A 57,671-nucleotide genomic window follows, 5' to 3' on the forward strand; every position below is an offset into this window, starting at 1 on the left:
ACTTTTTGTCGGAGGTCATCGCTGTAGGGGGCTGGCATCGCTCATTTGAGGGTCTCAACTTCTATAGTATGTCCTAACCTAACTGGCAACGGCTATACTTAATTTGACAGACAGGCAATTTACAAAAAAATCCCCCACCATCAAGGCAGGGGATTTTTGTTAGATATCTATAGCGTCAGTTCAGACTTAGCCGAACTTACCCGCTGTAGACGCAATCAGGAAAGCTGCGTATGTGAGGATATAGCCAACTGTAAAGTGAACCAGACCTACCAAGCGACCTTGCACGATCGACATAGCAACGGGCTTGTCCTTCCAGCGAATCAGGTTCGCAAGAGGAGTGCGCTCGTGCGCCCAAACCAGGGTCTCGATCAATTCTTGCCAGTAGCCTCTCCAGGAGATCAAGAACATGAACCCCGTTGCCCAGACCAAGTGACCGAAAAGGAACATCCATGACCAGACAGCTAAGTTATTCATCCCATAAGGGTTGTAGCCATTGATCAACGGAGCCGAATACTGCCACAGATAGTCACGCAGCCAACCCATTAGATAGGTTGAGCTTTCGTTAAACTGAGCCACGTTTCCTGACCAAATTGCCAGATGCTTCCAGTGCCAGTAGAAGGTCACCCAACCAATGGTGTTCAGCATCCAGAACATTGCCAGATAGAAGGCATCCCATGCTGAGATATCGCATGTGCCGCCACGACCCGGACCATCGCAAGGAAAGCTATAGCCAAAGTCTTTTTTGTCGGGCATCAACTTGGAGCCGCGCGCATCCAACGCACCCTTGACCAAAACCAAGGTGGTGGTATGCAACCCTAGCGCGATCGCGTGGTGAACCAAGAAATCGCCAGGTCCGATGGTGAGGAACAGGGAGTTTGTGCCACTGTTAATCGCTTCGAGCCAGCCAGGAAGCCAGACGTTCCCGAAGGTGGGCCAAGCGGTCGAGGCAATGCTGGTAGGGTCTGAGAGCAGAGTGCTCATTCCATACAGCGCCTTACCCGAAGCAGCTTGAACGAACTGTGCAAACACAGGCTCAATCAGAATCTGCTTTTCAGGCGTTCCAAACGCGACCACTACGTCGTTGTGAACGTATAAACCGAGGGTATGGAAGCCCAAGAACAGAGACACCCAGCTTAAGTGCGAAATGATCGCTTCTTTGTGCTGGAGAACCCGATCGAGCACGTTGCCCTTGTTGGCATCCGGATCGTAATCCCGAATCCAGAAGATCGCTGCGTGAGCGAATGCGCCCACCATCAAGAATCCAGCGATGTACTGGTGATGGGTATACAGCGCAGCTTGAGTCGTGAAATCCTTCGCCATGAAAGCGTAAGGAGGCAAGGCGTACATGTGCTGTGCCACCAAAGAGGTGATCACACCCAACGCAGCCAGCGCCAGAGAAAGCTGGAAGTGCAGGGAGTTGTTGATGGTGTCATACAACCCTTGGTGAGGCAGATTAAACTGACCCTCTGACCTGCCGCCCACCAGACCCTTCTTGCTGTCCAGCATGTCTTTGATGCTGTGACCAATGCCGAAGTTGGTGCGGTACATGTGTCCCGCGATGATGAACAGAACCGCGATCGCCAGATGGTGATGCGCCATGTCCGTCAACCAGAGAGACTCGGTTTGCGGATGGAAACCACCTAAGAAGGTGAGGATTGCGGTTCCTGAACCTTGAGCCGTTCCAAAGATGTGGCTCGCAGTGTCAGGATTATCCGCATAAGCACCCCAGTTTCCGGTGAAAAAGGGAGCCAGCCCAGCAGGGTGAGGCAGCGTGGTTAGGAAGTTGTCCCAGCCGACGTGCTGACCGCGCGATTCAGGAATGGCAACGTGAACTAAGTGACCCGTCCACGCCAGTGAGCTAACGCCAAACAAACCCGCTAAGTGGTGGTTTAGACGCGACTCAGCATTCTTAAACCAAGCCAAGCTCGGACGAAACTTGGGCTGAAGGTGTAGCCAACCTGCAAACAGCATGACAGCGGCTAGAGCGAGCAAGCCGATGGCACCTGCATAAAGGTCGCCGTTGGTTCGCATTCCGATCGTGTACCACCAGTGATACAGACCTGAATAAGAGATGTCTACCGGATAGTTTGCGCCACCTTGAGTAAACGCCTCTACCGCAGGCTTACCGAACTGAGGGTCCCAAATCGCGTGAGCAATGGGACGGACGTTCAGCGGATCTTTGATCCACTGAGGAAAGTTGCCTTGCCAAGCCACATGAAACTGGCTGCCCGATGCCCACAAGAAGATGATTGCCAAGTGACCGAAGTGAGTCGCGAAAAGCTTTTGGTAAAGCTTCTCTTCCGTCATTCCGTCATGACTTTCAAAGTCGTGAGCTGTAGCGATTCCATACCAAATCCGACGAGTTGTGGGATCTTGGGCAAGGTCTTGGCTAAATTTTGGGAATTTAGTTGCCATAAGTCTTTATGATTCCTCCTGGCTCAATCTAACGACAATGCACGAGCTAGGAAGAATGCCCAGGTTGTGACAATTCCTCCCAGGAGGTAGTGAGCAACGCCCACAGCCCGACCTTGAATGATGCTTAAAGCACGAGGCTGAATGGCAGGTGCAACTTTCAGCTTGTTGTGTGCCCAGACGATCGATTCGATTAATTCTTGCCAGTAGCCGCGACCACTAAACAGGAACATCAAGCTAAACGCCCAGACGAAGTGGGCACCCAGGAACAGCAAGCCATAGGCTGACAGCGCCGAACCGTAGGACGTGATCACCTGGGAAGATTGTGCCCACAAGAAGTCACGTAGCCAGCCATTAATCGTGATGGCGCTTTGCGCGAAGTTGCCGCCTGTGATGTGATCGACACTGCCATCAGCATTGACCGTTCCCCACACATCTGACTGCATTTTCCAACTGAAGTGGAAGATGGCGATCGACAGGGAGTTGTACATCCAGAACAGACCGAGGAAGACGTGATCCCAACCAGAAACCTGGCAGGTGCCGCCCCGACCCGGACCGTCGCAAGGGAAGCGGAATCCCAAGTTTGCTTTGTCTGGAATCAGACGTGAGCTACGAGCATACAGCACACCCTTCAGCAGGATGAGAACCGTAACGTGGATGGTGAACGCGTGGATGTGGTGAACCATGAAGTCCGCCGTCCCCAGCGCGATCGGCATCATCGCAACCTTGCCGCCGACTGCGATCGTGCCGCCACCAAACGCATAGCTAGCCGGAGCCAGCGCGTTAGGAGCTGTGGAACCCGGAGCCAGCGTGTGCAGGTTCTGAATCCACTGAGCGAAGACAGGCTGAAGTTGAATTGCCGTGTCAGAGAACATATCTTGAGGGCGACCCAACGCACGCATGGTGTCGTTATGGACGTATAGACCAAAGCTGTGGAAGCCCAAGAAGATACAAACCCAGTTGAGGTGAGAGATGATCGCATCGCGGTGACGAATCACCCGATCGAGCAGGTTGTTCTGGTTTACGACAGGATCGTAGTCTCGCACCATGAAGATGGCTGCGTGAGCGGCTCCACCGACGATGAAGAAACCACCCAACCACATGTGGTGAGTAAACAGAGACAACTGCGTAGCGTAGTCAGTTGCCAAGTAGGGATAAGGAGGCATCGCATACATGTGCTGAGCCACGATGATGCTCACGGAGCCAACCATTGCTAGGTTGATCGCCAGTTGAGCGTGCCAAGAAGTGGTCAGAACTTCGTACAAGCCTTTGTGACCTTCCCCGGTGAAGGGACCTTTGTGCGCTTCAAGGATTTCCTTGATGCTGTGACCAATGCCCCAGTTGGTGCGGTACATGTGACCCGCGATGATAAACAGAACCGCGATCGCCAAGTGATGGTGCGCTGTATCTGTCAACCATAAACCGCCTGTGACTGGGTTTAGACCGCCCTTAAAGGTGAGGAAGTCTGCATATTCACCCCAGTTGAGGGTGAAGAAAGGGGCCAGCCCTTTGGCAAAACTGGGATAGATGTCTGCCATCAACTGCGAGTTTAAGATGAACTCGTGGGGCAGAGGAATCTTATCTGCCGGAACGCCGCGATCGAGTAGCTCATTGATGGGTAGAGCAATGTGGATCTGGTGTCCAGCCCAGCCCAAGGAGCCAAGTCCAAACAGCCCTGAGAGGTGGTGGTTCAGCATCGACTCCACGTTCTGGAACCATTCCAGTTTAGGAGCGCGCTTGTGATAGTGGAACCAGCCAGCAAAGAGCATTAAGCCAGCCATCACCAAACCGCCGATCGCGGTGCAGTAAAGCTGAAACTCGTTTGTGATGCCGGACGCGCGCCACAGTTGAAAGAACCCAGAGGTGATCTGAATTCCGTGGAAGCCGCCGCCGACATCAGCGTTGAGAATCTCTTGACCGAAGATCGGCCACACCACTTGAGCACTAGGCTTGATGTGGAGCGGATCAGCGAGCCAAGATGAATAGTTTGAAAAGCGAGCGCCATGAAAATACATGCCACTCAGCCAGATGAACACCACTGCCAAATGACCGAAGTGAGCACTAAAGATTTTCCGAGATACGTCTTCTAAATCGCTGGTGTGGCTATCGAAATCGTGAGCGTTGGCGTGCAGGTTCCAAATCCAGGTGGTGGTTTTTGGACCTTTAGACAGCGTGCGATCGAAGTGACCTGGCTGTGCCCACTTCTCAAAAGAAGTAGGAACCGGATCTTTATCGACGATCACCCGTACCTTTGCCTCGCGCTCCGGTGGACTAATTGTCATCGAGACTCTCCTCTCTTTAGACAAGGAACGAGGAATCCCCCAAATTAGGCTCCCTTCTGCCTTCAAACCGTTTGCGACCTAAGCCGCACGTTGACCTACACTCGATAACTAGGTTCATGAGTCCAAAAGCCGAAGCTTTGTAACTGTGAGTGCAGTGTGAGCGATCGATTTGAGAGCGTGGGGTTTGTTCACAACTGGGGCAGATATCTGCAATCGCTGTGAACACAGCCTTTGTGGGTTCTCACTAGGTCATTATAAGTCTTAGATGAAAGCGTTTTTGACAGGAGTTTACAATAATTCAAATTCGGTCAATGGTTGACGATGACTGGATTCTGACTTTTGACAACGCTTAAAAAGTCAAGCATCTGTTGATTAAATTTACATCCCTAAACAATTGGAAGAAAACCTCAAATCTATAGAAGAAGATCGATACTTTATGTAACTCACTGTTAATATGCCTTCGCAAACCTGATGAGGGTTCGGCGCTCTGGGCATTTGTATCTAGAATTTAGCAGAGAGGATTCGATGTTTTCCGCTATAGTTCCGTATGGATGGCTCAGTTAGATGTGATTAGGAGTGTTGCCTGGTGTTTGGGATCAATCGCTGGCGTAGTGTTGCAAGAACGTTGTTCATCTCTGGACTGCTGGTTTGCGTTCTAAATTTGTGGGGGTGTGGCGGCAATTCGCGCAGTGAGGCTCCTAAGACTCGCGCAGTCACGGCTCGGTCTGCCCCAAAAGCGGCTCCGGTCAAGCTAGCGGGCAAGATTTCCGAGGTTTCCCCGCCAGAAGTGATTCAAGAACTTCGCGCAGTGCTGGAACAATATGAGCCGCAAGTGACGATCGTGTCTCCTCGCCCCAGTGAGGTCTTGCAAGATGACACGATATCGGTTCGCCTGCAAGTCAAAGATTTGCCTCTATTTAAGGATGAGAAACTGGGGCTAGGAACTCACCTTCACCTTTTCTTAGATAGCCAGCCTTATCAAGCGGTCTATGACGTGAGCCAGCCGATCGTCCTTAAAGACCTATCACCCGGAACCCATACCATCCGCGCCTTTGCAAGTCGCCCGTGGCATGAAAGCTTTAAGAATGAAGGGTCGTATGCTCAAGCGACGTTTCATGTGTTCACCAAAACCCCTGACAACAACCCCAGTTTAGAACTACCGCTACTCACCTACAGCCGCCCGCAGGGTGTTTATGGCGCAGAGCCGATTATGCTGGATTTCTTCTTGACCAATGCGCCGCTGCATATCGTGGCTCAAGAAGACGAGAAAGACGATGTGGCAGATTGGCGGATTAAAGTGACGGTGAACGGCTCAGAGTTTGTGCTCGATCGCTGGCAGCCACTCTATCTCAAAGGCTTCACCCCTGGCAAAAACTGGGTTCAGTTGGAATATATTGATGAGAAGGGCAATCCGATTCAAAATGTCTATAACAACCTGGCTCGAAGCGTTACCTACACGCCTAATGGCAACGACACGCTTTCTAAGCTAGTCCGCGATGAGCTTTCGTTTGCTCAAGCTCGCAGCATTGTTGATCCCAACTATAACGCTGAGATACCCGAACCGAGTCCTGAGTCGTCTCCGATGCCGACTGTGGCTCCAGTGCTGCCGCCTCCAGAGGTAAAAGAACCCGCGACCGTGCCATCTCCTAAAATTGAGCCGTCAGAACCTCCCAAATCTGAGGAGCCGCAGCCTCTCAAGGAACCTGTTACGGAACCTAAAGGTGGGTTCTTCAATCGGTTCCGTCGCTCTACTGAACCTGCAACATCTCCTAGCTCCACTCCTGAAGCGATTCCGAGTATCTTACCCGACTCGATTCCGAGTATGTCACCCGCTCCAGTAGAGCCGATCGAAGAGCCTGCCCCTAAGTTAGAGGAAGAAAAACCTTCTGAAATCAAGGAGGCTCCGAAAGAAGGATTCTTTAACCGTTTCCGTCGTCCTGAAAGCCCAAAACCGTCTTCTGTGGTCACTCCTGAGCCAACGTTGAGTGTGCCATCTGAGCTTGTGGAGCCGATCGAAGAACCTGCACCCGAAATTCCAGAAACAACGGTTCCTGAAGTCACCGCTCCTAAAACGGAATCGAAGCCTAACTTTTACGATCGCTTCCGTCGCCCTGCTGAAACACCAAAGCCTTTACCAAAGGAGGCTCCGGCACCTTTAGAGAAAATTGAGGAACCCACACCTGAGCCAGCAGAAACGAAACCAACCGAATCTCCTAACCCTTTGCTTAAGACAGAATTGGAGCGTCGGTTGGGCATCCCGCTGACTTCACCAAAGCCAACCCCGATCGAGCCTAGCCCCCAAGCAGTCGAAGTCAAACCCGCCGAAGTAAAACAGCCTGAGATTAAACCCGTTGAACCTCAACAGCCTCGATCGTTTCAGCCGAGAAAACCTCCGAATCAGTTTCGTCGTCCTTCTGGTTCGATCAAGTCTCCTGAAGTTCCCATTAAATTACCCGAAACCTTAGAGGCACCTTCTAAAGAATCCACTCCTATCAAGGCAGTTCAACCCGACTAACTTCGGGTTTAATATCAACGATAAACGGATGGTCTATGTTCAGGCTATCCGTAAACGTTCAACATCCTTAATTGGCGGCGCACCAAACATTCAAGAATATTCGCGGCTGAACTTTGAAGGGCTTTCATAAAAGATAGATTTGAGATGAGCGCGATCGTCAAGGTGAAGTCTCGCGAACGTTGGGGTTTAGAAACCTAGCGTCTACTAGCTGTTTTTGAATCGCGAGAACGGCGGCTTGAGTGCGATCGCGCACGTCTAACTTGTGCAGAATTGCATGGACGTGGACGCGTACGGTTCCGGCTGAAATATAGAGAATATCCGCAATTTCTTGATTTGATTTGCCCGTCGCCACGAGCGCAAGAATCTCTTGCTCTCGCTTGGTGAGCGGATTATCAGATGGATGAATTAGAGATGGCTCGTTTTGAAAAGCAGCTTGAATTTCGGTCGTTGCCGTTTGATCCCACCACGATGCCCCAGCCGAGACCGATCGAACTGCCAGCATTAACTTCTCAGCCGGAATTCCTTTAAGACAATAGCCCTGTGCTCCTGCCGTGATCAGACGTGCGATGAGATTTTTTTCCGATCGCGAGGTCAGCACTAAAATCGGCAACTGAGGCTGCTGCTGTTTGATTTGTCGGCAGGCTTCAATGCCACCGATTCCAGGCAAGCCGATGTCTAACAGCACTAGGTCGATCGCGTGAGTTTTGGTCAACCCTACGGCGGTTTCCCCGTCTTCTGCTTCTGCGATAATCTCTAGATCGGCTTCCTGTTGCAGCCGCATTCGCAGACCTAGCCGGAACAATTCATCGTCTTCAGCTAATAAAATTCGCAAAATATCAGACTTCATGGTCCTACCGATGCGGGCAATCGAAACCCAAAAATTGCCCCGTGAGGCAGTCGGTTCTCTGCCCAAATCGTACCACTGTGCGCCTCGATAATTTGTCGCGTTAGATATAAGCCCAACCCAGAGCCTTTGGCTTGTCGATCGCCGTCTCCTTGATAAAAGCGCTCAAACAAATAAGGCAGTTCTTCAGGCGTGATGCCCGATCCCGTATCGGTGACCTTCACAATTTGGTGCGAGACGTGAGACTCTAAAATAATCTCAACTTTGCTGCCTCTCGGAGCGTGATTAATGCCATTGGTGAGCAAGTTGGCAAACACTCGTTGAAGTTGAAGTCCGTCGCCAGTCACCCACAGCGATCGACGAAAGTCTGAGTCGCCATAGTTTAACGTCAGGTGAACTCGTCGCGTCGCCGCTAAGTTTTGCAGGGTAGTGATTGCGTCTTCGGCTAGGATCGCCAGATTAACGGGTTCGAGGTGTAGCTGCAATCCTTCTGCGTCGTTTCGATACACGTCTAGCATCATTTCGACCATTTGGAGCGTGGTTTGATGACTGCGCGTAATCATCTCCAAAATCGTTTGCTGAGTGGAGTTGACGACCCCAAATTCTGAGTGTTGAAAGGCTTTGAGAGTTTCGATCGCGCCTAAAAGAGGTGTTTTCAAGTCATGGGTCAGCGTCGAGACAAAATCTTCTCGCAGTCGAGCCAGTTGCTCTTGTGCCTGAAGGCGATTTTGCTGTTGAATGATCGCTTCTTGATAGTGACGATTGCGATCGCTCAAGATTGCGGTCACGATCAGCGCCAACACGGTGATAGCTCGATTTGCGATCGTCGCCATTGTGATACCATCCGTCGAAGGAAACCACAGATTAGATAACGTCAAAATCACAGCTACGATCGTCGTCTGCAAAATTTCTTTGCGGCTGAGATGAAACCCTGCCAGCACAATCAACCCAATGTAAAGGTAGCCAAATACATATTCAGCCGGAGTGACATATTCTAACAGCAGCACGATCGCAAACAGAATCGCAATCAACCAGCGAATCGGACGGCGATCGATCATAGCGCTGAGAGTCGATAGATTGCGTGACATGGCGGACAAGAAATAGCACGATCGCTAAGATTCAGCAGGCATGACAATTTTGATAGGCAACACAACCGTAAACGTCGATCCTACCCCAACTTTAGACGTGACTGAGATGGTGCCTTGCAATCGCTTCACCAGTCGATCGACGATCGCTAACCCCAACCCAGTGCTATCGATCGAAGGATTTGGGTCAGAAGGCTGCGCTCGAAAGAATGGCTCAAAGATTCGGGCTTGAACCTCTGGCGCAATGCCAATTCCAGTATCGGTAACGGTCACAACCCATTGGTCAGCATTAAGAGCACGACACGCCAACATCACACTGCCCGACTGAGTGTAGCGAATGGCATTGCTCATAAGATTAATTAAAACTTGCTGTAGACGAAACGAGTCTGTCAACACCTGAGGAAGCGTTGGGTCGCAGTCACATACGAGATCTAGTGTTCGCATTTCGGCTAACGGTTGCACCACTTCTAGAACCGATTCGATCATGGGTGGCACGTCCATCCACGCCAATTGCAGGTCGGTATTGCCCGTCTCGTGACAAGAAAGCTCTAAAGAACTGTTGATTAAGCGAAGCAATCGACGACCGTTTCGCACTACACGATCAATATGCTCCAAACTGGGAGCAGAGTCTCTCAACTCCGATCGTCGCTGTTGTTTCAAAAATAGCTCTGAATAGCCAATAATCGAACTCAGAGGCGTTTTTAGCTCATGTGCCAGGTGAGAAATGTTATCTTGACCCGCCCGAATCAATCGACTCAGTTCTTGATTGTTAAGCATCAATTGGCTTTGCAGGCTTTCGAGTTCTTGCAGTCGCTGTTTCATATAGCTCTTAAAACACTGCGCGATCGCTTCATCAATGACCTGATCAACCAGCGCGAGCACCCGAAATATTTCTTTTGGCGTGGTTTTGACTAAATCTGACTGAAGATTTTTAAAGACGGTGGCTCGCAGGAGATGATATTCTCGCGCAATCTCAGTCGCATCAAAGCCCTGTTCAGCTCTGAGAGACCCATGAACTAAGCTTGCACGAATCACGGTCTGAGTATCGCTAATTTCAGAGCGCGACAAGATCGTCACCAGTGCCTTAAGAACATTTGGAATATGATCTCTAATCGCAGAACGAGACAGCGAATCGGCGCTTTTAATCTGCCGATCGTTGGAGACGGCTTCTACCCATTGCTGAGTGATAATCTCGATTTTCTTGTTCAGCAGTTGACTTAAATCGAGCATGGGTAGGTAACCAAGAAATTGTCAAAAAAATGAGGAGCGATCATTAGTCTAAACAAACTAAAGATTACTTCGCACAAAAGATGGTCAATAGACCTCCTGCACGAATGCTTCGCCCTCACCCTAGCCCTCTCCCCAAGGAGAGGGGACAAGAGGTTTTAGCTTCCTTCGCCCTGGGGAGAAGGGTTGGCGAGGGCTTGCCCCACTTCGTGAAGAGGGCTGTCCAGATCGACGCGGGAGGTCTAACTTGTAATATTCAGAAACTTCTCAGCAACAGGAATAGGGCAAAGTCGTGATCCCTGTTGCTTGCCCTCTATCAGGCAGGAGTGGCTTGAGTGCGACGCTGAAGCAACTTTTGAATTGAGGCTTTTTCCAAGATTCCCACCAAGATTCCGTCATCACGCACGACTGTCAAAGTAGGAAGCTTCTTTTCCTCTAGCATTTTTGCCACTTCTAGCAGCGGTTGATAAGACTCGACGGTCAATGACGGCTCGATCGGCTTCATCAATGATTGAATCTGAAGATCAGCCCAACGCTCAACTGGGATAATTTGCAGGGAATCCACTGCCATCTCTCCAACCAGTTGCCCATCTGCATTCGTCACCAAAAACTTACGCCAGTTGTCGCGGCTGAGAATCTGCTGATCGGCGAACTCTCTGAGCGAAAGCTGCGCCGACACGATCGGACTATCGGGAGTGACTGCATCCGCTGCCGTCAGTCCTGTAAATTGCTCTTGAATGCGGGCAGATTGACCTGCTCGACTCGCATTTTGCAGCAAGAACACCCCAATCAACAGATTCCAAACGCTGCCAAAACTCCCAGAAAGCACGATCGGCAGCAGACCCGACGCGATCGCGATCCAGCCAAAAAGCTGCCCTACCCGACTGGCAAACACGACTCCTTTATAAGGATTGCCTGTCACCTTCCAGACCAGCGCTTTGAGAATGTTGCCCCCGTCTAGCGGCAGCCCAGGAATCAAATTGAAGAGGGCTAACGCTAAGTTAACCGAAGCCAACAGACTAAGAATCGCAGTCAAAGGCGTGGTGGCTCCAGTGCCCAAGGCAAGTATGCTCAACAGCCCGAAGAGTAAGAGACTGACGATCGGACCTGCGATCGCCACCCAAAATGCTTCACCCGGAGTCTTCGATTCATTCTCTAGGCTGGCAAGTCCGCCAAACAAAAATAGCGTAATCGACTGCACCCCAATGCCCTGACGCAAGGCAACAAAGCTGTGTCCTAATTCGTGTGCCAACACCGAGCCAAACAGCAGCAGAGCAGTCATCAAGCCCAACAGCAAAGGCACTCCGCCTGCTAGCGCTGGAAACTGCGCCGCGATGCCACTGCTATAACTCCAGGTAAACAGCCCCAGTACCAAAAACCAAGACGGGTTGACATAGAACGGAATGCCAAACAGTTGACCAATGCGAATATTGCCATTCATAAAGTGACCTCTAAGTCAGTGGAGTCTTTACTCCTGGTCTATTAGCTTTGAGTGTAACGAAGTGTGAATAAACTTCTCAGGTTTCTGACAGCGTGAAAGCCGCCTAATCTGCGTTCGGTTGGGTGAAAAATCAGATCAGTCCGTCACCAGGCAAGATATGATACCGAAGGAGTCAACAGAAGCGAACAATGGTAGAACGTCCCATCAAAAAATCTGAACGGCAGGCGGCACCCTCGTCTGAACCCTCTTCCCCAACGTCAGATTCAAAGCCTTCTGCTCCCCCAAAGCCTCAGCGCTCAGCAGGTCGCAGCGACGATCGTCCAGCAGGTCGCAGCGACGATCGCGCTTCAGGCAGAGGCAAGCGAGGCGCTCAAGACGACGAACCCAAGCAGATGACAAATCCTGCTTTGATGCGAGGTCCCAAACCTGTGAAGGCTCCGATCGCGCCTGAGCCACAGCCAGAGGCGATCGCTGACGAAACCTCAGAAGAAACCCCAGTAGAGACGACTGAAGAGTAATCACTTAGAGCGTCTCAAGCCCTCGACCTGTGGGCAGCAGCCCTTGCGAAATGTTCTTGAAGGGATGATCTTCTCGAAGCAGTTTCTCAACGTCAGCGCTGCCCATAGGTTTAGAAAATAGATAACCCTGAGCATACTCGCACTTCAAAGCTTTGAGTTGTGCCAGTTGCTTTACGGTTTCGACCCCTTCAGCGACGACATCCATCCCCAAGTTCCACGCTAGGGTGATGATGGTTCGCACTAGCTCTAGTTTCTCGCCATCGACATCGACTCGACTGATGAAGGAGCGATCGATCTTCAGCAAATCCATTGGGAACCGATAGAGATAGCTGAGCGACGAATAGCCCGTTCCAAAATCATCAACCGAGAGCTGAATGCCCATCGCCTTAAGCTGCAACAGCATATCCATCGCGCTCTCCGTGTTTTCCATGATGGCGCTTTCGGTGATTTCTAGCTTGAGATGACGCGCATCTAGCCCGGTGTCATCTAGAATTTGGCAGATCTGCCCGATCAGACTAGGCTGAGAAAACTGGCGACTCGATAAGTTGACACTAATGCTCAATGGCGACCGATCAGAAAAGAGGGTATGCCAAGCCTTCATTTGCCGACAGGCTTCTCGCAGCACCCACTGTCCGATCGGAATGATCAGCCCCGTCTCTTCTGCCATCGGCACAAATTCCGCAGGAGACACAATGCCCTGTTCGGAATGCTGCCAGCGCACTAATGCCTCAAAACCCATGATCTTCCCAGTTGCAAGCGCTACGATCGGCTGGTAGTAAAGTAGAAATTCTTGCCGATCGATCGCTCGCCGCAGATCATTTTCTAATTGCAGTAATTTAACGACTCGCGTGTGCATCTCGGTGTCAAACACTTCATGACAGGCTTTGCCTGAGGCTTTGGCACGATACATCGCAATGTCTGCCCCTCGCAGCAGATCTTCGGGCAACTCATAGTGAGTCGTGCTCAACGTGATGCCGATGCTAGCAGAGGTAAACACTTCATGTCCATTTAAGTTGAAGGGAGTCGATAAAGTACGATGCACCCGTTCTGCAATTTTCTTAGCATCCTCTAGGTTTTGAATGCGTTCTAGCAGAATAGTAAACTCGTCGCCGCCCAGTCGAGAAACAGTATCTTCGTGACTCACACAAGCTTCGAGCCGTCGGGCGATCGCAATTAAAAGCTGATCGCCCATCAAGTGCCCCAAACTATCGTTGATCACTTTGAAGCGATCGAGGTCTAAAAACAGCACTGCAAACTGATGATCGGCACTTTGTCGAGAGCGAGCCACGGTTTGCCCCAGCCGTTCCATAAACAGGAGGCGGTTGGGTAAGCCTGTCAGCGAGTCGTGAAAGGCGTTGCGGCGAAGTTGTTCTTCCGCTTGCTTGCGCTCGGTCACTTCGCGCATGACGGAGACAAAGTGCGTCACCTGCCCCTGCTCGTTGCGGATGGGCACGGTATTGAGGTCAACCCAAAATGGGGTTCCATCTTTGTGATAGAGAATCAGTTCGGCTTTGACGGCTTCAAAGTTGAGCAGGCTAGTGCGAATTCGATCGAGTTCACTGACAGAAGTGTGGGTGCCGAACAGCAGTTTGGCAGATTTGCCGATTACTTCAGCCGAGGTGTAGCCTGTACCTCGCAAAAAGGCATCGTTGATGTAGACGATTCGTAAAGTTAAAGGATCTTCTGTCGGCTCTGACTGGGAGATCATGACAATCTCATTAGCATTGACCACAACCGATTCTAGAAGTCGCAGATATTCTTCGAGCCACTTGCGTTCAGTGATGTCTTTGACCGTGATCAGAGTGCCCGTCGATTCTCCTATGTGGGTGCAGAGCAGCGTGGCGTTGACTTCTGCCCAAAATTTTCTGCCGTCTTTGCGCTTGAGTTGTCCTTCCTTCCAGCCATAGAAGTTTTGGCGGTCTTGCTCAGACTGCCCGGTTTGAAACTGAAGCCAGCCTTCGATCGCCGAGAAAAATTGATAGGCAGGCTTGCCCACCATTTCTGCCACCGAGCAGCCAACCAGCTTTGCCATGCGCGAGTTGACGTGCAAAACGCGATCTTCTAGGTCGGTGATCACAACGCCATCATTGAGATTTTCTATAACCGTGCGAAGCAGCCAATCAGACGGGAGCGGCGTTAGGTTTGCTGTCGCCGACTCAGTTATAGAGTGTTCATTCGCCATAGATCCCTCCTCGGTGTCCTCTGCTTCTAGACAATGAAGAGTTGGACTCATCGCTCAAACTCGTTGAGCACGATGGCAAGCTGAATTGCGTTCTAAAATCTGGTTTACTCAAGGCGTTTAAGAGGGTTGTCAATCAGGAAACAAACTATTGCGGTCATTCAGCCAGAGGTTGCATTTCGATCGAGAGTGCCAATCTCTGCATCTTTTCAAAGCTTTCGCTTATAGAACTTATTGTTTTAAGTTTGCCCAAAACTTTTGAGAAACTTGGGCGCAACGCGGAGAAGTTTTTCTGTTTGTAAAGTTTCTGTTAATCGAAGGGGTAGCCCCATGGCTACCAGTGGCTTTGAGTAACACGGGAGAGCTGGCTTCTACCGTCTACGTACCGTCAATGTACTAATCTGGAGATCACAAAATCCTTATTTGTTCTCCTCATGACTGTCTCGAACGCTGCTTCAAATCCCGTTGGTGAGATCTCACTGGTTGCGTTAGCCCAGAAAACACGCAATGCCGCCCGACAGTTGGGGACGCAGACTGCTGATGTGAAAAATCGGGCGATCGCCGCCATTGCTGAGGCGCTAGAAACTAATGCCACCGAGATTCTCGCCGCCAATGCCGCCGATTGTGCAGCCGCAAAAGCCGCAGAAATTTCCCCGGCTCTTTACGCACGATTAAAGCTGGATGAGGCGAAATTGAAAGCCGCGATCGCCGGAGTGCGCGATGTTGGTAGATTGACAGACCCGATCGGAGTTATCCAGATCAACCGCGAACTTGATGAAGGACTGATTCTTAAGCGTGTCACCTGTCCGTTAGGGGTGCTAGGCGTGATTTTTGAGGCGCGACCCGATGCCGTGATGCAAATTTCGAGTTTGGCGATTAAGTCAGGAAACGGCGTGATTCTTAAAGGTGGGAAAGAGGCGATTCGTTCTTGTGAAGCTTTAGTGAAAGCAATTCATCAAGGATTAGCGCAAACGGAAATTGATCCGTCGGTGGTGCAACTACTGACCACACGAGAAGAAACGCTAGAGTTATTAAAACTCGATCAGTTTGTGGATTTGATTATTCCTAGAGGGTCAAATTCATTTGTGCGATTTGTGCAAGACAATACGCGAATCCCAGTGTTAGGACACGCCGAAGGAATTTGTCATTTATATGTCGATCGCACTGCCAACATTCAGAAAGCAATCAAAATTGCAGTCGATTCTAAAACTCAATATCCGGCAGCTTGCAACGCGATCGAGACTTTACTCGTGCATCAGGCGATCGCGTCAGAATTTCTATTGGAAGCCGCGTCTGCACTACAAGCCAAAAATGTAGACCTACGAGGCGATGAACGGACTCGCGAAATTCTCAACATCACTGCCGCAACAGAAGCAGATTGGATCACTGAATATAGTGACTTAACGTTAGCGATTAGAGTTGTGGATTCGTTGGAAGCCGCGATCGAACACATCAATACTTATGGGTCGCGGCACACAGACGCGATCGTCACTGAAGACTTAACTTCGGCTCAAACCTTTCTGGCTCAAGTCGATGCGGCGGGCGTTTATCACAACTGCTCAACTCGATTTGCCGATGGGTTTCGCTATGGCTTTGGCGCAGAAGTCGGCATCAGCACCCAAAAAATGCCCCCTCGTGGACCAGTTGGCTTAGAAGGACTCGTCACCTACAAATATCAGTTAGTCGGCAATGGACACATCGCCGCCACCTATTCTGGAACAAATGCTAAACCCTTCACCCATCAGGATTTGTAGATCGCTCAATGTTTGACAACATCTGAAAATTCCTCGCCGAAACCTTCTCGGCTGACTTCGCTACCTGGCTGCTGGGCGAATCGATCGAGCTAACCCAACTCAGCCCGTCAGAACTCTCGCTCGAACCCATTCGCGCCGATGCTCCAATTTTGCTGCAATCTGACGAAGTAGTTTTGCACCTGGAGTTTCAGACACAACCCAAAGCCGATATCCCGTTTCGCATGATCGATTATCGGCTGAGAGTCCATCGTCGCTTTCCTCAAAAGCAGATGCGCCAAGCCGTGATTTATCTACAGTCCACTAAGTCTGATCTCGTGCAGCAAAGCGCGTTCACTTTAGAGAAAACTCGCCACGAGTTTGAAGTGATTCGGCTCTGGGAGCAGCCAGCGAGTGCTTTTCTACAATCCCCAGGACTGCTGCCGTTCGCGGTTTTAAGCCAGGTTAGCGATCGCGCTCAAACCCTCCGACAAGTTGCTCAACTCATCGATCAAATGCCCGACCCACGAGCACAAAGTAATGTCTTGGCATCGACCTTCGTTCTCGCTGGTTTAGTATTAGAGTCAGAGGTCATTCAGCAAGTGTTGCGGAGAGACATCATGCAAGAGTCTGTCACCTATCAACTAATTAAATCAGAAGGTCGGGAAGAAGGTCGGGAAGAAGGTCGAGAAGAAGGTCGGGAAGAGGCTTTGCGACAGATTGTTGCGAACCTGACGAGAGAAGGAATGTCTCCTGATGTCATTGCTCGAATTACTGGCTTGACGATCGAGCAAATTCAACAGGTTCAACCTGCGATCGACCAGCCGTGATGCTGTAGATTCAAAAATTCGTTGCCGATCGCTGACCAAACTCACCGATCTAACCCTCTTCCCAACGTAAGAATTTGTAATAAAAACGCTCATCAAATCAGATTAACGTAGCAAAAGATGCGGACTTTACCGATTTCGGATTTTGGATTCGAGAGTTTTGTGGCTTCTAAATCCAAAGTCCAAACTTCGATTGACCTTTGAGGCTTGACACGCCAGCAAACTACTTTAGTGTTGGGAAGTTTAGAATGAGCAGTAATTTAGCAACGAAACTCCGCGAGGGCACCAAGAAAGCGCACACGATGGCGGAGAACACAGGATTTATCTCCTGTTTTTTGAAGGGCACGGTCGAGAAGAATTCTTACCGCAAATTGGTGGCAAATCTCTATTTCGTCTATTCAGCGATGGAAGAAGAGATGCACAATCATCGTGGTCACGCTGTTCTGGGCAAACTCTACTTTCCAGAGCTAGAGCGCAAAGCCAGCCTAGAGCAAGACCTCGCCTATTATTTTGGCGCAAACTGGAAGGCAGACGTTGCCCCATCTGAAGCGACTAAATTCTACATTCAGCGCATTCATGACATTGCTCAGACTCAGCCAGAGTTGCTGATTGCTCACCTCTACACTCGCTACATGGGCGACCTGTCGGGCGGGCAAATTCTGAGGAAGATTGCTCAAAATGCCATGAACTTGTCCGACGAAGAGGGGTTGGCGTTCTACTCGTTTAAGCAGATTCCTGACGAAAAAGCATTCAAAACCATGTATCGTCAACGGCTGAATGAAGTCGCAGTCGATGACGCGATGGACGATCGCATCGTCAACGAAGCCAACGACGCATTTGGCTTAAACATGAAAATGTTCCAAGAGCTAGAAGGGAATTTGATCAAAGCGATCGGCGTGCAGCTATTTAGCTTGCTGACTCGTAAACGCAATCGTGGCACAACCGAGATGGCAACGGCTGAATAGCTCCCTGCCTACCATTTCTCAGCCACTCGCGTTATTTTGAATCCTGGCGGCTTGATGATTTTCTGATTGAGAACCACCAAGCCGCCAGGATTCTAGTTTGAAAGGAGACAAAATGGCTGCAAAAATTCCAGTCACGGTGATCACGGGCTTTCTAGGGAGCGGTAAAACGACTCTGATTCGTAACTTGCTGCAAAATAATCAGGGCAGACGCATCGCCGTTTTGGTCAACGAGTTTGGCGAACTAGGCATCGATGGCGACTTATTAAAGTCGTGCGAAGTCTGCCCAGAGGGTGAAGCAGAGCCGCAGTCCAACATTGTTGAACTGACCAATGGCTGTCTTTGCTGCACCGTTCAGGAAGAATTTTTGCCGACGATGCTAGAACTTCTCAAGCGTAGAGATAGCCTTGACTGCATCGTGATCGAGACTTCTGGGTTGGCGCTGCCTAAACCGTTGATTAAAGCGTTTCGTTGGCACGAGATTCGCAACGCGGCGACGGTGGACGGAGTAATCACGATCGTCGATTGTGAAGCGGTTTCGACGGGGACGTTGGCAAGCGATTTACAAGCGGTTGAAGCACAGAGGCAGGCTGACCCCAATCTCGATCACGAAACGCCGCTTCAAGAACTTTTTGAAGATCAACTAGCCTGCGCGGATCTCGTGATTCTCAACAAGACCGATTTGGTGGATGATGACGTTCACGCTCAAGTCAAAAATCTGGTGCAGCGCGAACTTTCCAGAGCCGTGAAAATCGTCTCAAATGGTCGAAGTCAAACGCTCGACTCGGATGTGTTGCTTGGCTTTAATGCTGCCGTTGAAGATGACTTAGAAGCCCGTCCTAGCCATCACGATTTTGAGGAAGACCACGACCATGATGATCAAATTGTCTCAACCCATGTGGTGTTGGATCGGGCATTTGACCCGTCGCAGTTAAAAGCACGGCTAGAAACGTTGGTGCAACAGCAAGAAATCTATCGCGTTAAGGGATTTGTTGCCGTCCCTAACAAGTCAATGCGACTGGTGATGCAGGGAGTAGGATCGCGATTTGAACAGTTTTACGATCGCCCCTGGCAGCCCGAAGAAGCGAGACAAACGCGCTTAGTTTTCATTGGTCGAGATCTGAGCCACGAGGCGATCGAGTCTCAATTAGTCGCGTTACCCGTCTAGAAGGTTTTGCCCTTGGTTGTGAAGTGGCTGAGGGCACTACTTCGGCATTAAATTCAAATCGTTAGAGCGTTTCACCACACTCATCCACAAGATAGCAAAGTGAGCGAAATCTCAGCCCAACCAACTGATCGTAGAGCGGATTGATCTTGCACATCGGCGGAATGTGTGCAACTTTGCGACCGAAAAGATTGATGTCGCGCTCAAACGGGCATTGAGCCGGAATCGCTTTGCAGATGAAATGAGCAAGCTTACGATCGTGAATTTCAACCCCATCTAACCACTGACGAATTGGGCTTAGTAAACCAAAACGCGGCGGGTTTAAATGATCAGAATGCAGCGATAAAAAAGTCAGTTCTGTATTAGACATAACGCTACCTTTGTGGTCTAGTTGAGTCAATCTTTTTGCGTTCACGTGTTGAGACCGTAGTTAATGATTGACTCGTGTCTCACTAACAAGATACATACAGGAAGGTGGGTTTCCGTAAAGATAGGAATAGAATTGCCGAGCCATTGATTAAAGTTCAGTAAATTATCTGAACTCAAGGCACCCAGGATGTCCTCCATGTAAGGGATGTGGTTTTTCTAAACTTTGATCCGATCGTGAATCAAAACTGTTTAATACCATCCTTATCTCTATTAATAAAAGCTCTTATCAAAACTTAACAGTACCCAAAAGGGTAGTTTTTTTGGGATCAGAAAAACATATCTCTTTCGACATTCATCTTTCGGCATAAACAAAAAACCTGCAAAATACAGGTTCAAGTTTGTAATTTTGACTACCGATATCATGTGTTTCTGATCACAAATCAAAGCCGTTTTATAAACCTAAATCAACCGCAACTCGATGGGCGCAAGCAAACCCAGAAAATGCCACCGCGTTTAAGCCCTGACCCGGAAACGTGCTGTCACCTACACAATAGAGATTCGCGATCGCGGTTCGATTAAAGGGCATTCCCAGTAGTCCGGGCAGCTTACGAGCGGGGATCGGACCATAGGTGCCGTTGTCTCTTCCTAAAAATCGACGATGCGTTCTAGGAGTGCCGACTTCTTGATAATCTAAATGCTGGCTCAGATTGGGGAAGATGGCTTCTAGGCGATCGATCACTCGCTCCGCCGCCGCCTCTTTTTTGGCTTCATACTCGCTAGGCGATAGATTTTGCCAGTTTTCCATCCAACTCGGTGTGAAGGTGTGTATGATCTGACATCCATCTGGCGCAAGACTCGGATCGAGCAACGTCGGAATCGAGACAAAAATCGTGCCTTGCTCGGCTTCCATCGCGTTCCAGTTTTCTAGCAAAATGTGATGGCATTCTGTTCCGATCGGAAGGGCTTCTGATTTGACTCCCAGATGCAAGCTGAGAAAACTCGAAGACTGCTGATAGCGCTGCTGCCACTTCTTTTCAGCGTTGGGCATCTCAGACGAGGGCACGAGTTTCTCAAAGGTATCCCAGCGAGTCGCGTTGGAAATAATTCGCTTTGCACGATACGTCTTGCCAGAGGCGAGGGTGACTCCCACAGCGCGCCCATTTTCTAGCAAAATCTCGGTGACTCTGGCTTTATATTCGATCCGGCTCCCCGCGTTTTCTAAGCCTTCGACCAGCTTTTGAGCGATTTGACCGACTCCACCCTTGGGATAATTGATGCCGCCATAGTGACGATCGCTGAACACCATTCCCGCATTGATCATCGGAGTCTTATTTGCCGGAACCACTGACCAGCAATAGCACTCCATATCAATAAACTTCAGCAGCGCGGGGTCTTTAATAAATCGACGCGCAATATCTCCGGCGTTTTGGGGCAAATATTTCACCAACCCCAAACAGGCGAGAGGATGCTGAAAAAACACCCGCGTCAAATAACCCAACTCTTCGAGCGACAGCAAATCCATCACGTTGAGGCAGTTAAACACCTTCCAACACTCGTCATAAAACTGTCGAATCCCCTTCTCTTCGTGAGGAAACTGCCCGATTAGTTCTTGTAAGAACTTTTCATAATCCTTGTGGACTTTTAGCTCTAATCCATCAGGCAAATGATAGTGAATCTGCACCGGATCGGGAATGGTTTCGATGCTCATGTTGACAGCATCTAGCGCACGAGTCAGCAAATTTGTCGTGCCCTGCTTGCCAAAGCCAAAAATCATTGATGCGCCGACATCAAAGCGATAGCCCGATTCACCATCTTGGGACGATCGCTCAAAATAACCCGCACTGCCTCCGGGGATTAAGTAGCGCTCTAGCACTAAAACGCTGGCTCCCTTTGCGGCAAGCTGAGTGGCGGTGACTAACCCACCAATGCCAGAACCGATGACGATCGCATCGTATTCTGCGGGATATTGAGAAGGAGTTGAGACGGAAACCATGAGAAATGATAATAGTGCCACTGCTCTTCAGTGTATCGGAATTGAGTATGCGGTAGGAGACGGGTGCTGTGAATCGTCTTCGCGATTAGCGCAGCGATCGGTGATGTCCTAGATTTCTCTTTTCTGAGTTGGTAGATAGCCTTCAATTAAATAGTCTGTGTCGATCGCGCTCCACTTAACTCGCTCTAACGTCAGTGCTTGCGTCATCTCCACCAGTCCCAAGTCTCCCACGGGTGAAGGGGCAGCGCTGCCGCCAATAATTTTAGGTGCGATAAATGCCAGAACTTTTTGCACACAGCCATCCGCGATCGCTTGAGCTGCCAGAGTGCCGCCACACTCCCACAGCACAGATGATAACCCTCGATTGTACAAATACGTCATTGCCTGAAATGGAGTCAGCGGATTTAACTCGACCACCTCAACTCCTTGCTCAATCAAGGTTTTCTGAACGTCTGGATTCGCTCCCAACTGGGTTAAAACGAGGGTCGGAGCCGTCTGCGTTTGCCAAAGATTCGCTGGCGTGGGCAGATTGAGCGATCGGCTCATCACCACTCGTAGAGGATTATGATCGGCTACTCCATGCGTCGTCAAAAGAGGATTGTCTTTACGAACCGTGTTGCCGCCGATAATGATGGCATCACACGTCGATCGCACTTGATGAACTCGCTGCCGAGAGGCGGCTCCTGTGACCCAACTGCTGTGTCCTGTGGTCGCGGCGATTTTGCCATCTAACGTCATGGCATACTTCAAAACGCCAAACGGACGGCGATGCAAAACGCAGTGGACAAATGCCTCGTTTAAGTCTTGACACGCTGCTGCTTCAACGCCGATCGTCACCTCGATTCCAGCTTCGCGAAGTCTAGAAATTCCTCCACCTGCCACTTTAGGGTTCGGATCGACCATGCCCACAACGACCCGCCGCAACCTTGCCGCCACGATCGCGTTAGAGCAGGGAGGCGTTCTCCCATAGTGATTACAGGGTTCTAAATTTACGAAGAGCGTGGCACCTTGAGCGCGATCACCCGCATCTCTCAAGGCAAAAATTTCGGCGTGAGGCTCTCCCGCTTTTGGATGAAACCCTTCGCCGACAATCTGCTGGTTTTGCACAATCACCGACCCGACTAAAGGATTGGGTGACGTGTGCCCTTGCGCTGTTTGAGCGAGTTCTAAACACCGTCTCATCATGACCTGATCGAACGCCGCTTGCTCGATCGGCGGGTCTGTGTTCAAGACGATCGTGACGTAGTGGAATATTGGCTCAGCACTTCTTGCCCCCAGCGCACCAGTTTTTCAGATCCTTCTATCATCAGCAAATAGTGTCCCCGGTTGAGGTGATGGCGATAAACGCTCACCGTGTTGCCCTCACCGAGCAAGCCAAGCAGCCCTCCCAAAAAGGCTCCACAAAACCCGCTCATCGTGCCCACCACCGGAATTAGCAATAGAGGCTGCAAGCTTCTGAGATCGCTATAGCCGCGACTTTGAATTAAAACCAGCACAAACGCAACCAGTGAGCCGATCGTTCCCGCCACGATCGACAAACTGCGCGCTCGACGCACGGCGATCTGCATTGGTTTAAGCAAGCCCACATGGTCAGGGTTGCTATAGCCTTTGCCGACGATCGCCAAATGTTCGGGAGAAATGCCGTAGTGGTGCAGCAAGCGATATGCCCGAAAAGCAGAGGCTTCATCAGGAAACATCGTGACTGCAAGATGAGTTTGTCGGCGCACCAAACCCGTTTTTCGCAAGAACCTGGTAACTGTCACAAAGCTAGTTAGGAGAAATGGCTGTTTCTGTCTGAATTCTAAACCTTTGCCATCGATTTGCTAACAGTCAAACAGGGTAATTTAATTATTTTTCACCCTTTATAACCTGCCCTTCTCTTTCCTCCTTTCCCGCTACCATTAGAAGTATCACAGTTTGATATTGATTAGGTTTAGTCTATGCCTCCTCGTTGGTCTCGTATTCCCGATCGTAAAGACTCTGACTATCGTCGCCTAGACGATCGCATGACTTTCGCAACCCACGTTCCGCTCTTTGCGGCGGTCAATTCTGGGATCTGGTTCTTTAAGATTTTGAATCAGACAGACTGGTCTTGGGCAGTGTGGGTAACTGGGGTCTGGGCAGCCATTCTGCTGGCTCATGGAATTTATGTGTTTGCGATCGCCGATTATTCTGACCCGGTTGTCGCGACTCCAGCCCCAGCAACAGGGTTTAAACCCAGAGAAAAATCTGCGAAATCCTCCAAAGGATAGGGGGTGTCTGGGAAGCGTTAAGTGCTAGTAATGAGTCATTCTATTGAAAACGGTTTGAATTTTGTTATGGCTGAATTAAGCACGTCTGAATCGATCGGGTCTTTGGCAGCCGACATTGGCAAAAACATCTATATTGATGTCGCAAAGTGGCACCTTTATCTGTCGGATGCCCATCTACATACCGTTCTGGCGGAAAAGCTATATCCTCTAGTCTCTGGAAAATCAGTTCAGGAAGACCAGGTGTTAGAAATCCTCCGCAACATTCCGGTTAAGTTGGGCGGCGGAAAGCGTGAGGTGCCCCTGATCGATTTGCTGCCGATGCAGTGTCAGGTCAATTTGATTGATCTCATAGAAGAGTTCCAGCGCAATCTTTAGAGGTTGGTTGGGAAGGTTTGTGGCGTTTCTGAATGCAGATATGAAATGCCCTCTTCCCCAACCCTTCTCCTAAAAGGAGAAGGGAGCCAGAACTCTTTTCCCCTCTCCTTTTGGGAGAGGGCTAGGGTGAGGGTAAAATCTGTGCTTCATCGATCGATTCAGCAACGCCCCTACTTATTGAGTCAGCGAGACGTTAACCGCCAGCTTTTGTCCTAATCGCAGCCATGGCTGTTGAGAATCTTCTCGTAACGTTGGTAGCCACTGTAAATAGAGTTCTTGAGCTTGAGCAAGGCTGAGACTGAGGTGAAGCTGTTGACCGAGATCGAGCAGCCGTTCTAAACGCTGAATTTCTCTCTCTGCCGTCTCAGAATTCACCTCCTGCAAAAGATGCCAGAGCGATCGGCGAATCAATCGTTCTAAAATCTGTTTCGCTTCGAGGGCGGTCAGATTGCAGTGTAGATGGTGGGCTTCGGTGGCGATCGCTTCTAATTCGAGCAGGTAGTTTAGACTTGCGTCGAGACGATCGCTAGCATCGCTGGTTTCTTGTTCGAGCGATCGCAGTGCCAATAACAACCGATGACTCAGGGCAATCTCCGCGGCAACCTGCAATTCTCGCGGCACGGGCAACTCATCGCGATGAAACGCCATCAGCACCCCATAATTATCTCGATAGACCTGCGTGTAAAGCTGGTCTAATCGAGTCAGAGTCTCTTGGGTTAATAGCTGCATAATCCGGTGCCGCTCTTCGGCAAACAGCGTCTGCAAATTGTAGGACTGATTGCCAAAAATCTGATTCATCACCAAGATGGTTTGCGCTGCGCTCCCTTGTTTGAGCGATCCCATCAGCGTTTCTTTAAGCGACGTATAGCCCCGTCGCCCTGCAAATGGCTGAATGCAGCAGTGAAAATCCCAACCGCCTAAGTGCAGCACGGCAAACGTGAGATGAGACGTTTCGCGAGTGATTTCTGACGTGAGTTGCAGTTGTCCGACGGCGAGAGTCAGCGATCCCATGCGCTGTAGCTGATAGTCGAGTTGATGCGCGTCATAGCAATAGATTCGCTCTTCTGGGGTGTAAGGGGTGAAGAGTGAGCTAATGGCGTAGTGAGATGCGACCTGCTCAAAGCTGATTTGGGCAGAAATTACCAGTTGACGATAAACTTCAGCCCCGTTCTTAAACGAGTCTACGTTGCTAGGTGCCAATGCCAGCCGCTTGACAAACCCCTTCTCAAGCTGCACCCCGGCGACATCTCCGGCGAGTTCTAGCGCTCTAGAGGCATAGCGAAGAATTTGCGTTCCTTCGGGGCGCGAGAGTTCTTCAAAAAACCAGCCGCAACTGGTATACATCAGCAGAGCGTGACGCTGCATTTCTAACAGTCGCAGTGCGTCGGTGCGATCGCCCAAGGTTAACTTGTGGGTTTGGTGCTGGGCTAAGAACCGATTCACGGTTGTAGAGCTACGATCGCGCATCACCTGAATGTATTCATCTCGCGCCAGCCAGGGATCGCGAAAAAATTTCTTCCCAGTGTCTTCGTAGACTTTAATTAACTGATCCCGTAGCCAGTCGAGAGCATCGCGCAACGGTCGCCGCCACTGCTGATTCCACGAGCCGCCGCCCCCGCAGCCACAGTCATCTTGCCAGCGATCGACTCCATGAGCACAACTCCAAGCGGTGACGGGCTTGAGTTCGACTTCCCAAGTGGGAGGGGTGAGGCTGAGATAGTGAGCGAAGTTTGTCACTGTCCAGCCGCGATGCGCAAACTCATCCTCGAAGGCATAGGCGAGACATTTCTCAGTCCCGGCTTTGTGATGTCCAAAAGTTTCGCCATCGGTCGCAACGGCAATTAGTTGAGCGGGACGGTGATCCCCACGCACAGCTTGACCCAATCGACTCGCCAGATTGTGAGAACTGCTGAGAGCACTGTCAAAACCCATGTCACGCGAGATCGGACCGTCGTAAAAGAAAATATCGAGATAGGGGGTCTCAGCTTCCAGGTTTTGAGAAGGCTGACTATTCTGATCTCGCTTCAGAAAGCATCGATAAGGACAGGTGGCATCGATTTGACTGCCGCCGACTTCGTTCCACTGCAGGTCAGATTCGTCGGAAGTGTCTAGAGGGCGGCAGCGCTGTGCCTGAGAGGGAGCCAGAATGATGAATCTGATGCCTTCGACGATCAGTGCTTCGACAGTTGCATAGTCAACAGCGGTTTCTGCCAGCCACATGCCTTCGGGATCGCGCCCAAAGTGCGATCGAAAGTCTTCTTTGCCCCACCGAATCTGAGTCCGCTTGTCGCGATCGTTTGCCAACGGCAGAATAATGTGATTGTAGACTTGCGCGATCGCGTTACCGTGCCCGTTGAGGCGTTCACAACTCTTGCGATCTGCCTCCAAGATGCGCTGATAGACTTCAACATCGTGTCGCTCGATCCAACTCATCAAAGTCGGACCGATATTGAAGCTCAAATATTCGTAGTTGTTGACGATTTTGACGATATCGCCCCGATCGTTGAGCACTCGTGCAAAGGCATTCGGGCGATAGCATTCGTGATGGATTCGCTCGTTCCAATTGTGAAAGGGAGCGGCGCTGGGCTGACGCTCGATCGCGTCCAAATAAGGATTCTCGCGGGGAGGCTGATAGAAGTGTCCGTGAACGGTGACGTAAACTCCGATCCCCGTCTTGAGAGAATTTTGCCTGTCGGGTAGCGCTAGCGGTTTATGGGCGGCGGTAAACTCATTCTCAGCGTTTTGGGGATCAGTGCCAACTTGACTGTATGGAGTAGCATCGAGCGTCATAAAAATACTCTCAAGATGAAGGGACATGACGCGATCAAACGTCTAGGCAACCCGTGATTCTATCGGGGTCGAAACGATCGAGTCATAGAAGTTTTCAAAGAATTTGTTGGCGATGCTGTCGAAAATTTGCCTCGCTGTGAGGCAGCGTTTGTATCGGATAAGTCTTTTTTGGGCAAGATTGCAAACATTCCAAACCGTTTAAGCAGGGTTCTAAAAGTGGGATATCTCACCCTGAGTAGGCAGATGAGATTAACTGTGGAAGAAGCATTTCGGCTCTGATCAACGCTCAAAGCCAGAACTCCTAGGAACGAGGATTTATTAACGTGGGATGCCCAGAGGTCGCCCCCCAACCCCCAATCTGGGGGAGCCAGAGTTCAAAGTCCCCCAGATTGGGGGATTTGGGGGTGACCTTTAGGCAAGCTATCATCATGCAAGGCTGTTCAGAATACAGGTTACTTAATCCACGATCCTTAGCAGGTTGAGCGGAGTCAAAACCCATGCACACAAGTTGACTCTAGTCGCATCGGTCTACTTATAGCGGAATTGAAAAGAGACCATAATCTGGCTGAAAGCTTAACGTTGCGGGGATCAGTTCATTCTGAGGGATAACACTGTTTTATCAATGGCTCAAAAACCAACGCGCTACTTTGGAATGAAAAACTAGAGACTTGCACAATAGCTGATTGAATCGCAAATCCTATCCTGATTAAAGATTAGTTTAAGGTTTCATCCACAGATTTTGAGAAGGGTTTACAGCGTGAAATAGACCAATGCGGAGGAGTCGCAACTTGCAAGTATCCTAGAGTCTGGTTATCGCCATTCACCTACCTGTAATCTGAATGTCCGTCAAAAATCTCGTTTTCATTGGGCTACTGTGCTTTGTTCCGGTCTCGATCGCTGCCCATTTCCTTCAGTGGGGATCGCTGATTGTCTTCATCACAGCAGGGCTTGCGATTCTTCCCCTCGCGGGTTGGATGGGCACCGCAACCGAAGAACTGGCAGTCGTAGTGGGTCCAACATTGGGAGGTTTGCTCAACGCAACGTTTGGCAACGCAACGGAGTTGATTATTGCTCTGGTTGCGCTCAACGCTGGGCTGATTGGTGTCGTCAAAGCCAGCATCACCGGCTCGATTATCGGTAATCTGCTGCTAGTCATGGGACTCTCGATGTTTTTGGGCGGCTTGCGCTATAAAGAGCAGGAATTTCAGCCGATCGTGGCACGGGTCAACGCGTCGTCGATGAATCTGGCGGTGATTGCGCTACTGTTGCCCACGGCGGTGAACTACACCTCATCGGGGATCACAGACACCACGATTCAGAAACTTTCGGTTGCGGTCTCGGTGGTGCTGATTGCTGTGTATGGCTTAACGCTGTTGTTCTCAATGAAAACTCACTCCTATCTTTATGATGTGGGGATCGCTGAACAGGAGGTCGAAGAAATCGCGTCTGCAAATCTGGCTGGAGACGTGAAGGAGCACCAGATTAACGTCTGGCTGTGGGTTGGAGTGCTGTTGGCGTGTACTCTAATGGTCGCGATCGAGTCCGAACTGCTGGTCGATACGCTCGAAGTTGCCACCGCTAAGTTGGGGTTGACTTCGCTGTTTACAGGGGTGATTTTGCTACCGATCGTGGGCAATGCTGCTGAACACGCAACGGCGGTGACGGTTGCCATGAAAGGCAAGATGGATCTGTCTGTCTCGGTGGCGGTAGGATCAAGTTTGCAGATTGCGTTATTTGTGGCTCCGGTGCTGGTGATTGCGGGATGGCTGCTGAACAAGCCGATGGATTTGAACTTCAATCCATTCGAGCTGGTGGCGGTTTCGGTAGCGGTGTTGATTACCAACTCGATTAGCTCAGATGGGCGATCGAACTGGCTCGAAGGAACGCTACTCCTTGCGGCTTACCTGCTGTTGGGGTTCGCGTTTTATTTCCATCCCGTCATCGATGGAATGGGTTAAGCCTCGATCGCGGCGGACATTTCTCGGTATCGGATCTGGGATTGATGGCTCCAAGTGGCAAGGTCAGCGAGAGCACGATCGCGATAGACCCCATACCGTTCTTGCTTGTTGCGAATTTTCTGCGGCAGGGCGGGCAAAATCCCAAAGTTGGGGGGCATCGGCTGAAAGTGCTTGGGCGACGCAGAACTGATGAAGTCAAACAGCGATCCCATCATAGTCGTGACGGGAAGTGAGACGGTAGGCAACCCCAAAGCAACACGAGCCGCATTCGTGCCTGCCAGCCAACCTCCAGCCGTCGCAGCCGTATAGCCCTCAGTGCCACAGAGTTGCCCGGCGGCGAGCAAGGTCGGACGTTGTTTGAATTGCAGAGTGGCGTGCAAAAGTTCGGGAGAGTTGATAAAGGTGTTGCGGTGCATTACGCCCATGCGGACAAATTCGGCATTCTCTAAACCGGAGATCAGTTTGAACACGCGCTTCTGTTCGCCCCACTTGAGATTGGTTTGAAAGCCGACCATATTCCAAAGCTGTCCGCCTTTGTCTTCTTGACGCAATTGCACGATCGCATGAGGTCGGTGAATCTGATTTTCGGGAGCGCGGAAGTCGCCGTTGCGCGCATCAAATAAGCCGACGGGCTTAAGCGGTCCATATCGCATCGTGTCTTCGCCGCGACGTGCCATTTCCTCGATCGGCAAACACGCCTCAAAAAACTTTGCGGTTTCTCGTTCAAAATCTTTGAGTTCTGCCTGTTCCGCCTGCCCCAGTTCTCGCCAAAAGTGCAAATATTGCTCTTTGTTCATTGGGCAGTTGAGATAGGCAGCTTCTCCTCGATCGTAGCGAGATGCCAGAAATGCTTGATCAAAGTCGATCGATTCGCCGACCACGATCGGACTTGCGGCATCAAAAAAACTCAGATACTCCATGCCTGTAAATCGATGCAGATCTTCCGTCAAAGCTGGACTGGTGAGCGGTCCCGTGGTGAGAACGACGATTCCATCTGGGGGAATGTCAGGAAGCTCGCCTCGACGCAACTCGATTAAGGGATGAGTGGCGAGGGTGTCGGTCAGGTCTTTGCTGAACTGGGCACGATCGACCGCCAATGCTCCACCAGCGGGAACTTGGTGTTCGTCGGCTTTGCCAATCACGATTGAGCCTAACCGCCGCAGTTCTTCATGCAGCAACCCAGAAGCGCGATCGGTGGCTTGCGCTCCAAACGAGTTGCTGCACACCAATTCGGCTAAATGCTCACTGTGGTGGGCTGGGCTGAGTCGCTGAGGGCGCATCTCGTGCAAAATCACAGGCACGCCTGCCTGAGCGATCTGCCAAGCAGCTTCGGTGCCTGCAATTCCTCCGCCAATCACCTGAATCGGTTGCAAATCTGTCATAGTTTCTGAGCGAAATCGTTTTCTACCCTTTCTAGGATACGAGAGAGGATGAAGGAGTAGATCGGATTTATCAAAAGCTGAGGGGCGATCGACGAACCAACTACAATTTTAAAATAGTCAGCGATCGAGGGTCAAAACAATGCCAGTCATTGCAGTAGTGGATTATGACATGGGAAACCTGCACTCGGCTTGCAAAGGGCTAGAGAATGCGGGAGCGACGACTAAAATTACGGATTCTCCACGAGAGATTGAGCAAGCAGACGCGATCGTGCTTCCGGGGGTGGGTGCTTTTGATCCGGCAGTGCAGCACTTACGATCGCGCCATTTAGAAGAACCGATTAAGCAGGCGATCGCGAGTGGAAAGCCTTTTCTGGGCATTTGTCTCGGCTTACAAATTTTGTTTGACGCGAGTGAAGAAGGCACCGAACCCGGACTAGGTATCATTCCCGGCAAGGTGAAGCGATTTCGTCACGAACCTGGAATCACGATTCCGCACATGGGATGGAATCAATTAGAGTTGAGGCAACCTGACTGTGCGCTTTGGCATCAGCTTCCTGCCGATCCCTGGATGTATTTTGTCCACTCTTACTATGTCGAGCCATCTGATCCGCAGATTCGAGCCGCGACGATCACACATGGAAGTCAAACCGTCACGGCGGCAGTTGCCCATAACAATTTGATGGCAGTCCAATTTCACCCCGAAAAATCTTCGACAGGTGGGCTAAAAATTCTGTCTAATTTTGTTCAATTAGTCCTTGATCGTCAGCTACTAACCGCAAAGTTATGAGTTTGCGAATTTATGGCAATCGACTGATCAAGACTCTTCCTGGACAAGACACTCGCCCGACCTCTTCGCGAGTGCGAGAAGCCTTGTTTAACATTTGGCAAGGCACGATCGCACACTGCCGATGGCTAGATCTATGTTCTGGAAGCGGCTCAATGGGCGCAGAAGCGTTGTGTCGAGGTGCCTCTGTCGTCGTGGGAATTGAGCGATCGAGCCGTGCTTGTGCAGTCATTCAGCAAAACTGGCAGCAGGTCGCAAAACCCGATCAGGTTTTTCAGATAATGCGAGGTGAAGTGATGCAACGGTTAGACAAACTATCTGGGCAGACGTTCGATCGCGTCTATTTCGATCCGCCTTATACGAGTGGGCTATATCAGCCTGTGTTAGAAGCGATCGTTCGTCATCAGCTATTAGCCCCCCAGGGAGAACTCGCTGCCGAACACAGTCCAGGAGATTTGAGTGACGAGATTCCCGGTTTAGAGATTTGTCGTCAAAAGAGTTATGGAAACACAGCCCTGACGTTTTATCGAGCGATCGAGACTTCACATTAATCTGTAGTTTTGCGCCTGCTAACTTGATAGTCGCCTGACTTGCCTCCCGTTTTGCTCACCAAATGAATTTGCTCAATCTGAATCGATTTTTCTAGCGCTTTTGCCATGTCGTAGAGCGTCAAGGCTGCGATAGAAACCGCCGTGAGTGCCTCCATTTCGACTCCGGTTTCTGCTTTGGTCTTGACCTCGGCTCGAATCTGATATCCCGGTAAATCTGGATCGGGGGTAATCACCACTTCGACTTTTTGCAGCATCAGAGGGTGACAGAGCGGAATCAGATTTGCGGTCTGCTTGGCTGCCATGATTCCCGCTAGTCTTGCAGTCCCCAACACATCGCCTTTAGGAGCGTTGCCTGTAGCGATCGTGCTCATCGTCTCTGGCAACATTCGCACCTGCCCCACTGCCACCGCCTGCCGAACCGTCACCGACTTAGTAGACACGTCCACCATTTGCGCCTGCCCGTCAGTGTCGAGATGACTCAGAGACGGTTCAGAAATCGAATTTTCAGAAGAAATCGAAGAATTCTTTGTCATCTGGTGCGTAGTAATAGTATGATGATCTTATCAACGCAAGGGCTTGTAGCTCAGTGGACTAGAGCACGTGGCTACGGACCACGGTGTCGGGGGTTCGAATCCCTCCTAGCCCGTCATAAAGAGGAGACGTTATTAGTGCGTCTCCTCTTTTTTTGCAGAAATCCAAAAAATCCCCTTGCTTTAGACATTGGAGCAAAGGGGAGAGGACGTTGAACGGTTTGGAGTCCGGTGTTTATCGAACGGTGGTTGGTTCAACATAGGTGGTGACATTCCGAGGGCTGCGAGCGCCAACAGCAGCACCAATCAATGATGCAACTAAGCCCAGCAGCGAACCTAAGACAAACGACCAGCCACCCTTGGCTACACCGCCTGCAATGTCGCGAGTGTTTTGAGCCGTGGGGCTAGGAATCGTGGTTGGATTGACGTTGGGAATGCCAGTCTGAGGTAGAGCGCCTCCTGCAATGTTAGAAGCCGACGACGCAGCTAAACCAAACGCTCCCGTTACGCCGCTTGTGAGTAGCCATGCGCTCAAAGCAATGGTAGTTGCCCATAAGATTGCTCCATTGAGTAGCGCCGTGTTGCGATTCATCGGACCGCAAGCCCGCGCCATTACCCAGCTACCAAGAAAAAGCGAAACCAACAAGCTTATAATCGCCCACCAGGTTGCAGCTTGACCGATATCTCCTAAGTCAGTTCTAGGAGCGCCAGAGTTGGCGATCGAAGTTGCACCAATGGCAGCACCCAACGCGCTTAAAATCAGTTGAGAAGCCAGCGCGACAAAAAGACCAGAGATGATCGGACCCCAACGGACGCGATCGTGATAGTCACCAACGGGTTGAACGATAGTCTGGTCAGCCACAGGTCTATTAGCATAAGCCATATTGATTAGCTCCTCAAGGCGATAGTTTTTTGCAAAGGAATTACATTTGAGAATCAATATAAACCCTGTTCAGTTTGGGTATCTCTACCAGTGGAGTGAGTGTCAGAGTCTATCGTTAGGGTGAATTGAGCGAGGGAAGCAGCATTTCTGAGATCGTGCAATTCCCTACTTTCCTTTAGTGCGCGAGGATAATAAGCTGATAGATTGTCTTGCTGCGTGAATTGACATTAAATTCATCTCTATATAATGCAAACTGCGATTCAATCCCTTCCTCACAACTCATGATCCACAGCGCTAAAAACTCAAAGGTCTGTTGGCGATCGACGTTCATTTGCTGTCTGATCGGAGCGACTTTTACGGTGTCACCTCAAGGAGTCTATGCTCAAGCAACCAACCTTCAGAGCGGTCAGACCAAGCAGGAGCTAGATAACCTGCTCAAAAAAGGGCGTGAGCTAGTGGATGCTAAAAACTGGGCAGGTGCGCTGCCGATGTTTCAAAGAGCCGCCGCGCTGGATGAGAAAAACCCTCGAATCTTCTCTGGAATTGGCTACATCCAAGCACAGGCGGGCAACTTTCAAGAAGCGATTAGTGCCTATCAGCAAGCGATCGTGCTTGATCCCAATAATTCTGATTTTGAGTATGCCCTGGGCTTTAGTTTAGCGAGTGCTGGAAATGACCAATCGGCAGTAACAGCCTATCGACGCGCCTCTGAACTAGATGGCAAAAACTTGAACGCTCATCTCGGTTTAGGGACGGTTTTATTTCGGCAAGGTCGCCTTGATCAAGCGCTAGCAGCTTATCGAAAAGTGATTGCGATCGCACCCAAAAATGCGGAGGCATACGAAATGATCGGCTTGATGCTGCTGCAAAAAGAGCAGTTTGACCAAGGGGTCAGCGCTCTCCAACGAGCCGCAGAATTGAACCCTCGCAGCAGCAGCATTCAAATCAATTTGGGGATTGGTTGGCTGAGTCAGGGCGATCGTCAAGCTGCATTAGCTGCCTTTACCCGTGCGGTCAAACTTGATCCCAGCAATGGCAAGCTGCATCTGCAAACAGGCAAAATTCTTCAAGAAGTTGGAGACACGACTGGAGCGTTGGCAGCGTACCAACGAGCCGTTAATGTCAATTCTCAATCGATCGAGGCTCAGTTAGCGCTGGCAGATCTGGCGATCGAGCAGCAAGAATTTATTCGAGCGATCGTGGCATATCGGGAGGCAGCTCGGCTTGATCCCCAAAATGCTCGCGCTTATTATCAGTTGGGGATCGCCCTCAAAGCTCGCGGTCGTCGAACAGAAGCGATCACAGCCCTCCAAGAAGCCCAGGCGTTATATCAGCAGCAAGGCAAACCAGACGAGGCTAAGAAGGCTGAGTCTGCGCTGAAGGATTTGAGGTGAGAGTCGATCGCTGTCTGAGAATAAACTCAGCGATCGCCAAGTCTACCGGAGTCGTCACTTTTAAATTCGTTTCTTCACCTTCGACGATCTGCACGGGGAGACTGCACCGCTCAAACAGGGCGGCATCGTCGGTGACTTCCCAGCCATTCTGTCGTCCTTCTTGATGACATTTTTTAAGCAGCGGCACTGAAAAACCTTGAGGCGTTTGTGCTGCCCAAAGCTGACTGCGATTGGGCGTGCTTTCAATCAGCCCCGCGTCACCAACGACTTTAATGGTGTCCTTAATGGGGACGGCGGCGATCAATCCTGGGCAGGTTAAGACAGCTTGAGCACAGCGATCGAACAAGTCCGGCGTGGCTAAACATCGCGCTCCATCGTGAATCAGGACATGTTCGGCTTGGGGAGGAAGCGCTTGCAATCCGCTGTAGACCGATTCTTGTCGCGTCGAGCCACCCTGAATGAAGTGAACGGGCTTTGTTAGAGAAAGCTGGGTGACGATCGCCCTGAAATCATCCCAATCGCTCGGCTGCCCAATGATGCCAATCCAGCAAATTTGGCTCGAAGCGTCTGCGGCTAATAGCGTCCAGGCGAGAAGTGATTTTCCAAGCAGAGTCAGCAGCAGCTTGTTGCGGGAGGCTTTGCCTTGGCTTTGCCACGCGCTGCCCATTCGACGACCTGACCCGGCGGCTGGTATGAGTAAGTACACAAATTGTTCCTTTAACTTTAGAGTTTGGGCGTTGATTAGAATCTGGATTACACGCAATTCCTCAAGGGCTGCTCTAAAATTCAATCAATTCAAAATCCCAAAATCGTTTGACTAGGGATATCTTCCCCTAGAATAAGAGCGAATATAGCTTTAAGAAGCGTAAAGAAACGATTATGCGAATTCTTACCCTTGTCCCTGGTGGAATTGGGGATCAAATCCTATTTTTTCCGACTTTAGATGATCTGAAAAAAACCTACCCTGACGCGCAGATTGATGTTGTGGTTGAGCCGCGATCGAAAAGCGCCTATCGGGTTTCTAAGTCGGTTCATGACACGATTTTGTTTGATTTTAAGGGCAGCAATAGTTTGGCAGATTTTGGCAATCTTTTGGGGGTGATGCGCGATCGTGAATACGACATCGCCATTTCATTAGGGCAGCGCCGCGCGGTTGGGTTTCTGCTGTGGCTAACCGGGATTCCGACTCGCGTTGGCTATGGGGGCGGCGGCGGAGATCTGTTTCTGACGAATGCCGTTCGGCTCGATCAAGATCAGTATGCGGCAGCGATGTATCACGACTTGCTAAAGGGGTTGGGCATTGACAAGCCGTGTCCAGAGTTAGCGGTGAGTGTGCCTGCTAAAGATTTGGAGTGGTCAGACAACGAGCGCAAGCGGCTAGGAATTCAAAATGGCGGCTACGTGTTGATTCATGGCGGGTCGAGTCAGCTTGCCCAGATGAAAGGCATTGACAAGATTTATCCCGTCGAGAGTTGGAAAGCCATTATTCAAGATTTTCAGCAAAAGCAGCCAGATTTACCGATCGTCGTGGTCAAAGGTCCTGATGATGGTGCGTTTGTTGCCAATCTGCTGCAAGCTGCCCCCAAACTTAAAGTCACGGCTCCCAGCAATGTGGGTGAACTGGTAGCAATGATTGCTGGAGCGAGTTTGATGCTCTGTACAGACAGTGCCCCGATGCACTTAGCGGTTGCGGCTCAAACTTTTACCCTAGCGCTGTTTGGTCCGACTGATCCCGATAAACTGTTGCCGAAGAGCGATCGGGTCGTTGGCATTAAGTCTCCGACAGGGAACATGGCAGATATCTCACCGCAAACTATTCTCGCTAAAGTCTGGGGTGGCTAACGTTATGGCACGACCTGCCGTTTATCTCGATCGAGATGGCGTTCTAAATCAAGAAGCGGGATACATTCACCACGTCGAAGACCTGCACTTAATTCCGGGCGTTGCCCAAGCGGTGCGGCACCTCAATGATGCGGGGCTGTTTTGCTGTCTTGTCTCTAACCAATCAGGACCAGCGCGAGGATATTATCCCGATCGTCACGTTCAGGCACTGCACGATCGGCTGTGTCACCTGCTCGACGCCGAAGCGGGAGCGCGATTAGATGCCCTTTATTATTGTCCGCATCTTAGCCCTCCTGAAGGCGGCACTCAGGCAGAATTTACGCGCTGGACGACGTGGCGCAAGCCCAACACGGGGATGCTCGTCGCGGCTGCTTGGGAGCATGATTTGGACATCGCTCAAAGTTTTATGGTGGGTGACAAAGCCACCGATATCGATATGGCACACAACGCTGGCTGTGTAGGAGTTTTGGTGCAAACGGGATATGGAGATCGAGTCCTCAGTGGCGATTATCAACATCACGCTAAACCGGATTATATTACTGCCGATTTAGCCGTTGCCGTAGACTGGATCTTGCAAAAAAGGGGTTAGGGACTGTCAGAGGGTGGAAATTGATGCGATCGCACCTCTCCCGAATAATCTTGAACGGCTTGAGTGATCAATTCGTGCAGATTGACATAGGATTTTGCAAACGGGGGTTTCCAGGTGCCCAAACCCAACACGTCGGTCGTCACCAACACTTGACCATCACAGTGAGCGCCTGCCCCGATGCCGATCGTCGGAATCGTCAGCTTTTGAGTAATTTGCAGCGCTAAGTCAGACGGGACGTGCTCGATGACGATCGCAAATGCCCCGGCTTGTTCGAGGGCGATCGCTTCTGACAAAATGCGTTCTCCGTCTTGGGGAGATTTGCCCTGCTGCCGAAACCCTAGCTGCTGAACCGACTGTGGAGTCAGCCCGACATGCCCCATAACCGGGATTCCTGCCCGAACCAGATGGGCGACCGTCTGAGCGATCGCCGGATAGCCTCCTTCTAGTTTGACTGCCTGTGCCCCCGCTTCTTTGAGCGCCCGACCTGCGGAATGAATGGCTTGTTGAATGCTTTCTTGATAGCTGAGAAAGGGCAGATCCACGACGAGCAATGCCTGTTTGACCGCCCGACGAACAGCTTTGGCGTGGTGCAGCATTTCATCAAGGGTGACAGGCAGCGTCGTCTCGTAGCCTAACGCCACCATTGCCAGCGAATCGCCCACCAAAATCACGTCTACGCCTGACTGGTCTAAAATTTGAGCAAATATATAATCCCAGGCGGTGAGGGCAACGATCGAGCGTCCCTGCTGCTTCCACTGAATCAACTGCTGGGGCGTAACTGACATATTGGTAACGGACGGGAACGAAGGAAAGTAAGTCTATCTTACTCATCTTCGGTCATGGGTGAGAATTCAGACTGACTCTCTTAGGGCAATCGTCCAGACCGTTTTGGCAAGAAATCTACCCATCCTCTAGAGAACTGAATAGAAAAAACAATCACTCAATGGATAGCGATGGAAGAAACTGTAAAAGGTTGATGTAGACGATTTCGCAGACCAGATCCTTGGGCACAAAATGGTGCCTCTTAAGGTAATAGGAAAACGACTGACCAGAGAGTAGAGTGTAATCAAGCAAAAGATTTCTCGCTTGACGGCTCTGTTACTTCTCCACACCTGACACTGCAAATTCTTGCTTTATGGCAACCCTGCGATCGCTCCTGCTCATTGCCTCAGCGCTAGGCGTTCTGGTCAACTTGTCTGCGTGCACAGTTCCCAAAAGTTCAGAAAAGCCACCATCCACGCCCCCAGCCTCGACAGTGCAACTCGATACAACGGTTCGACGACCTAGTAAAGTTCGGCTTGACTTTCGTGAGCAGAAGCCAGGAACCGAAGCCCAATTGCAAGTCGAGCAACAAATTCGGCAAGAACTGCTCGAAAAACAGGCTGAACTCAAGCAATCTAGCAACCAGACTACGATTAGCACAAAGCGCATCTCTGAAGAAATCGCAGCCAATGAAACTGCCCTCAAACGCAGCGATGCGGCGATCGCGTCCTTGTTTGAGAAAACAGTCTTGACTGAAAAGAATTTAGCGGAAGCTTATGCAGAAACGACCTCTAACTCAAATACGTCTAGTATCGGCTTGAAATTTGATGCAGACGGAAGCAAAAAATTTACAGCACTGACAAAAAAATTAGCCGGAACTGGACGCACCATCGGCATCTTTCTGAATGAGCGTTTAGTTAGTTTCCCAACCGTCGCTTCTGAATTCGCTCAAACTGGGATTACTGGTGGAACCGCCGTGATTGCAGGAAAATTTAACGCCCAAGAAGCCAAGAGGTTAGCCGCTCAACTTAGAGGAGATTGACCCAAAGTTTCCTCTGAGCGATCTTCTAATCTCACTGCATTTGTTTAATTCAATCCTCTAGAAAGGCTCGAATTCCGTCCACAGTAATGTTAGGGGTTGCTTTTGCTGAAGGTGAAATGAGGTTGACTTTGATAGGTGCTGAGACTCACCCACGCTAACCCATCAGTGGTGCCAACCCAGAGTTTGTTTCCCGTGTTAGGAGACAGTGCGAGAATCTGACTCGACGGCAAACTGCCCACCTGACCGACGATCGCGCCATTGTAAGGATTGAGGCGAAAGAGTCCATTGTTGGTGCCAACCCAAAGGCTGCCTATGTCGTCAAAGCGGGCTGAGAGAACGTTGCGCCCTCGTAGTTGGGTCACCGATCGCTGAATTTGCGCCGATCGAGTCTTGACTTCTAGCAAGCCACCGAGGGTGCCTGCCCATAGCGATCCTCTAGAGTCGAGGGTGAGCGCTTGCACGACCCCTCCCGGAATATTTGAAATTTGATTCATCACCCGCGCACTCGCCGTATTCACCTGCACCAAGCTTTCCAGCGTTCCGACCCAAAGCTGACCGTCTGCGTCTAAACTCAACGCATTTGCACTCACTCCGGGCAAATTTTTGAGCGTCGTCATCAGCAAGCCTTGATCAGGACTAATCAGCGCTAATCCTTGGTCAGTGCCGACCCACAAATAGCCTCGCTGATCAATCAGCAGCGACAAAACCCGATTAGACGGCAGCAGGAAGTTTTGGGCAGTCACTTCATTCGTTCGGGGATCGACGCGCAAGAGTCCCTCATAGGTGCCGACCCAGATTCGTCCCACTTTGTCTTGAGCTAAGGCTCCGATCGTGCGATTTGGAATCGCGACCCGACTCAAAATTTTGCCAGTGTTGGGGTTGATTTTGGCTAAACCTTGCCACGAGCCAACCCAAAGATTGCCCTGATAATCGGGCTGAAGGGCACTCACCCGATAGTCTTCGCCGATCGATCGGTCTTCTTGCTGTCGCTGACTCGGCAGCGGAGGAGCGAGAGGAGGAGGGGCAGCCGGAACATAAGTCGGCGGTTTTTGAGGAGCGGACACAGACTGCGCGATCGTACCTTTGAAGCGAGGAGACTCTGCAACGGCAACTCCTAAAGTAGACACGCTCAACACGGCGATCGCGCTTACCCCGATTCCTAAAGACTTGAGAGAAATCGACAAATTAAACCTTCTCACAGACATTCCTCGCAGCATCGGGAGTTGAAGATTTCAAACGTCTAACTCCAGCAAATTTCATGATGCCCATGATACTGCTACAACGTCAGGAGATCACAATAATTTCGCTTGTGAACTATCAATCTGTTATCCAAACAAAAAGGGATGAGACCTAACTCCCATCCCTTCACGACTCATCATTGAATTGGTAGAAGAACGGCAAAGGTGAAAATGAACTCATGCCCAGACACGATATTATTGAGCGCGACTTCAGCAGGCAGGCTCAAGTCTTGGACTCGATCGTGGGCAATCTCTCTACCGAGCTTGATGCTGGGCGATCGCTCAGCATCAAGCTGAAAAACTCAGTATCTCCCAAAGAAATTTGGCGGACGCTGGCTCTTCTTGTTGAAAATAAGCCTTGTGTCTCAGCTACTCTGTGGTGGACTACTGAGGCGAAACTTTCGACCCAAAAATAGAACAACAACTTGCAACACCGCGACTACAATCAGCCCGTGACCCGAAAATTTGTGGAGGAATTCAACCGAGCTTGCATTGGTTGAAGCGCCGCCGGACAGTAGACTACCCGTAATCCCTGCTAGCAGAGCGAGTGAGAAAGCAGCCATCACCAAAAACGTTGCGCCGCGTTGCAGTGCATACTGATATTCTGAGGTTGTCATGAGCGGCTCACAGGATTATGGAGTGCTGGATTCATATCAGGATTGAAAGGGAGTCAGCTAAATAGACACGCTTTACCTGAATCTTGGTCTATTTATGACCGCCGAACCATTTAGAAGCGATCGCGCCCAGCGCTGCCCCGACCATCGGGTTGCTGAGAAACTTCATCATCGCAGGCTGATCTGCCAACACTTCTTGGAAGATGTCTGGGTGATTGTGGTAGGTAAATGCTGCCAGTTTGCTGACATCATCGGCATTCATGTGACCAGGGTTGTGAGTCGAGAGTCCTAGTTGCTTTTCCAGGTCGCGATCGTGCAATCCCCGTTTTTTGAGTTGATTAAAGAATTCTTTGGCAACATCATTCCGCTCATTGGGTTTGATTTGGGCGATCGCCTTTTGCAATTCGGGTTCCATCTGGCTTGAAGGAATCCGATCGGGGTGAAACGATTTGCCAAATAATTGTCGCCGTTCTTCTTTCGACGATCGTTGAGCAAAATCGTCAAAGTTTTGATAGTTCTCTACCGAATCAGTGGGGATAACATCGTCCGCAGATTCTTTATCTCCACGAGCCAAGTCTTGCATAACCTGACGTTTGTAATCATCGCTGCTGGGCATTTTAGTTAAACTCCTGTGTCGTCGTTTTTCAGTTAGAAACAGCGTTTTTTAGCTGCTTGTTCCATACTGAATTTGCTTGGTGCTGTTATCATATTTTGCGGTCAAAACTAACTGTTTGTCAGGGGCATACATTAAAACAGTTAAGTCACGATCGGGCGCGTTCTTCCGAAAGCCTTGAACTAACGATTTTGCCAAAGTACGAACTTCGGTAGGACGAACTTGAGGCGAAATCACAACCCCTAGTTTATCGCTCCCTCGAACATAAGCATCCTGGACTAGCCCATGACCTGTTTGCACGACCCACTCCCCAAAGTTTTGCCCTTGCTTGGTAGTGCCTCGCTCGATCTGTCCATAGCTCTGCGTACTGCTGACTGCTGGTCTATCAACAGTTTTAGCGGTTACGGCAGTGCCTCCGCAGGCAGTAAGGGTTAGAGATAGAACGAGTGTTAAAGCAATGAGAGCCTTACGAAAATAATGAGGTAGACTCATTAAAACCTCCTGTTAAATCTGTAATGAAGTGAATAATATCTGGCTCTTCTAAACAAAAATGGGTCTAGATAACTCAAGGTTATCTAGACCCATTTAAGAGTTAGTTACGCGTTATCGACGACATCTTTGACACCATCTTTCACGTCTTCCTTAGCGTTGCGAGCAGCGGCTTCGGCTTGCTTGGCTTTGCCTTCGGCTTGATCGCCAACATCACCTGTCACATTTCCTAAAGCTTCTTGCGCTTTACCTTCAATATTTTTGCCTGCTGCCTTAGCTCTATCTTCTAAACCCATGATAGACTCCTTACTTTTATCTAGTTGATTAGGTTTGCAAACGGTAAACTGGTTTACCACCTACCCTTACAAAGATAGAGGAGAGCTTTAGATTAAGCACTCTCCCAGAAGTTGTATTAGTGATTACAGTTTTAATTTAGATCTCTACTAAATGGACGATTGTGGCTTTGAAAAGCATTGCAAAGCGGGTTAAATAAGTTGTCTCGATCGACCCCTGCTCGATCGCCCCATCGCTCTTTCTTGAATTGCCAGGAAAAATCTCAAATACTATGAATATCTAAGGGTCTTGATAAAATGCCTTTATTTTTTTCCATAGCTGAGGATGTTTGATTTGGATACTTTGCCGCAAGATTTGGCTGAAATTCTGGCGATCGCTCGCTCGATCGGGTGGGGCGCTGCCGAGATTCTCTTAACCGCGCAACGAACCTCATTTGGCGTCGAGCAAGCAGGTGAAAGTCCAGTGACAACAGCGGATTTAGCCGCGAATCAATATATCCTCGACAATCTGCAAGCCACTTTAGGAATGCAGGATTTTGCCTATTTAAGTGAGGAAACCTTTCAATCACAGCCGATCGCAGCCCGCCTCGATCGCCCGTGGGTGTGGATTATTGACCCCTTAGACGGCACCAAAGACTTTATCAATCGCACCGGAGAATATGCCGTTCACATTGCATTAGCACATCAGGGTCGCCCTGTGTTGGCGATCGTTGCCTGCCCTGAACAAGACAAACTCTATTACGCAACGTTGGGCGGTGGCGCATTTGTCGAAACTCGCAAAGCCGGAGCCTCTCACACTCAGCCTGTTAAAGTCTCAACCAAAAATCAGCCCGAAGAAATGACGATCGTGGCAAGTCGCAGCCATCGCGACCAACGATTTGACCAACTGATGCAGCAATTTCCTGGTAAAGATCAGCGTCAAGTCGGCAGTGTTGGAGGCAAAATTGCAGCGATCGTCGAACGGCAAGCCGATGTCTACATTTCTCTCTCTGGCAAGTCTGCCCCCAAAGATTGGGACTTTGCTGCCCCAGAGCTAATCTTGACCGAAGCGGGCGGAAAATTTACCCACTTTGACGGGTCGCCGTTGCTCTATAACCAGAAAGATGTGAGTCAGTGGGGCGGCATTCTCGTAAGCAATGGGCAGTGTCATCAGGCGTTGTGCGATCGAGCAGAGAAAATTCTGGCAGACATCGATCGTGAATCAGACCTCTGAAGTCACAAGATTTCTGAGACGGAATTAACTTCTCATCAAATCCCTATCGACGAGATTGATTGCGTCCTCAATCTGTCGTTTGCCGTAGACAATTTTTTTGCGCTAATTTGCGGCTGCTACGATCTGCGTGCCGACAATGCTGCCTATTGCCGCTTGACTTGGGCAATTCTCGGCGTTGCCACCCCTGCTGATTTGATTCGCGATCGCAGCCGCACCCCTTTTAATATTGGGCAAGCGATCGAGCTTCAAGGGTTTCAAGACTACGAAGTGTCTCCCCTGTCAGAAGGCTTAATGCAGGGTGGTTTTATTGTCATTGAAGAAAATTCAAAAGCATTGAAAACTCGTTCCCTCTTGTCACAGCGTTGCTCCAATGGGAACGAAGCGATAAGCCTTTCAGAATTCCTCTGGCGACAATGAAACCACCCTGCCTGTCAGAAGGCTTAATGGGAGCCGTCAACTATCCGAATGCAGTGCTGAAGACAATTTCGACGTGGACGAGCGGACAGCCATTCCTCACGCAGAAACTTTGTCAGTGTGTGGTGCAATCGAGTCAATCAGCCGTGCAGGAAACCCTAACTCTTCCTCTAAGCACCGAGGCTTTTTGGATTGAGCAAACTGGTGCGATCGCAGGTGATCGACAACGGCAGGCACAAGACAACCCAGAGCATTTGAGAACGATCCGCGATCGGCTTCTACAAGACCAAACTCAAGCAGGTCGCCTATTGGGACTCTATCAACAAATTCTGCGACAAGACAAAACTGCCAAATCTCAACCCTCTTTTCTCGCGCACAACCCGTCCGAAGAAATCGAACTCTTGCTGTCAGGTTTAGTCGAGCTGTCGCAAGGGTCACTGCGCGTCAAAAATCGAATCTATGAGGCAGATCTGCGGCAACAGATGAAGCGGGTCATCAAAGAGCTAACTGAGATCTTGCACCTGAACTAAAACTCTCTCGTTTCTGGCATTCACCCGCCCGTGATTGAACATCACGGTCTACAGTGCGAAGTCTACTCAAGGGACTGAGAGAGGGTTTGAGGTTCAGTCCGTTTCAACGGACTTCGCAAGGCTAGCCCGGAATTCCATTCACAGGCGGGACAGAACCGCAGCGAATGGACGGGTGCAAGATCTGAGCTAACCCAGGTGAAACCGCAGCGGCTTTTGTGGTGCTTAATCAGCCTTGCACTGGGACTTGTGATCGTGTGGGAGCAGGTGCAGCGCTATTGGGTGACTGATTAACTAATTTCTCAATTAGGTGAGGAGGAGTCGCTTGACGAAAAGCCCCACAATAGTGCATCGTCAACACCGCTTTAAATGCCCAATGATTAGGCAAGACATCGCTGAAAGGGTTGGGTAATGTCTCAGCCCGATTTTGCACACAGGCATCTAAGATTTGTCGAGTCGTAGGTGGCGCTTGATCTGCTTTCGCGGGAGTGGCTAACCCTACGATCGTCAGCAATGCAGCACCCACTAAAGAGTTGATCTTCATCCGATAGTCCACACTTTTAAGATAGGCTCTTTCCTAGTTATAGCGAATCTCTGCAACGAATTGGAGACCCCTACCCAGTCACTAAATATAAAGATAAAAGAAGCATTCTTGATTGGGAAGACGGTATTAAATTATTCACTCAAGGAATCGCTGTCAGAAGTGCTGAAGTTAGAGATGTCGATCGCCTCTACACAAGCTAAATTTGCAGATTCTTCAATCATTTTTTGGAGCATTTACCCTTGAGCAGTAGATAAAGATACTGCAAAGATACGGATAGGGAAGTATATTAGATTACCCAACAACTGACGCTTGAATCGAGTCCAATATCGGCAACTACTGGATTAATCTTTAGCTCTTAGTCAACCTCAAATCTTGAAGTAACGATGAAACGAACCTGGGTTATTGCACTGATAGTCACTTTAGTCACAGTCACGTTAATCGTGCCCCGCAATGTTCGCTTTTTAAAGAGACCAAGCACGCTGTCAAGGTGTCCAGAGGGCGCGATCGCCACATCCGATTCAACTAAAAAAATTCGCGCCTCTAAAATCATTGTCGAGCCGTGGGAAGGTCGTCACAACGTCTACGGCGTTTTTGTCTTACCTGCTGGATATGAAGCAAAATACTTTTTTGCCGTCAATGTTGACGAGTCAGATTCCTACTGCGGCACGATCACGACAATCGACGAGCCAGCCTACGGAATTAGCATCAAGCCAGGAGAACGCATCGCGATCGGATATCTGAGAACTCGAACAGCGCTTTGGCTGTTGACCAAAGGCAAACAAGACGAGTTAACCCAACCCAACAACTGGTTATTAGGCACAAAGAAACAACGCTGATCGCTACAAAATCCAAATCACGATTCAGATCCCCAATTTCTTCGAGAAATTGGGGATCTTTGCTTTTGCCTTCACCAATCACTCAGCGGTCTCTAATCGAGGTGTAACTTGAGTTTCTCAGCCAGCAGCCTTACATTCGGTTCTTGCAACATCCCCATGTGATTACCTGGAATCTCGTGAATCTCTACACCGCCAGTCGCAACTGCACGCCAGCCCGATCGAGGGTCGCCGTCAACCCCGATGCTAAAGTTCTGATCTTTCGCGTGAAAGAAGACAATTCGCCCTGAATAAACTTGAGGAGTGTAAACACTACTCGCACTTAGGTTTTTTTGGGCATAGAGAATGTCTTCTAAAAGCTGTGGGAATGGACGATCGAGGGTGCGATAAACCCACTGATAGACCCCTTTTGTCACCGAGCATCTAAGAGTCTGCTCTAACCATTCTTCTTTGACCTTCTCTAACATTTGCGTTAGATTCATTTGCAAAAGCTGCTGAGAATAGGCGATGAAGCGCGATCGTAAGAGCAGCTTTTTAACCATGACTGAAGGGGCAAACGTGTCTAACATTGACAGTAAGGCAACGTCTTGCCCTTGAGCCTGAAGCTGTTGAGCCATTTCAAACGCGATCGTGCCGCCAAACGATACGCCCGTCAGATGATAAGGACCTTGAGGCTGCACCATTTGCATCTGCTGAATGTAGTGCGCTGCAAGAGCTTTGACATCGTTGAGTGGAGCATCGGGCTGGTCACTCAAGACAGCCAATCCATAAAGGGGCTGATCTGACCCCAAATGCTTTGACAAAGGGCGATAGAAATCAAGCCCTCTTCCTAAAACGTGAATCGCAAACAGAGGTCGCTTAGAGCCATTGGGTTGAATCGGAGCGATCGCCGAACCCGATATCGCCTTTTCTGGCTGCTGAAGCAACATCGCCTGCTGCTGAATCGTAGGAGCTTGAAAAATAGCCGCGATCGCCAGCCGTTGTCCCAAAGTTTTCTCGATTTGAGTCACCAGATTTACCGCGAGAATCGAATGCCCACCCAACTCAAAAAAGTTGTCGGTGATGCCGATTTCAGGGACTCCTAAGGTCTGTTGCCAAATCTCGGCAAGCTGACGTTGAACTGAATTTTGGGGAGCCACGAAGGTGCTAGTTGCGTCGGTGCGGTTGGCTTCTGGAGCGGGAAGAGCACGTCGATCGACCTTGCCGTTTTGAGTCAGCGGAATCACATCGAGAACCACGATCGCAGAAGGCACCATATAGTCAGGAAGCATTCCTCGCAGAAAATTGCGAAGGTCGTGCGAGGTCGGAGTTTCGGCTGAATCGATGACAACATAAGCCACTAACCGTTTATCTCCAGGCTGATCTTCGCGTGCCATCACCACTGAGTCAGCGATCGCCGGGTGTTGAGACAGCACGACTTCAATTTCACCCAACTCAATGCGGAATCCCCGAATCTTCACCTGATGGTCAATGCGACCCAGAAACTCAATATTGCCATCGGGGAAGAACCGCGCCAGATCGCCAGTCCGGTAGAGCCGAGACGATAAATTTAGAGGATTTGCAATGAATCGTTCTGCGGTTTTAACCGGGTCAGTGTAGCCCAATGCCAAACAGTCGCCGCCAATGTAAAGCTCTCCGGTAACTCCGATCGGGCAGGGGTTAAACTCCGCGTCCAACACATAATATTGAGCGTTCTGAATCGGCTTGCCGTAGGGAATGCTTGCCCAGTGAGAGGCAACGTCACCAATGCGGTAGAAATTTGACCAAACGGTTGCTTCAGTTGCGCCTCCCAGAGAGACGACTTCAACTCCTGGAAAGGTTTCTTTAAGCGCATCAGGCAACGTGACTGGAACCCAATCTCCGCTCATGAACACCAATCGGAGGGCGCTTTTCTGTGCCTTGATCGTAGAGAAAAACGGGGCTAATTGCTGCAACGCGGGTGGGGCAGAATCCCAAAAGGTGATCGGTTCAGTTTGCAAGATGGTGAGCATCGCCTGTGGATCTCGCACATCTTCACTAGAGACGACTCGAATCGAGCCACCCGCCGCCAGCAGACCAAACACGTCATAAACCGACAGGTCAAAGCAGAGAGACGTGATGAAGAGAACTCGATCGCAGGCGTTCACATGAAAAGTGCGATTCACCCACTCGATCAGGTTAATCACGGGCTTGTGTCGAACCACGACTCCTTTCGGCGTTCCGGTTGAGCCAGACGTGAAAATAATGTAAGCCGTATCGTCTGGGCTGTTCTGTCTAGGCAGATTATCAGTGGGCAACTGACCGAGATCAGATGGCTGCCAAACGTGTAGAGGAGTGGACAGTGCAGCGGGTTTGGTTGGCTCCGTGATCGCCATTATATCTAAACAGATCAGATGCTCCAAGTTAGGAAGCTGTGGCTGAAGTTCCCCAAAGGTCGATCGGTGAATGGGCTGCGAAATCACACAGCGAACCGACAGCGACTCTAAAATCCACTGCACTCTGGCATTGGGAAACGTCGGCTCTAGAGGAATATATGCCCCGCCCGCTTTGAGAATCCCCAACAGTGCAGGAATCATCTCTAAGCCGCGATTCATATACACGCCGACAAACGTGCCCGCCCCAACTCCCAGCCGTTTGAGATGGTGCGCGAGTTGATTCGCCTGCTGATTCAGTTCTCCATAGGTGAGAGAATGCGTTCCATAAACGATCGCGATCGCGTCAGGGTTCTGTTTAGCATTGACTTCAAACAGTTCATGCAAACAGGTATCTTGAGCATAGTCGGCGGCGGTGTCATTCCAGTCTGATAAAAGCTGATGACGTTCGGAAACGGTCAGCAATGGCAACGCCGCCAGACGTTGAGACGGGTTTGCCACCATGCCTTCTAACATTGTCTGGAGATGACCGAGCATTCGGGTGATGGCAGCGTGATCAAATCGAGTCCGATCGTAGGAAATCTTGAGCGATAACTCTGACCCCAAACACGCAATCAGCACAAGCGGAAACGACGGCTGCTCTAAAAGCCGAATCTCTCGATTTTGCCAACTGCCGCCCTGTTGCTGAAGCCGCTCGTTCAGGTCATAGGCTTCAAACATCACAATGCTTTCAAACAACGACACGCCTCGCGGAATGTCGCTCCAAGATTGCACTTGAACGAGAGGCGTATGCTCGTGAGGGCGAACGGCAACGTGCTGCGATCGCAACTCTTTCAGCCACAGCACCAGAGTTGTATCCGGGTCAACCTGAACTCGAATCGGCAATGAATTGATCAACAGCCCAATCATTGACTCTGCACCCGCAACCGTGGATTTTCGGCACGCTCTTGTTGCCCCGAACACCACATCGGTTTCGCCACTATAGCGACTCAACAGCAGCCCCCAAGCGCCCTGCACGATCGTGTTCAGCGTCACGTCAAACTCTTTGACAAGCGACTTAAGAGCGATCGTCAACTCGCCGGATAACCGAATCGCAGCTTCGTTGTGTCCGACTTCGGTTTGCACCTGGCTAGACGCTTGGGAAGAGAGCAGAGGAGTTGGGGTGGTAAACCCTTTGAGCAAGTGTTGCCAGAAACTTTTAGAGGCTAAAAAATCCTGCTGTCGAACCCACTCAATATAGTCGCGATAAGGGCGAGGACTTTCTAGCGATAACTCATCTCCTGTGCAAAATGCTGCATAAACCGCAAACACTTCTTGCAGCACGATCGGAAACGATCGCCCGTCTAACAGGATGTGATGAAACGTCCAGACAAACTGATAGTCAGCGTCGCCCACCCGAAATAGAGCAAACCGCATCAGAGGCTCACAGGTGAGTGACTGAGTGAGGTCAAGCCCCCGCTGTCGATCGCGCTTCAAGTAAGCAGTCAGACGATCGGCTTGCTGTTGGGGTGAATCGCTCCGCCAATCTTGCTGCTCTAGCGGGAGTCTGACCCACTCATGTACGACCTGGATCGGCTCGTTGGGGCTGTCCCATAAAAAGCTAGTTCTGAGGATGGGATGGCGTTGGATGACGAAATTCAAGGCTTTGAGAAAGGTTTGCGCCCCGATCGCTTCGGGCAGACGGCACACCATTTGCTCAATGTCGATGCCCGATCGAGGCTGATATAAACTGTGAAACAGCATCCCCTGCTGCATTGGAGATAGGGAGTAAGTTTCTTCGATCTCCCATGATGCAGGCGCAGCTTGCTCAACCTGTATGCTTTCGATCGGTTGTTTTTTAGTTGTTGGGTGAGTCAGCGATTGATGAGGAAGCTCGGCTGATTGATTGGATAAAACTTTTTGACTAATTCGCGTAGGTAGTAGCATCGATAACTCCTGATAAACAGCATATAAATAGCGCTAGAGATGTTCTTAAAGTGGAAGACAGCAACCACAGACCGTTTGGGGTTAGCTAATCTAGGTTGAACTTCAAAGACTCAGTGAAATTTACTAGGCTGGTTAGTGCTAATTATTAGCAATTTGGAATTAGAAGCAAGTCGATGCCTCCTGCATTTCATTCAATCTTTAAATGCACCGATGGAAAATAGTGATTAGCTTTACTTGACTTTGGACAGAGATTATGTTGCTCTTAATCATCAGGCTATCTCTGCGATCGCTTCTCGGCGGTTGCAGAGTTTTCAGCCAAAGCGCGGTCTGCTGTGAAGAGCTACGTGAACTATCTGTAAATTTACTGGTTTAGCCTTGCGATCGTTGCTCAGAATCGAGTAGAACTGGGGTAGCTACTGAACGTTAAGCATAGGGATAGAGAATAGGCACCTGTGACTTCAGCGCGCTGTCAGCCGGGAGCAAAATGAATTTTTTTAGCCTAGTAAGGGTTTGAAGGAAACGTTTCTCGATCGGGTCACTTCTAATCGCTAACTATTGACCTAACCCCTTTTCAGAAGAGGATTAGGTCTTTTTTTATTTAGATATTCTTTGCCCAATCAATCCCTTACTTTTGGCTGAGGAGGCGATCGAGTCATCAGGCTAGGGTTAGTCTAAATGTCCGCGAAATACCGTGGTTTGATGACGTATTGTCAAACCAAACCACTTGTTGAGTTACTCCCATATCAACTTCCGCTGGATGAATCGAAATTTGGTGCATTCCGCAGCACACCATTTCAGGAATTATTTATGAACACAAAAAACAGTCGTAATTCAGTCAAGCTTCTGGCTGGCATTGTTGGAGTCTTAGGCATCAGCACCTTATTAGGTCTACCTTCACTTGCTTTGATTCGTTCTCAATCATCCCAGACTACTCAAAATCAGCCCCTTTTGTCTCAATCGACAGGAGGCAGCACAGGCGGAGCGCCTAGTAGTGGCATAGGCTCAAGCGGTTCGACAACTCCGGGGGGAACGATAAACGGCGATGGGTTATCCAGCCCAAGCACGGGGACGGGCACTTTTAGCCCAGGCACAGGCGCAGGCGGTTCGACCGGAGGAACTGGAACAATCGATACGACCACTCCGAGTACGGGGACGGGCACTTTTAGCCCAGGCACAGGCGCAGGCGGTTCGACCGGAGGAACTGGAACAATCGATACGACTACTCCAGGGGCGGGCACTTTGACTCCGAGTACAGGAACGGTCGATTCGACTGGAGGAACCGGAATAGACACCACCACTCCGGGCATAGGGACAACCAACACGACAACGCCAAGCACAGGGGGAACGACCAATAGAACGACAGGCGGCGTGAGAGCGCTTTGGTAGACTCGTTAAATTTATCAATAGAAACGTAAGCTAACTGGCGCATTCCACATAAATGAAGTGCGCCACAGTGCTATGAGGCAATAGACGCTGAACGAATCAGCAAATCGCAAAATGAGAAAATATTTATCAAAGCGATCGTATCTATTTTTTGTCGTAGCAGGTTCAGTTCTGGCACTGACAGCTCCACTGATTTTTAAACCTAAACCTTCTCTCGATCGGGTGGCTGAAGTTTCAAAACCTCTGCCGTCTATTTCATTCAGTCCAACGACTCCCCCAACTCCTGCGCCTCAAATTGTTCCTGACTCTACGCCGCGTTTAGTAATCAGTCTCAGCAGTCGTCGCGTGGCGCTTTATTCGGGCAACACTCGGCTCAAGAGTTATCCGATCGCCGTTGGTCGTGAAGGCTGGGAAACGCCAACGGGCGAATTTAAAGTGATGGATATGCAGCAAAATCCTACCTGGATTAACCCATTCACGGGCAAGACGATCGCGAGTGGCGATCCCAAAAATCCGTTGGGTTCTTATTGGATCGGGTTTTGGACGGATGGCAATAACTGGATCGGCTTTCACGGCACACCAGAGGCTGGCTCTGTGGGTCAAGCGGCATCACACGGCTGCATTCGGATGTACAACCGCGATGTTGAAGCGCTCTTTCAAGAGGTGAGCCTTGGCACTGTGGTGCGCGTTGTGCCCTGACTTCATGAAGTTATTAGAATTTACCAAAAGAGAATAATCAAGCTGTAACCTATGCAAGGGCACGATCGGCTGCTAAAAAACAGATCGACTTGAGGTGGTAAACTGCCGTCTCTGACGTTGATCTGAGCGATTAGCACGGTCGTTCTGATCGCAATCTTGAACAAGGAAACAGGCATGGTTTTACCCGGAAGTTATCACGCTAGCTTGACCGCAGGAATGGCAGCTCTGCAAGTCTTCTATAATCTCTCAACCGGATTGTGGAACTCGACAAACTGGTGGAATTCAGCAAACGCACTAGAAACTACGATCGACTATTCTGCACTCACTGATGCCAGAACTTATCGAGGCAACATTTTCAACACGTTTGAAAAACATAAAAACACTCGATTTCTAAATGAATGGTTTTATGACGATCAGGGATGGTGGGCACTCACCTGGATCAAAGCGTATGATTTGACGGGTGAAACTCGCTATTTGGACATGGCAAAGACGATTTTTGATGACATGAAGGGCGGCTGGGACTCAACTTGCGGCGGTGGTGTTTGGTGGCATAAAAAACGGCAATATAAGAACGCAATCACCAACGAGTTGTTTTTGACTATTGCAGCGCGATTGCATTTAAGAACGCCTGGAGATAAAGGGGCAGGAAGTTATTTAGACTGGGCGCAACGAGAATGGAAATGGTTTAAACAAACCAAAATGATTAACCAAAGAAATCTTGTGAATGATGGGCTGAATGATAGTTGCAAAAACAACGGGCAAACAACTTGGACCTATAATCAAGGAGTTATTTTAGGAGGATTAGTCGATCTTTATAAAAGCACGAAAGATAAAGAGTTGCTGACTCAGGCACACGCGATCGCTCAGGCTGCGATCACTCATCTTGCCCCCAATGGAATCTTAAAAGAGCCATGTGACCCCGTGAGTTGTGGCGACGATGCCCCGCAGTTTAAGGGCATCTTTATGAAGAACTTGGCTTACCTGCACAAAACATCTCCTAACCCGAAATACAAGAAATTCATCACTGAAAACGCCCGTTCGATCGTGTGGCAAAGTCGAAATCATCTCAACCAATTTGGGTTTAGCTGGGCAGAGGAGTTTGATATTGCAGATGCGGCGCGGCAAAGTGCGGCGCTAGACACGTTAAATGCTGCATTCTCGTTAAGCAATCAGCGTCGGGCTGAAGGTGATCAGCATCAGGAAGCGATGACTGGCTCGATCAAGGACGATCTAATGGCGGATAGAGATAAGCAAAATGCTTTCAAGGACAGAAGAAAGATTCAGCAAAAGCCCCCTTTTTGAGAGGGATTTAAGGAGATCTCGATCGCTGTGATCAAATGAAATCGAGAGCACAGATAGACCCTTAAACTAAAAGATCCCCGGTTTTTAAACCCGGGGATCTGAACAGGCAGTCATCTAAGCAGATTTTTGAACGCGTCTAGAACTCGTTTTGCGAGTGCGAGGAGACGATAGTTTTTGAGCCGTCGCTAAATAGTGCTTTAGCGTCGAAGCTCGAATCTCAATGCCGTTGTCATTCAGAATCTTTGTCAACTCATCATAGCTATATCCCTTAGCGAGAGATGCTTTTAGAGGCTCTCGAAGTTCGGCGATCGCTTCCCGTAGCGACACATTTTCTTGAGGCTTTTCGGGCAAATCTGCAAACAGTGATTCAATCTGATCAATTGCAGTTGCCTCAACTTTATTTGCGGCAATCGATTTTTTAGTTTTTGCGACCGTCATTTTTCAATATCCATCGTGATATCACAGTCTTATTCTAGTATCTAAAGCCTATCTCGACACGATTAAACAACGTGTATTTTGCTCATTAACTTCGATGATCCTATCTTTGATAGCGTTGATGTTCGTTTTACTATCATTGGCTCCTATTGATCATTTGTGAGATGCCGGAACCGCCAAATCTCCCAACTTTGGACTCCACCAACCTTTTGCAGTTTGAAAGTAAACCACATCTTGATGTCGGCGATCGTCCCGCGCTTTCGGGTTTGAGCAGCGCAGTAGCCGTTTATCTTGTCCCTCTTTTTGATAGGCATACTGCTCTAAACGCTGCTGGCAAACCGGACATAGATGATCAGTTGTCTGAGGCTTGGTAGCTGTGTTTGAGGATTTGGGCTGAGGTGCTTCCCATCGCTTCGATCGATCTGACCAAAACAGCACCACGTTCTCGCAGCCCTCGACACATTTGAGAAAATACTTCTTTTTAACCTTGGGGCTAGGAATTTTAGCCAGTGGTTTTTCGCACTGGGGGCAGCGGGTGCGCGAGGTCTGGAGGTGCGTTTGAGGTCGCGGAGCCGGGTTGGTGGTCAGATGTTGAGGAATAACTCTCTGAGCCTGAAGCAGCGCAGGTTCAAAATAGGTTTCGTTCCAGTGAGTGAGATAGCGCTGCCAGTCTTGTTTGCCCTCAGCAATGTCATCGAGCGATCGTTCCATTTGCGCTGTAAATTCGGATTGCAATAGGTCGGGCAATGCATCTGCTAAGAAGCGATCGACATCCAAACCCAATACCGTTGGCTGTAATGCTCCTTTAATTACGTCCACGTAAAGACGCTCTTTTAACGTCAGAATCGTTGGCGCGTAGGTGCTGGGGCGACCAATTCCCTGCCGCTCCATGACTTGAACTAATTTGGGTTCACTGTAGCGAGGCGGCGGCTGGGTTTGTTTTTGCTCGTGGGCAGATTGTTTTAACGTCAATGCCTGAGCCACTTTGAGAATGGGCAGTTCGACATCTGCACTCAGGTTATTCCAATATTTGCTGTAGCCCTGAAACTCGATCACCTGCCCTTTTGCCTGCCAGAAAATCGTGCCCGATTGCGTCACAATGCAGGTTTGCCTGACTCGTGCAGATTGGCACTGCGTTGCCATCGATCGCTTCCAAATCAACACGTATAGCGCAAATGCGTCGCTCGACAAATCTAGTCTGAGTTGGGCTGAGGCGCGATTGACATCGCTCGGACGAATCGCTTCATGTGCTTCTTGAGAGCCTTTAACTTTGCGGTGATGGGTGACTTTTTTAGGCACATTTTCAGCATCGTGTCCGACGAGCCACTGCCGCGCCTGGTCGGTGAATTCCTGGCTCAGTTCGACGCTATCGGTTCGCATATAGGTGATCAGTCCCGCTTCATAGAGCGACTGTGCCACCTGCATCGTTTTCTCAGGGCTGAACTTGAGGCGAGATCCGGCGGCTTGCTGCAACGTCGAAGTCACAAAAGGCGGTGGCGGCGTGCGGCTAATGACTTTACCATCAATGGATCGCACCCGATGCGGAAATGCCTGAGCCTGCTGCACTAAGCGATCGGCATCTGCCTGACTCAACACGCGATGAGATTCTTGAGTTGGGCGCTCAGTCGGATTAGTCGCATCATCAGCAGGTGACTCGTCATCAGTCGTCGTCTCAGTGCCGCGATAAAATGCCCGAAACCCTTCTGCGTAGTCAACCCACACATTCCAATAAGTCTGCGGCACGAAGGCTTCGATTTGGCGTTCACGATCGCAGAGAATATGCAATGCCGCACTCTGCACGCGCCCCATTGATTTCGCGCCAATTTGCAACTGCCAAAGTAATGGCGACCCTTTAAAGCCGACCAATTTATCGAGCACGGTGCGGCAAAGTCCGGCGTGAACCAGATTTTGGTTAATCGGTCTCGGTTGCAAAATGGCACGTTTCACCGCAGTCGGCGTAATCTCAGAATAAACGACTCGCTGCGGCTGTTTGAGATTTAACGCTTGCTGAATGTGCCACGCGATCGTTTCTCCTTCGCGATCGTCATCCGTTGCCAGCACCACGGTTTGAACTTGCCTCACCGCCGATCGCAATTGCTGAATCGTGTCTTTGCCGCGCTCACCCCGCGGCACAAATCGACACTGCACTCGATCGCCATTCAAGTCAAAGCCTAGGGAATCAATGCCATCACTCGCCAACTCGCGGACGTGTCCCATACTGGCTTTGACGATCCAATCCGATCCTAAAATCTGGCTGAGTTTTTTGATCTTTCCAGGGCTTTCGACGATGAAGAGTTTAGTCGGCATTTTAAAAAGAATGGATGGCAGAAACGCTGAGTAGAACGTTCATACCATCCATTGTAAGGATTAACGGTTAAATCTATGTGATAACGGTCGGTTTTTCCATTCCGGTGAGAGTGCGAATTTGAGCGACTTGCTCGGCGATCGCGATTAAATCCGCTAATGCCTCTTGCGGGTCGAGATGATGTTTAGTTGGGTCGGCTTCATATTGCTCAAGATAAACGCGAAGAGTTGCGCCTTGAGTTCCCGTACCTGATAGACGAAACACAATGCGAGACCCATCGGTAAATCCAATCCGAACGCCTTGATTGTTGCTAACGCTGCCGTCGATCGGATCGGTATAGCTAAAATCATCGCTGTATTCAACTTCGCGAACGCCAAACTTTCTGCCTTTGAGAGTCGGAAGTTGAGCGTGAAGATTAGTCATCAGCGTGTTTGCCCGATCGCTCTCGACTCCTTCATAGTCATAGCGAGAATAATAGTTGCGCCCATAGGTTTGCCAGTGGTCGTGCATCAATTCCTCAACGGATTGCTGCTTCACCGCTAAGATGTTGAGCCAAAACAACACCGCCCACAATCCATCTTTTTCACGAATGTGGTTTGAGCTAGTTCCAAAACTTTCTTCACCGCAAATCGTCACTCGATCAGCATCCAATAAATTACCAAAGAATTTCCATCCGGTTGGCGTTTCAAAACAGGGAATGCCTAACTTCTCAGCGACTCGATCGGCAGCTTGGCTCGTAGGCATCGATCGAGCAATTCCCTTTAATCCCGATCGATAACCCGGAACTAGCGTCGCATTCGCTGCCAACACCGCCAAACTATCGCTGGGGTTGACAAAGAACTTTCGTCCTAAAATCATGTTGCGATCGCCATCTCCATCAGAGGCAGCCCCAAAATCAGGCGCATTCTCAGCAAACAGAATGGCAACCAAATCGTGAGCGTACACCAGATTTGGATCGGGGTGTCCGCCGCCAAAATCTTCTAACGGAGTGCCATTTTGCACCGTTCCGGCAGGGGCACCTAATCGCTGCTCAAAAATCGCATGGGCATAAGGTCCTGTCACCGCGTGCATTGAGTCCATGCACATCCGAAACGATCCGGTTAAGAGTTGGTGAATCTGCTCGAAATCAAATAACGACTCCATCAGCTTGGCGTAATCGGTCACTGAGTTAATCACCTCGACCACCATCTCACCAATCCGCGACTCTCCTAACGTATCTAAATCGACATCAGGCGCAGTCACAATTTTGTACTGCTCGATCGTTTTACTGTGGGCAAAGATTGCCTCTGTGACTTTTTCGGGTGCAGGTCCGCCGTTACTAATGTTATATTTCACCCCAAAATCGCCATCCGGTCCACCAGGGTTGTGACTTGCTGATAGAATAATGCCCCCGATCGCCCCCGTCTGCCGAATCACACACGACGTTGCCGGAGTCGATAAAATGCCGCTCTGACCAACTTTCACCCGCCCAACGCCATTTGCCGCCGCCATTTTGAGAATAATTTGAATCGCCTGACGATTATAGTAGCGCCCATCTCCACCGAGAACGAGCGTCTGCCCCTGATAATTTTCAAGACTGTCAAACGTGGACTGAATAAAGTTTTCGAGATAGTGGGGCTGCTGAAAGACAGTCACGCGCTTTCTCAATCCTGAGGTTCCCGGTTTTTGGTCTGAGAAGGGTTGAGTCGCAACGGTTTCAATATTCATTGATAGACCTCGTACCGAAGTTTAAGCGGGCTTTTCTTTGATAGCTTACTTCGTTTAGCTACAGGTTTCAGAGGTCAGAACCGAGTCTTCATCTGAAACCTG

At 50.0% G+C, this 57,671-nt stretch carries 48 protein-coding genes, 1 tRNA gene and 1 pseudogene; 23 read left to right on the top strand and 27 right to left on the bottom strand.

Annotated elements, in window-relative coordinates; translation table 11 throughout:
• Positions 1–186 precede the first annotated feature (186 nt).
• Both psaB and psaA read right to left on the bottom strand, forming a co-directional pair.
• On the bottom strand, positions 187–2,415 hold the full coding sequence (gene psaB, locus A8707_RS12065; RefSeq protein ID WP_068817300.1) for a photosystem I core protein PsaB: 2,229 nt from the start codon (positions 2,413–2,415) through the stop codon (positions 187–189).
• Positions 2,416–2,438: 23 nt separating this feature from the next.
• Positions 2,439–4,694 (bottom strand): photosystem I core protein PsaA, encoded by a 2,256-nt coding sequence (psaA, locus tag A8707_RS12070; RefSeq protein WP_068817302.1) that lies wholly within the window; start codon positions 4,692–4,694, stop codon positions 2,439–2,441.
• A gap of 586 nt (positions 4,695–5,280) precedes the next feature.
• Between psaA and A8707_RS12075 the strand changes: the two genes are divergently transcribed.
• The gene (locus tag A8707_RS12075; RefSeq protein ID WP_068817304.1) at positions 5,281–7,209 is read left to right on the top strand and encodes a hypothetical protein; all 1,929 of its coding nucleotides are present in this window, start codon (positions 5,281–5,283) and stop codon (positions 7,207–7,209) included.
• Between the two features lie 157 nt (positions 7,210–7,366).
• Here A8707_RS12075 and A8707_RS12080 read toward each other — a convergent pair whose 3' ends face one another.
• The 4 genes from A8707_RS12080 to A8707_RS12100 all read right to left on the bottom strand — a co-directional run bounded on the left by A8707_RS12080 (position 7,367) and on the right by A8707_RS12100 (position 11,806).
• Positions 7,367–8,056 (bottom strand): response regulator transcription factor, encoded by a 690-nt coding sequence (locus A8707_RS12080; RefSeq protein ID WP_068817306.1) that lies wholly within the window; start codon positions 8,054–8,056, stop codon positions 7,367–7,369.
• Positions 8,053–9,141, bottom strand: coding sequence for a sensor histidine kinase (locus A8707_RS12085; RefSeq protein ID WP_068817308.1), 1,089 nt, complete (start codon positions 9,139–9,141; stop codon positions 8,053–8,055). The genes A8707_RS12080 and A8707_RS12085 overlap by 4 nt, the downstream gene beginning before the upstream one ends.
• Before the next feature lie 24 nt (positions 9,142–9,165).
• Positions 9,166–10,368, bottom strand: a complete 1,203-nt coding sequence (locus A8707_RS12090; RefSeq protein WP_068817310.1) for a sensor histidine kinase — start codon at positions 10,366–10,368, stop codon at positions 9,166–9,168.
• 313 nt (positions 10,369–10,681) lie between these two features.
• On the bottom strand, positions 10,682–11,806 hold the full coding sequence (locus A8707_RS12100) for a site-2 protease family protein (RefSeq protein ID WP_068817314.1): 1,125 nt from the start codon (positions 11,804–11,806) through the stop codon (positions 10,682–10,684).
• Between the two features lie 188 nt (positions 11,807–11,994).
• Between A8707_RS12100 and A8707_RS12105 the strand changes: the two genes are divergently transcribed.
• Positions 11,995–12,324 carry a hypothetical protein gene (locus tag A8707_RS12105; protein ID WP_068817316.1) on the top strand — a complete coding sequence of 110 codons (330 nt, stop codon included), beginning with the start codon at positions 11,995–11,997 and terminating at the stop codon, positions 12,322–12,324.
• Positions 12,325–12,328: 4 nt separating this feature from the next.
• Here A8707_RS12105 and A8707_RS12110 read toward each other — a convergent pair whose 3' ends face one another.
• Positions 12,329–14,506: a sensor domain-containing protein gene (locus tag A8707_RS12110; protein WP_197484746.1), complete on the bottom strand. Its 2,178-nt coding sequence runs from the start codon at positions 14,504–14,506 to the stop codon at positions 12,329–12,331.
• A gap of 431 nt (positions 14,507–14,937) precedes the next feature.
• Between A8707_RS12110 and A8707_RS12120 the strand changes: the two genes are divergently transcribed.
• The 4 genes and pseudogenes from A8707_RS12120 to cobW all read left to right on the top strand — a co-directional run bounded on the left by A8707_RS12120 (position 14,938) and on the right by cobW (position 19,190).
• On the top strand, positions 14,938–16,257 hold the full coding sequence (locus A8707_RS12120) for a glutamate-5-semialdehyde dehydrogenase (RefSeq protein WP_068817322.1): 1,320 nt from the start codon (positions 14,938–14,940) through the stop codon (positions 16,255–16,257).
• A gap of 50 nt (positions 16,258–16,307) precedes the next feature.
• Positions 16,308–17,063: pseudogene (locus A8707_RS12125) on the top strand (Rpn family recombination-promoting nuclease/putative transposase); the annotation flags it as partial.
• Positions 17,064–17,308: 245 nt separating this feature from the next.
• Positions 17,309–18,025 (top strand): biliverdin-producing heme oxygenase, encoded by a 717-nt coding sequence (locus A8707_RS12130; RefSeq protein ID WP_068817324.1) that lies wholly within the window; start codon positions 17,309–17,311, stop codon positions 18,023–18,025.
• Positions 18,026–18,137: 112 nt separating this feature from the next.
• Positions 18,138–19,190, top strand: coding sequence for a cobalamin biosynthesis protein CobW (cobW, locus tag A8707_RS12135; RefSeq protein WP_068817326.1), 1,053 nt, complete (start codon positions 18,138–18,140; stop codon positions 19,188–19,190).
• 61 nt (positions 19,191–19,251) lie between these two features.
• Here cobW and A8707_RS12140 read toward each other — a convergent pair whose 3' ends face one another.
• The 4 genes from A8707_RS12140 to A8707_RS12155 all read right to left on the bottom strand — a co-directional run bounded on the left by A8707_RS12140 (position 19,252) and on the right by A8707_RS12155 (position 23,312).
• Positions 19,252–19,557 (bottom strand): Mo-dependent nitrogenase C-terminal domain-containing protein, encoded by a 306-nt coding sequence (locus A8707_RS12140; RefSeq protein WP_082906341.1) that lies wholly within the window; start codon positions 19,555–19,557, stop codon positions 19,252–19,254.
• Between the two features lie 450 nt (positions 19,558–20,007).
• Entirely contained in the window at positions 20,008–21,549 is a 1,542-nt protein-coding gene (gene crtH, locus A8707_RS12145) for a carotenoid isomerase (RefSeq protein WP_068817328.1), read from the bottom strand.
• 108 nt (positions 21,550–21,657) lie between these two features.
• Positions 21,658–22,779 carry a bifunctional diaminohydroxyphosphoribosylaminopyrimidine deaminase/5-amino-6-(5-phosphoribosylamino)uracil reductase RibD gene (gene ribD / locus A8707_RS12150; RefSeq protein ID WP_331711713.1) on the bottom strand — a complete coding sequence of 374 codons (1,122 nt, stop codon included), beginning with the start codon at positions 22,777–22,779 and terminating at the stop codon, positions 21,658–21,660.
• Positions 22,776–23,312 carry a hypothetical protein gene (locus A8707_RS12155; RefSeq protein WP_068817332.1) on the bottom strand — a complete coding sequence of 179 codons (537 nt, stop codon included), beginning with the start codon at positions 23,310–23,312 and terminating at the stop codon, positions 22,776–22,778. Before A8707_RS12155 ends, ribD begins: the two co-directional genes overlap by 4 nt.
• A 177-nt stretch (positions 23,313–23,489) precedes the next feature.
• On the opposite strand from A8707_RS12155, the gene A8707_RS12160 reads away from it, so the two are divergent.
• Positions 23,490–23,801 carry a 2TM domain-containing protein gene (locus tag A8707_RS12160; RefSeq protein ID WP_068817333.1) on the top strand — a complete coding sequence of 104 codons (312 nt, stop codon included), beginning with the start codon at positions 23,490–23,492 and terminating at the stop codon, positions 23,799–23,801.
• A 66-nt stretch (positions 23,802–23,867) separates the two neighbouring features.
• Positions 23,868–24,176, top strand: coding sequence for a DUF3181 family protein (locus A8707_RS12165; protein ID WP_068817335.1), 309 nt, complete (start codon positions 23,868–23,870; stop codon positions 24,174–24,176).
• Positions 24,177–24,350: 174 nt separating this feature from the next.
• Here the strand turns inward: A8707_RS12165 and A8707_RS12170 are convergent, their stop codons facing one another.
• Positions 24,351–26,966, bottom strand: coding sequence for a DUF3536 domain-containing protein (locus A8707_RS12170; protein ID WP_068817337.1), 2,616 nt, complete (start codon positions 26,964–26,966; stop codon positions 24,351–24,353).
• A gap of 839 nt (positions 26,967–27,805) precedes the next feature.
• Here A8707_RS12170 and cax point away from each other — a divergent pair.
• Positions 27,806–28,924: a calcium/proton exchanger gene (gene cax / locus A8707_RS12175; protein ID WP_068817339.1), complete on the top strand. Its 1,119-nt coding sequence runs from the start codon at positions 27,806–27,808 to the stop codon at positions 28,922–28,924.
• Here cax and trmFO read toward each other — a convergent pair.
• Positions 28,921–30,306 carry an FADH(2)-oxidizing methylenetetrahydrofolate--tRNA-(uracil(54)-C(5))-methyltransferase TrmFO gene (gene trmFO / locus A8707_RS12180; RefSeq protein WP_068817341.1) on the bottom strand — a complete coding sequence of 462 codons (1,386 nt, stop codon included), beginning with the start codon at positions 30,304–30,306 and terminating at the stop codon, positions 28,921–28,923. The two genes, cax and trmFO, sit on opposite strands and share 4 nt — an antisense overlap.
• A 139-nt stretch (positions 30,307–30,445) precedes the next feature.
• On the opposite strand from trmFO, the gene hisH reads away from it, so the two are divergent.
• Both hisH and rsmD read left to right on the top strand, forming a co-directional pair.
• Entirely contained in the window at positions 30,446–31,093 is a 648-nt protein-coding gene (gene hisH, locus A8707_RS12185; protein WP_068817344.1) for an imidazole glycerol phosphate synthase subunit HisH, read from the top strand.
• Complete coding sequence (gene rsmD, locus A8707_RS12190) at positions 31,090–31,641, top strand: 16S rRNA (guanine(966)-N(2))-methyltransferase RsmD (protein ID WP_068817347.1); 552 nt, start codon at positions 31,090–31,092, stop codon at positions 31,639–31,641. The genes hisH and rsmD overlap by 4 nt, the downstream gene beginning before the upstream one ends.
• Here rsmD and moaC read toward each other — a convergent pair.
• Complete coding sequence (gene moaC / locus A8707_RS12195) at positions 31,638–32,174, bottom strand: cyclic pyranopterin monophosphate synthase MoaC (protein WP_197484747.1); 537 nt, start codon at positions 32,172–32,174, stop codon at positions 31,638–31,640. The genes rsmD and moaC overlap by 4 nt on opposite strands.
• A 39-nt stretch (positions 32,175–32,213) precedes the next feature.
• Here moaC and A8707_RS12200 point away from each other — a divergent pair.
• Positions 32,214–32,287: transfer RNA gene (locus tag A8707_RS12200), tRNA-Arg, on the top strand.
• Positions 32,288–32,406: 119 nt separating this feature from the next.
• Here the strand turns inward: A8707_RS12200 and A8707_RS12205 are convergent.
• The gene (locus A8707_RS12205) at positions 32,407–33,033 is read right to left on the bottom strand and encodes a hypothetical protein (RefSeq protein ID WP_231948035.1); all 627 of its coding nucleotides are present in this window, start codon (positions 33,031–33,033) and stop codon (positions 32,407–32,409) included.
• 302 nt (positions 33,034–33,335) lie between these two features.
• On the opposite strand from A8707_RS12205, the gene A8707_RS12210 reads away from it, so the two are divergent.
• Positions 33,336–34,448: a tetratricopeptide repeat protein gene (locus tag A8707_RS12210; RefSeq protein ID WP_068817351.1), complete on the top strand. Its 1,113-nt coding sequence runs from the start codon at positions 33,336–33,338 to the stop codon at positions 34,446–34,448.
• Here the strand turns inward: A8707_RS12210 and ispD are convergent.
• Positions 34,411–35,154 (bottom strand): 2-C-methyl-D-erythritol 4-phosphate cytidylyltransferase, encoded by a 744-nt coding sequence (gene ispD, locus A8707_RS12215; RefSeq protein WP_068817431.1) that lies wholly within the window; start codon positions 35,152–35,154, stop codon positions 34,411–34,413. The genes A8707_RS12210 and ispD overlap by 38 nt on opposite strands.
• Before the next feature lie 173 nt (positions 35,155–35,327).
• Between ispD and A8707_RS12220 the strand changes: the two genes are divergently transcribed.
• Both A8707_RS12220 and A8707_RS12225 read left to right on the top strand, forming a co-directional pair.
• A complete protein-coding gene (locus A8707_RS12220) occupies positions 35,328–36,290 on the top strand; it encodes a glycosyltransferase family 9 protein (RefSeq protein ID WP_068817353.1) in 963 nt (320 codons plus the stop codon).
• A 4-nt stretch (positions 36,291–36,294) separates the two neighbouring features.
• Positions 36,295–36,879 (top strand): D-glycero-alpha-D-manno-heptose-1,7-bisphosphate 7-phosphatase, encoded by a 585-nt coding sequence (locus tag A8707_RS12225; protein WP_068817355.1) that lies wholly within the window; start codon positions 36,295–36,297, stop codon positions 36,877–36,879.
• Here the strand turns inward: A8707_RS12225 and panB are convergent.
• Positions 36,876–37,664: a 3-methyl-2-oxobutanoate hydroxymethyltransferase gene (gene panB / locus A8707_RS12230; protein WP_068817357.1), complete on the bottom strand. Its 789-nt coding sequence runs from the start codon at positions 37,662–37,664 to the stop codon at positions 36,876–36,878. The two genes, A8707_RS12225 and panB, sit on opposite strands and share 4 nt — an antisense overlap.
• 350 nt (positions 37,665–38,014) lie before the next feature.
• On the opposite strand from panB, the gene A8707_RS12235 reads away from it, so the two are divergent.
• Positions 38,015–38,683, top strand: coding sequence for a SecDF P1 head subdomain-containing protein (locus A8707_RS12235; protein WP_068817359.1), 669 nt, complete (start codon positions 38,015–38,017; stop codon positions 38,681–38,683).
• Positions 38,684–38,772: 89 nt separating this feature from the next.
• On the opposite strand, the gene A8707_RS12240 is transcribed toward A8707_RS12235, so the two are convergent.
• From A8707_RS12240 to A8707_RS12260, 5 genes are all read right to left on the bottom strand, one after another.
• Positions 38,773–39,867, bottom strand: a complete 1,095-nt coding sequence (locus tag A8707_RS12240; protein ID WP_231948036.1) for a ligand-binding sensor domain-containing protein — start codon at positions 39,865–39,867, stop codon at positions 38,773–38,775.
• A gap of 419 nt (positions 39,868–40,286) precedes the next feature.
• Positions 40,287–40,538, bottom strand: a complete 252-nt coding sequence (locus A8707_RS28080; protein ID WP_156518516.1) for a hypothetical protein — start codon at positions 40,536–40,538, stop codon at positions 40,287–40,289.
• Between the two features lie 88 nt (positions 40,539–40,626).
• Positions 40,627–41,151: a hypothetical protein gene (locus tag A8707_RS12250; protein WP_068817363.1), complete on the bottom strand. Its 525-nt coding sequence runs from the start codon at positions 41,149–41,151 to the stop codon at positions 40,627–40,629.
• 48 nt (positions 41,152–41,199) lie between these two features.
• Positions 41,200–41,640: a hypothetical protein gene (locus A8707_RS12255; RefSeq protein ID WP_068817365.1), complete on the bottom strand. Its 441-nt coding sequence runs from the start codon at positions 41,638–41,640 to the stop codon at positions 41,200–41,202.
• 104 nt (positions 41,641–41,744) lie between these two features.
• Complete coding sequence (locus A8707_RS12260) at positions 41,745–41,933, bottom strand: CsbD family protein (protein ID WP_068817367.1); 189 nt, start codon at positions 41,931–41,933, stop codon at positions 41,745–41,747.
• Positions 41,934–42,255: 322 nt separating this feature from the next.
• Between A8707_RS12260 and A8707_RS12265 the strand changes: the two genes are divergently transcribed.
• From A8707_RS12265 to A8707_RS12275, 3 genes are all read left to right on the top strand, one after another.
• A complete protein-coding gene (locus A8707_RS12265) occupies positions 42,256–43,143 on the top strand; it encodes a 3'(2'),5'-bisphosphate nucleotidase CysQ family protein (protein ID WP_197484748.1) in 888 nt (295 codons plus the stop codon).
• A 72-nt stretch (positions 43,144–43,215) separates the two neighbouring features.
• Positions 43,216–43,560, top strand: a complete 345-nt coding sequence (locus A8707_RS28085) for a hypothetical protein (RefSeq protein ID WP_231948040.1) — start codon at positions 43,216–43,218, stop codon at positions 43,558–43,560.
• Positions 43,557–44,087: a hypothetical protein gene (locus tag A8707_RS12275; protein ID WP_156518520.1), complete on the top strand. Its 531-nt coding sequence runs from the start codon at positions 43,557–43,559 to the stop codon at positions 44,085–44,087. The genes A8707_RS28085 and A8707_RS12275 overlap by 4 nt, the downstream gene beginning before the upstream one ends.
• A 226-nt stretch (positions 44,088–44,313) precedes the next feature.
• On the opposite strand, the gene A8707_RS12280 is transcribed toward A8707_RS12275, so the two are convergent.
• A complete protein-coding gene (locus A8707_RS12280) occupies positions 44,314–44,628 on the bottom strand; it encodes a hypothetical protein (RefSeq protein ID WP_231948037.1) in 315 nt (104 codons plus the stop codon).
• 383 nt (positions 44,629–45,011) lie between these two features.
• Between A8707_RS12280 and A8707_RS12285 the strand changes: the two genes are divergently transcribed.
• Positions 45,012–45,464: a hypothetical protein gene (locus A8707_RS12285; RefSeq protein ID WP_068817373.1), complete on the top strand. Its 453-nt coding sequence runs from the start codon at positions 45,012–45,014 to the stop codon at positions 45,462–45,464.
• Positions 45,465–45,556: 92 nt separating this feature from the next.
• Here A8707_RS12285 and A8707_RS12290 read toward each other — a convergent pair whose 3' ends face one another.
• The gene (locus tag A8707_RS12290; RefSeq protein ID WP_082906339.1) at positions 45,557–49,738 is read right to left on the bottom strand and encodes an amino acid adenylation domain-containing protein; all 4,182 of its coding nucleotides are present in this window, start codon (positions 49,736–49,738) and stop codon (positions 45,557–45,559) included.
• 807 nt (positions 49,739–50,545) lie between these two features.
• Between A8707_RS12290 and A8707_RS28090 the strand changes: the two genes are divergently transcribed.
• The 3 genes from A8707_RS28090 to A8707_RS12305 all read left to right on the top strand — a co-directional run bounded on the left by A8707_RS28090 (position 50,546) and on the right by A8707_RS12305 (position 53,122).
• Positions 50,546–51,124: a hypothetical protein gene (locus A8707_RS28090; protein ID WP_156518522.1), complete on the top strand. Its 579-nt coding sequence runs from the start codon at positions 50,546–50,548 to the stop codon at positions 51,122–51,124.
• Positions 51,125–51,235: 111 nt separating this feature from the next.
• The gene (locus tag A8707_RS12300; RefSeq protein WP_068817377.1) at positions 51,236–51,820 is read left to right on the top strand and encodes a L,D-transpeptidase; all 585 of its coding nucleotides are present in this window, start codon (positions 51,236–51,238) and stop codon (positions 51,818–51,820) included.
• A gap of 174 nt (positions 51,821–51,994) precedes the next feature.
• Positions 51,995–53,122 (top strand): glycoside hydrolase family 76 protein, encoded by a 1,128-nt coding sequence (locus tag A8707_RS12305; RefSeq protein WP_068817379.1) that lies wholly within the window; start codon positions 51,995–51,997, stop codon positions 53,120–53,122.
• A gap of 114 nt (positions 53,123–53,236) precedes the next feature.
• On the opposite strand, the gene A8707_RS12310 is transcribed toward A8707_RS12305, so the two are convergent.
• The 3 genes from A8707_RS12310 to A8707_RS12320 form a co-directional block, all read right to left on the bottom strand.
• Positions 53,237–53,560, bottom strand: coding sequence for a hypothetical protein (locus tag A8707_RS12310; protein ID WP_068817381.1), 324 nt, complete (start codon positions 53,558–53,560; stop codon positions 53,237–53,239).
• 150 nt (positions 53,561–53,710) lie between these two features.
• Positions 53,711–55,864 carry a type I DNA topoisomerase gene (gene topA / locus A8707_RS12315; RefSeq protein ID WP_068817383.1) on the bottom strand — a complete coding sequence of 718 codons (2,154 nt, stop codon included), beginning with the start codon at positions 55,862–55,864 and terminating at the stop codon, positions 53,711–53,713.
• A 73-nt stretch (positions 55,865–55,937) separates the two neighbouring features.
• On the bottom strand, positions 55,938–57,569 hold the full coding sequence (locus tag A8707_RS12320; protein WP_068817384.1) for an alpha-D-glucose phosphate-specific phosphoglucomutase: 1,632 nt from the start codon (positions 57,567–57,569) through the stop codon (positions 55,938–55,940).
• Between the last annotated feature and the right edge of the window lie 102 nt (positions 57,570–57,671).

The organism is Phormidesmis priestleyi BC1401 (assembly GCF_001650195.1).
Taxonomy (GTDB): domain Bacteria; phylum Cyanobacteriota; class Cyanobacteriia; order Leptolyngbyales; family Leptolyngbyaceae; genus Phormidesmis_A; species Phormidesmis_A priestleyi_B.

Coding starts and splice junctions, on each gene's coding strand:
- psaB (WP_068817300.1), bottom strand. CDS start 2,415: ATGGCAACTAAATTCCCAAAATTTAGCCAAGACCTTGCCCAAGATCCC.
- psaA (WP_068817302.1), bottom strand. CDS start 4,694: ATGACAATTAGTCCACCGGAGCGCGAGGCAAAGGTACGGGTGATCGTC.
- A8707_RS12080 (WP_068817306.1), bottom strand. CDS start 8,056: ATGAAGTCTGATATTTTGCGAATTTTATTAGCTGAAGACGATGAATTG.
- A8707_RS12085 (WP_068817308.1), bottom strand. CDS start 9,141: ATGTCACGCAATCTATCGACTCTCAGCGCTATGATCGATCGCCGTCCG.
- A8707_RS12090 (WP_068817310.1), bottom strand. CDS start 10,368: ATGCTCGATTTAAGTCAACTGCTGAACAAGAAAATCGAGATTATCACT.
- A8707_RS12100 (WP_068817314.1), bottom strand. CDS start 11,806: ATGAATGGCAATATTCGCATTGGTCAACTGTTTGGCATTCCGTTCTAT.
- A8707_RS12105 (WP_068817316.1), top strand. CDS start 11,995: ATGGTAGAACGTCCCATCAAAAAATCTGAACGGCAGGCGGCACCCTCG.
- A8707_RS12110 (WP_197484746.1), bottom strand. CDS start 14,506: ATGGCGAATGAACACTCTATAACTGAGTCGGCGACAGCAAACCTAACG.
- A8707_RS12120 (WP_068817322.1), top strand. CDS start 14,938: ATGACTGTCTCGAACGCTGCTTCAAATCCCGTTGGTGAGATCTCACTG.
- A8707_RS12130 (WP_068817324.1), top strand. CDS start 17,309: ATGAGCAGTAATTTAGCAACGAAACTCCGCGAGGGCACCAAGAAAGCG.
- cobW (WP_068817326.1), top strand. CDS start 18,138: ATGGCTGCAAAAATTCCAGTCACGGTGATCACGGGCTTTCTAGGGAGC.
- A8707_RS12140 (WP_082906341.1), bottom strand. CDS start 19,557: ATGTCTAATACAGAACTGACTTTTTTATCGCTGCATTCTGATCATTTA.
- crtH (WP_068817328.1), bottom strand. CDS start 21,549: ATGGTTTCCGTCTCAACTCCTTCTCAATATCCCGCAGAATACGATGCG.
- A8707_RS12160 (WP_068817333.1), top strand. CDS start 23,490: ATGCCTCCTCGTTGGTCTCGTATTCCCGATCGTAAAGACTCTGACTAT.
- A8707_RS12165 (WP_068817335.1), top strand. CDS start 23,868: ATGGCTGAATTAAGCACGTCTGAATCGATCGGGTCTTTGGCAGCCGAC.
- A8707_RS12170 (WP_068817337.1), bottom strand. CDS start 26,966: ATGACGCTCGATGCTACTCCATACAGTCAAGTTGGCACTGATCCCCAA.
- cax (WP_068817339.1), top strand. CDS start 27,806: ATGTCCGTCAAAAATCTCGTTTTCATTGGGCTACTGTGCTTTGTTCCG.
- trmFO (WP_068817341.1), bottom strand. CDS start 30,306: ATGACAGATTTGCAACCGATTCAGGTGATTGGCGGAGGAATTGCAGGC.
- hisH (WP_068817344.1), top strand. CDS start 30,446: ATGCCAGTCATTGCAGTAGTGGATTATGACATGGGAAACCTGCACTCG.
- rsmD (WP_068817347.1), top strand. CDS start 31,090: ATGAGTTTGCGAATTTATGGCAATCGACTGATCAAGACTCTTCCTGGA.
- moaC (WP_197484747.1), bottom strand. CDS start 32,174: ATGACAAAGAATTCTTCGATTTCTTCTGAAAATTCGATTTCTGAACCG.
- A8707_RS12210 (WP_068817351.1), top strand. CDS start 33,336: ATGATCCACAGCGCTAAAAACTCAAAGGTCTGTTGGCGATCGACGTTC.
- A8707_RS12220 (WP_068817353.1), top strand. CDS start 35,328: ATGCGAATTCTTACCCTTGTCCCTGGTGGAATTGGGGATCAAATCCTA.
- A8707_RS12225 (WP_068817355.1), top strand. CDS start 36,295: ATGGCACGACCTGCCGTTTATCTCGATCGAGATGGCGTTCTAAATCAA.
- panB (WP_068817357.1), bottom strand. CDS start 37,664: ATGTCAGTTACGCCCCAGCAGTTGATTCAGTGGAAGCAGCAGGGACGC.
- A8707_RS12235 (WP_068817359.1), top strand. CDS start 38,015: ATGGCAACCCTGCGATCGCTCCTGCTCATTGCCTCAGCGCTAGGCGTT.
- A8707_RS28080 (WP_156518516.1), bottom strand. CDS start 40,538: ATGACAACCTCAGAATATCAGTATGCACTGCAACGCGGCGCAACGTTT.
- A8707_RS12250 (WP_068817363.1), bottom strand. CDS start 41,151: ATGCCCAGCAGCGATGATTACAAACGTCAGGTTATGCAAGACTTGGCT.
- A8707_RS12255 (WP_068817365.1), bottom strand. CDS start 41,640: ATGAGTCTACCTCATTATTTTCGTAAGGCTCTCATTGCTTTAACACTC.
- A8707_RS12260 (WP_068817367.1), bottom strand. CDS start 41,933: ATGGGTTTAGAAGATAGAGCTAAGGCAGCAGGCAAAAATATTGAAGGT.
- A8707_RS12265 (WP_197484748.1), top strand. CDS start 42,256: ATGTTTGATTTGGATACTTTGCCGCAAGATTTGGCTGAAATTCTGGCG.
- A8707_RS12275 (WP_156518520.1), top strand. CDS start 43,557: ATGAAACCACCCTGCCTGTCAGAAGGCTTAATGGGAGCCGTCAACTAT.
- A8707_RS12280 (WP_231948037.1), bottom strand. CDS start 44,628: ATGAAGATCAACTCTTTAGTGGGTGCTGCATTGCTGACGATCGTAGGG.
- A8707_RS12285 (WP_068817373.1), top strand. CDS start 45,012: ATGAAACGAACCTGGGTTATTGCACTGATAGTCACTTTAGTCACAGTC.
- A8707_RS12290 (WP_082906339.1), bottom strand. CDS start 49,738: ATGCTACTACCTACGCGAATTAGTCAAAAAGTTTTATCCAATCAATCA.
- A8707_RS28090 (WP_156518522.1), top strand. CDS start 50,546: ATGAACACAAAAAACAGTCGTAATTCAGTCAAGCTTCTGGCTGGCATT.
- A8707_RS12300 (WP_068817377.1), top strand. CDS start 51,236: ATGAGAAAATATTTATCAAAGCGATCGTATCTATTTTTTGTCGTAGCA.
- A8707_RS12305 (WP_068817379.1), top strand. CDS start 51,995: ATGGTTTTACCCGGAAGTTATCACGCTAGCTTGACCGCAGGAATGGCA.
- A8707_RS12310 (WP_068817381.1), bottom strand. CDS start 53,560: ATGACGGTCGCAAAAACTAAAAAATCGATTGCCGCAAATAAAGTTGAG.
- topA (WP_068817383.1), bottom strand. CDS start 55,864: ATGCCGACTAAACTCTTCATCGTCGAAAGCCCTGGAAAGATCAAAAAA.
- A8707_RS12320 (WP_068817384.1), bottom strand. CDS start 57,569: ATGAATATTGAAACCGTTGCGACTCAACCCTTCTCAGACCAAAAACCG.